The sequence below is a fragment of the Christensenella timonensis genome, from assembly GCF_900087015.1.
GTDB lineage: Bacteria > Bacillota > Clostridia > Christensenellales > Christensenellaceae > Christensenella > Christensenella timonensis.
The window spans coordinates 1-57,671 of the sequence record NZ_FLKP01000002.1 but is presented as its reverse complement, the minus strand read 5'-3'; the positions used below and the strand labels follow the sequence as shown (position 1 = coordinate 57,671).

The following is a 57,671-nucleotide window of genomic DNA, read 5'->3' as shown; positions in this document are numbered from 1 at the left end:
CAAACAAAGCGCGTGCTGATCATCGGCGGCGGCGACGGCGGCGCGGTGCGCGAGCTGGTGCGCTATATTGGGGTAGAACACATCGATATGGTGGAGATCGACCGGAAAGTGGTGGATCTGTGCCGGGAATACCTTCCGCTGACGGCGGGTAAATTAGACGATCCGCGCGTGCGCCTGTTTTTTGAGGACGGTGCGGCGTTCGTAAAAAATACGACGGAAAGATATGACCTGATCCTGGTGGATTCCACCGATCCGATCGGCGTCGGGGAAGGCCTGTTTTCCGAAGAGTTCTACCGGGATTGCTATGCGGCGCTTAGCGAAGAAGGAATATTGATCAACCAGCACGAAAGCCCCTATTATGAGGGGGATGCCATTGAAATGGAGCGCGCCCACAAAAAGCTTTCCGCGGTATTCCCGGTGTGCCGGGTGTACCAATTCCATATGCCGACCTATGCTTCCGGACACTGGCTGTTTGGTTTTGCATCCAAGGGGGTACAGCCGACTGCCTTTGACGCACAGGCATGGAACGCGCTCGGTATCCGTACAAAATATTATAATACGGAGCTGCATAAGGGCTGCTTCGCGCTGCCGACATATGTCAGGGAACGGCTTGAAAAGGCAAAAGGATGACTTCACGATTTGTTTACAAATTACCCCTTGCCAAAATAAAAATTGTGAGTTAGAATGAAAACATATCTTAAACAAGTTTTAGGATATGTCAATCCCCACCCTTTTATTATTTTTGGAAAAGCCGATCCGTACGGATCGGCTTTTCTCGTAATATACAAAAAAGACAAATAAGAGGATGTAAAATGAAGATAGTATTGCATATGTGCTGCGCGCCTTGTTCGGTGGCGTGCGTAAAAAGCCTGCGGGAGGAAGGAATGGACGTTACGGGGTTTTGGTACAACCCGAACATTCATCCCTATACGGAATACAGGAGCAGGAAGAATACCGCGGTCGAATACGCAAAGACGATGGGCCTGCCGCTTGTGGTGCACGGCGAATACGGATTGCGTACGTTCGTCGCGCAGGTGTCGCCGGAGTTTGATAAGCGCTGCGCCTATTGCTATGAAACGCGCATGGAGGAAACGGCGAAATACGCGGCCGAAAATGGGTTCGATGCGTATCTGACGACGCTTCTTGTCAGCCCGTACCAGAACCATGAAATGATCTGCGAAACCGCGGAACGCGCCGCGCAAAAGTATGGGACAAGGTTTTTGTACCGGGATTTCCGGCCGCTTTTCCGCGCAGGGCAGGAAGAAGCGCGTTCGCTTGGATTATATATGCAAAAATACTGCGGCTGCATTTTCAGCGAGGAAGACCGCTACCGCAAAAAACCAAAAAAGTGAAGAGGACAGGATAAGGATTTTAAAACGGCATCGCCCTTTCCGGCGATACCGTTTTTTTTATGCGTCCTGATATCGGGAAAGTATGTCGTTCACGTGGCAACGGTGTCGTCTGCGATGTGAATAACGCAAATCATTCCATTTATGATATAAAAACCAAAGTAAATTTTTTTAAAAATAAAGGAGAAAAACATGAAAAAACTAACACTGATCATCGTAACAGCCGTGCTGTGCGCGGCAATGTTGGCCGGGTGCGCGACACCCGCGGCAGAAACGTCCGCTTCGGTTGTGCCTTCCGAATCGGCAGAAGCAAGCGAACCTGCGGCAGCCGCGAATACGGACTATATGTCCTGGACGGGCGCGGAATGGGACGCGGCGAACAGCGACGAACAGTTTGCGGCAGCAGAAGCAGTCCTGCTCAAGGTCGGCGACGCCATGATGTCGAACTATGGAGAGTTGGTAGAGCAGGCAAAGAGCGACGAAACGGTCAAGGCACAGATCGACGAGCAAGTCGAGTCGCTTAAGTCGAGCATCGCTACTTTTTTCAAAAGCTCGCCGGAAGCGACCTTAAGCGATTTGGTAGCGGCAAGCACACAGGCAGTAGAGAGCCTCGGCAACTAAAAGGCAAAATAAAAGCGGTACCGCATCTTTTCGGTACCGCTTTTGTTTTATCCATTGTATAAGGTCTTAAACATTTTGGGTTTGTTTTTGATGAGGATACACATAAAGACGACGTATACCGCACACATGATATATGTCGACGGCAGGCGTGTCGTCAATACCACGAGGTAGGTGGGGCCGTAAAGGAAATAATTCCAGAAGGAATTGATGAGCAAGGAACAAATGGTTTGGATGAGGACCGTACCGAGGGCGATCCTTGACAGGCCGGGAACCTGCGCAGGTTGTCTCCGATTATAAAAAAGCAGTCCGGCAAGCAGTCCGTAAAGGATCATGGTGACCGTAAAGCCGGGGAAATATGGGCCGGGCTTGTTTGCCGTGCCGATTAAAAAAGAAACAAGGTCGGAAATGCCGCCGGCAGCCGCACCCCAGATGGGCCCCAGCACAGCGCCGGTGAACATGACCACAACGGGAGCCAGGTTGAACTTGATCGTTTCCGTCACATAAAAGGACAGGAAACTGCCTACGACGACAGCGATGGCGATAAATGTGGCGCAATAAACGAGCCGCAAGGTCTTAGGAGAAATTTTTGACATAAAAATACCCTTCCTTTCGTAAAAATGGCAGCCTCTACAAAAGAAAGAGCAAGGCCCTTATGATTTCTTTTGTGAGCAGCGGACGCAGTTTTGAACCGCAAGGCTTAAAAGCCTTTTCGTTATAAGGCGACATCCCATCCTTATACACTTGACGCGCAAAACCTACTCTGCACATTTTTATTTAGTTTTTTCCAGTATATCATGACGGCATATGCTTGGCAATACCCTGATATCAATGCTTTGCTTTGGAAGACGTGAACCGGTACTGGGCGATCATGCCCGCAATGGCAAAAATGACGACGGGAATGACCATGACCCAGATGCTTGCTTGGTTGAAGACATTGACCGAACTGAAAATATCCTGGTAGTTGCCGATGGTGATACTGCCGATGAGCGCGGTATTAAAGCACAGGCCGATGAGCGCGCCTGCCGTATGGATCAGCGAATAGGCGCCGTACACCGATGAAAAAATGATCACAAAATGCCGCCTGGAGGCAAATGTCAGGAGGCCGAGAAGGACAAAGAACGTGAGCCCCACTAAGAAAAGCGGCAGGCTGTTAAGGGAGGAAAACCACTCGGGGAAGGTGTTCCTGAGCAGGTCGAAAAGCATCAGGCCGATGATGCCGCCGGCGACGAACATGGCAAACTTGATAAAGAAAAACGCCAGGAATGCGAGGAGCAGGCCGACGCCGATGCAAATGAGCCACAGCCAGTTGCCGAGGTCGGGAAAGGTTCCGCCCAAATAGGTATAGGAATAGTATGCGCCGATAAAAAACGCATACAGGAACATGATCACCCTTAAATATCGGTATCCCCAAAAACAATAAAGAATCGCCAATGCCAGTGTTACGACTAAAATCAGGATCGGGATGATGCCACTCAAAATCAATTTCCTCCGCGCTGTTTTGATAAATCTATTCTAGACCGTTCCATTAAAAAAAGCAATAAACCACAAATTTTTAAGAATGAAAGACAACGGTGCGCCGGGCTTATGATTGTGAAAAACATGACGATTGAATTCGGCGAAAAAGCTCTTTTTTACTTTTGTATAGCACATATTTGTGATACAATAGGGAAGGTATTTCAGAATCAGGAGTCGCAATTGGGAGGTAACAAATGGGGCTTACATTCGTGGGCGGCGTTCATCCGCTCAAGTCTTTGCATGAAGGAAAAAAACTGACGGAAAACCGTGCGATAGAAGAGATGCCGGCGGGAGAGATCGTGAAGATCCCTTTAAGCCAGCATATTGGCGCGCCCGCAAAAGCGGTCGTCGCTGTGGGCGAGCGTGTGCTCATGGGGCAAAAAATTGGGCAGGCGCAGGGGTTTGTAAGCGCGAATGTGCACGCGAGCGTTTCAGGAACCGTAAAGGAAATCACAGAGATCCCGGGTATCAACGGAAAGCCGGTGCCGGCGGTCGTGATAGAGAACGATTTTGCGGACGAGCAGGCATTTACGCCCGTGGAAAACATCGACGAACTCTCCAAGGAGCAGATCATCGAGACCATCAAAGAAGCGGGCAATGTGGGCATGGGCGGCGCAACGTTTCCCACACACGTAAAGCTTTGCCCGCCGCCGGATAAAAAAGTCAACCTGCTGCTTATTAACGGTGCGGAATGTGAACCGTTCTTAACGGCGGATCACCGGCTGATGACGGAATGCCCCAAGCGTATCATATACGGCGTAAAAATACTGATGCGTGCGCTGGATGTAAAAAAGGCGATCATAGGGATCGAAGACAACAAGCCGGAGGCGATCGGAAAGATGTCGGCGGCCATAGATACGCACGCGATCCGTGTGGCGGTGGTACCTACGAAATACCCGCAGGGATCGGAAAAACAATTGATCAATTCCATTACGGGGCGCGTTGTCCCGGCGGGCGGGCTGCCCATGGACGCAGGGGTTGTGGTGGTAAATATCGCTTCGACCAAGGCAATCGCAGATGCTTTTTATACCGGGGAACCGCTTTTGCGCCGCGTGGTGACGGTGAGCGGCGCGGTGAATACCCCCAAGAATTTGTTGGTGCGCCTCGGCGTGAGCGCACAGGAGGTGCTCGACTATGCCGGAGGCTGCTCGTCAGAGCCGCTGAAAATCGTTTCCGGCGGGCCGATGATGGGCTTGCCCGTACCGACGATGGATTGTGTGATCACCAAGGGCTTTTCGGGATTGCTCGTCCTTGACAAGGCATATACCAAAAAAGAAAAAGAAAGCAATTGCATCAAGTGCGGCAAATGCGCGGAGGTCTGTCCGATGCGCCTGATGCCCATGATGATCTCCGCTTCGGCAATGTTCGAGGATTTTGAAAAAGCGGAAAAATACAGCGCGCTCGATTGTATGAGCTGCGGCTGCTGCAGCTTCATTTGCCCCGCCAAAAAGCCCATCGCACAAAATATCAAATTTGCCAAGGACATGATCATGGTGAACAAGATGAAGGAAAAAGCGAAGCAAGAGGCGGAAAAGCGCGAACATGCGCAGGAATAACTGGGAGAGAAAGGAAACGCTATGCAACAAGAGTTGATTTTGTCGGGCTCGCCGCATATCAAATCAGGCCTTAGTACATCGCGGATCATGTTGGATGTCATCATCGCACTTATTCCCGCGTGTATTGCCGCCGTATACTTTTTCGGCGCAGGCTGTATTGCGACGATCGCGCTGTGTATCTTAAGTGCGGTAGGCTGCGAGGCGGCGATCCAGTATTTTACGAAACGGGCGGTCACGATCAGCGATCTTTCCGCTGTGGTGACAGGGCTTTTGCTGGCCCTCAACCTGCCGCCGAATGTGCCGTGGTACATTCCGGTGTGCGGGTCGGCGTTCGCGATCATTATCGTGAAGCAGTGCTTTGGGGGATTGGGACACAACTTCATGAACCCGGCGCTTGCTGCGCGTTGTTTTTTGCTGATTTCCTGGCCGGTGGCAATGACGACTTTCGTTGCGCCGTTTGCAGGTGTGGACGCCGTGGCGTCGGCGACTCCTCTGGGCGTGCTGCATGAGGGCGGCACGGCAATCCCGCCGCTGATGGATATGTTTTTGGGAAAGATCGGCGGCAGCATGGGGGAAACGAGCGCGCTTGCCCTTTTGATCGGGGGGATATACCTGCTTGCACGCAGGGTCATTTCGCTGCGCATCCCGCTTAGCTTTATGGGGACGGTGGCGCTGATCACGCTCCTCACCGGACATCCGGAAATGATATTGTTTGAACTGTTTGCAGGCGGCTTGATGCTGGGGGCGTTCTTCATGGCGACGGATTATGTTTCCTCGCCCTCTTCGCCGAAAGCGCAGATCATATTCGGGATCGGCTGCGGCGCGATCACAATGATCGTGCGGCTGTGGGGCGGTTATCCGGAGGGCGTATCGTTTTCCATCCTCTTTATGAACCTTTTGACGCCGCTTCTCGACAAGGTGTTGAAACCGAAAACGTTCGGGGAGGTGCAAAAGGTCAATGAATAAGGCAAAGAATGACAGCATTTTTAACCTTGTGATACGCCTTGTGATCATTACCGTTTGTGCAGGGCTCATACTGGGGCTCGTGTACGGCATCACCAAGGAACCGATCGCGCAGCAGGAGCTGAAAAAAGCGACCGAAGCACGGCAGATGGTGCTGTCCGGGGCGCAGGAATTTAGGCAGGTCGCGCTGGAGGGAATGGATTACGATAAAGACGCATTTGCGGATATCACGGAAGTATACGAGGGACTGAAGGACGGGCAAAAGATCGGCTACACCTTTGCGATCGTCACCAAGGGGTATAAGCCGGGGCTGACGCTCACAGTCGGCCTTAGCATGGACGGCAAGGTGGAAGGCGTGGAGATCACGTCGCACGACGAAACACCGGGGCTGGGCGCCAATGCAGTCAAACCGGAGTTCTTAGAACAGTTTATCGGCAGCGACGGCCCGCTTACCGTCGGCAAGACGCCGAGCGGGGCGGAAAATGAAATACAGGCGCTGACCGGCGCGACGATCACAAGCAAGGGCGTGGCAAACGCAGTCAACCTCGCGCGTGATTTTGCGGCGCAGTACCTTGGGGAAGGGGCGTGAGCGGTATGGACAAAAAACAGATGAAGGGCGTTTTTGTAAACGGTATCCTAAATGAGAACCCGACGTTCCGGCTGGTGCTGGGCATGTGCCCGACAATCGCCGTTACAACGTCTGTGACCAACGCGCTCGGCATGGGCGCGGCAGTCATCTTTGTACTGATGTGCTCCAATATGCTTATCTCGCTGCTGCGGAATTTTATTCCGGAAAAGGTGAGGATCCCCTGTTATGTCGTGGTGATCGCGATGTTCGTTACGGTGGTGCAGATGGTGATGAAAGCCTTCCTGCCCGCGCTGGACGCGTCGCTGGGGATCTTTATCCCGCTGATCGTCGTCAACTGCATTATATTGGCGCGCGCGGAAGCGTTTGCAGCGAAAAACAGCGTCCTGCCGGCCATGATCGACGGGATCGGCATGGGCGTAGGGTTCACCTGTTCGCTGACGATCATCGCTATGGTTCGCGAGCTTCTGGGCGCGGGCTCGCTGTTCGGTATTTCCGTGTTCGGGCCGGATTATCCGCCGGCGCTGATGTTCATTCTGGCCCCGGGCGGGTTTCTCGTGCTCGGATTGCTGCTGGCGCTGATCAACAAGATCGTATTGCAGCGTGAAAAGGTCAGGCCCAAGAAAAAAACAGAAGCTGTCGCAGAGGAGGGAATGAAGTAATGGATATGTTTATTCGTATTCTGACGATCCTCCTAAGCTCGATATTGGTCAATAACTTCGTGCTTTCCCGTTTTCTCGGTATCTGTCCGTTTTTGGGTGTATCCAAGAAGGTGGAAACGGCGGTCGGCATGGGCATGGCGGTTACGTTCGTCATGGCGATGGCTTCGCTCATCACCTGGCTGGTGCAGTATTATATCCTGGTGCCGCTGGGCGTAGGGTATATGCAAACCATTGCGTTTATCCTGGTGATCGCAGCTTTAGTACAGCTGGTGGAAATGATGCTGCAAAAGACGAGCCCCGGGCTTTACCAGAGCCTGGGCGTGTATCTGCCGCTCATTACGACGAACTGTGCGGTTTTGGGCGTTGCGATCCTGAATATCACGGAGAATTATAACTTGGTTGAGTCCCTTGTAAACGGTGTGGGCGGTGCGCTCGGTTTTACGCTGGCGATCGTGCTTTTTGCGGGCATCCGTGAGAGGCTGGAGCTTTCGGCGATCCCGAAGCCTTTCCAGGGTTTCCCGATCGCCCTCATAACGGCGTCGCTCATGAGTGTGGCCTTTATGGGATTCTCGGGATTGGTGTGAGGTAAAAAAAGACTATGTTGGAACCGATTATTTGGTCGATCATCGTGCTGGGCGGGCTCGGTGCGGTGTTTGGGATTATGCTGGGCGTGGCGTCCAAAAAATTTGCCGTGGAAAAGGATGAAACGGCTGTGGCTGTGCGGGAATGCCTGCCGGGCGCAAATTGCGGCGGCTGCGGGTTTCCCGGCTGCGACGGGCTTGCCGATGCGCTGGCAAAGGGTAAGGCAGAGATTGCGGCCTGTGCGGTGCTTTCGCAGGAGCAGGCAAAGGAGATCGCCGGTATACTGGGCGTTTCCGTGGGGCAGATGAAGCCCAAAGTAGCGCGTATCATGTGCCTCGGGAGCGAGGGCCATTGCAGGGATAAGTTTGAATATGACGGTGCGCAGGACTGCCGCGCGGCCTACGCGATCGCCAGCGGATTCAAGGCTTGCAGGTTTGCATGCCTCGGCCTGGGCACGTGCGCAAAGGTTTGCAAGTTCGGCGCGATTACTATGGGGCCGGACGGCATTGCCTTTATTGATGAGGATAAGTGTACAGGGTGCGGACGGTGCGTAGAGCAGTGCCCGCAGAGTTCGATTGCCGTGCTTGAACGCGATATCGACGTATACGTCGGGTGCACCAATACGGATAAGGGAAAAGCAGTTACGCAAAATTGCAGCGCAGGCTGCATCGGCTGCGGGAAATGCGTGAGTGTGTGCCCGTTCGGTGCGATCGAACTGTCGGAAGGGTTGGCGGTGATCGATCCGCAGAAATGCCGCAGCTGTTGGATGTGCGTGGATACCTGCCCGCGCAAGTGTATCCTGACGACGAAATCCGATATGCTGGCAAAGATCAGCCTGCAAAAATGCGTGGGCTGTACGCTGTGCGCAAAGGCTTGCCCGTTCGGCGCGATCGAAGGGGATTTGAAGCAAAAGCACAGGGTAATGGCGGATAAGTGCCGCGGTTGCGGTTTATGTGTGGATTCCTGTAAGGCCGGCGCTGTGGAGATGGTCAAGAAATGATCGTTTTGGCGTCTGCCTCGCCGCGCAGGAGGGAATTGCTTTCGCTGCTGACGGAGGATTTCGTCGTGGAACCGAGCAATGCCGACGAGAGCTGCGATATCCCGCAGGCCACAGGGATGGTACGCTTTTTAGCGCATAAAAAAGCGGCGGACATATTCGCAAAACATCCCGGCGACGTGGTAATCGGCGCGGATACTCTCGTGCAGGCGCCGGGTGGGGAAATATTCGGAAAGCCGAAAGATTTGGCCGACGCGCGCCGGATGCTGGAGGCCCTTTCGGGAAGCACGCACAGGGTACATACCGGCGTATGCGTGATGTACCAGGATAAAGTATTGGAGGACGTAAGCACAAGCGAGGTATGCTTTGCTAAGATTTCGGAGGCAGAGCTTGGAAGATACCTGGAGCGGGAGGACGTGATGGACAAGGCAGGCGCTTACGCGATCCAGGGGAGCGCGGCCAAATTTGTGAAGTCGATCAACGGCTGCTTTTTCAATATCGTCGGCCTGCCGGTATCCATGCTTTATGGAATGCTCACATCGCTGTCCGTCCTTTAAATAGTGGACAATTGAATCATGAAACAAAAATACGCTGAACCATGGCGTATTTTTTGTGACCCAGCACAGGAGGTATACGGTATGGACATTTACGGTTATGCGCGGGTTTCCGCGAAGGATCAGAACGAAATGCGGCAGATGGTCTCCCTTGCGGCTTTCCCGGTGGAACGCAAAAAGATCTTTTTGGATAAATTAAGCGGGAAAGATTTTAACCGGCCGCAATACAGGCGGCTGCTGCGTAAATTGAAAAAGGGCGATATCCTTGTAATCCAGTCGATCGACAGGCTGGGGCGCAACTATGAAGAGATGATCGAACAATGGCGCATTATCACCAAGGAAAAACAGGCGCACATGGTGGTGCAGGATATGCCGCTTTTGGATACGCGCAAGGGACGTGACCTCACGGGGACGCTCATCGCGGATATCGTGCTGCAGCTGCTCTCCTATGTGGCGCAGACGGAACGTGAAAACATCAAGCGGCGGCAAGCGGAGGGGATCGCGGCGGCCCGTGGCAGGGGTATCCGTTTTGGACGCCCGCGCAAGGAAATACCGCCGGAGTTTGAAGGCCTGCGGCGCTTATGGATGCGCGGAGAGATCAGCGGGCGGGAAGCAGCGCGCCAGCTTGCGGTATCCCACAATACATTTTTCGAGTGGGCAAAAGCGGGGTGTACGGACTGGGAAATTTGACTTTATATGTCGTTTTGCTTTAAAAGGTAGACTTTTTTATCCATTTCATTTATACTGAAATTCAATGAAAACGATTGTGTTTTTGTACGCTTTTTGATCGATCAGGCCGTATATACGATACTTCATCCCGTGTCCAAAAAAGTCTACCTTTCTGACCGGGACGCAGGGCGAAAACCGGAGGTGAAAATATGGGCAAACAGAACGAAGATTTGCTGGATACGCTTGCAAAGCAGGCTGGTTGCACATATTTGTCGGAACTGAGGGACCGCAGCGCTTATCCCATGATCGCAAAAGCGCTCAAGCACATCCAGCCTGAAAGGTACAGCTTGCCGGAGTGGGAAGAGGCGATCTATTACATCACAAAAGAGCGCGAAAAAATGGCGGATACGCTGCAGGCGGCAAAATACCTGTCGGATAAAATGAAAGAAGATGTGTTTTTCATCAAAAAGTGAAAGGGAACGGAAGAAAATGAAAACCGCTTGCAAAGCGGTTTTTTTGACGGCTTTTTTGGGACAATGCAAGTGTTACAAAAAGTTTACTTATTTCATGACAATCTGTAATGTATTGTGATATAATTTATAGAAAGTCGGCGCATGGCGCCAAAAACAATGGGGAAGGTAGCTATCCTGTGGGCTTCTTGAGAAACAAACCGCTTGTCGTTACGATCGTTGTGGTGGTGATCCTGATCATCCTGATGGTGGCGACAGGCACAGGCAATAAAGCGGCGGACGGCGCAAATGTAGTAGGCGGCGCTTTTGTTCCCGTACAGAAATTCTTTTACCAGATATCCGATTCGGTCGGTGAGTTTTTTGACAACGTTTTTAACAGCGGCGATGTAGCGAGTGAAAAGCAAAAGCTGGATTCGGAGCTCCAGACCATTAAGGGGCAGATGAACGACTATGACGAGATGAAGGCGCAGAACGAACGCTTAAAGGAAATGCTCGATTATAAACAGAAGAATACGGCGCAGGAACTCAAGGTGGCGACGATCATCGGCAAAAACCCGGGCAACTGGTTTGATGTATTTACGATCGACCTGGGCATCAATGACGGGATCGCCAAGGATATGCCCGTGATCACGGCGGACGGGCTGGTCGGCCGTGTGGAAGAAGTGGGGCTCAACTGGGCGAAGGTCATGGCTGTGATCGACGGCCGGAGCAATGTCCCGTCGATCATGGAAAGAACGCGGGAATACGGTGTGGTCAAGGGAAGTATCTCGCAGGATTCGCTGGATGCATCGTTATATATCAATTACCTCCCGCTGGATTCGGATGTGATCGAGGGGGATAAAGTGCTGACGTCGGGGCTCGATGGGATATACCCCAAGGGACTTTTGGTCGGAACGGTGGAAAGCGCTTCGCAGGCGGGCAGCACGGGCGTCAATGTAAAAATCAAGGCCGCGGTGGATTTCCGCAGGCTGGAAGAAGTTTTTGTGGTCGTCGCGGTCGACGGAGAGGCGACGGGGGGCAGTACGGCAAACGAAACATCGGGAAGCGGGCAGGCCGCCCAGCCCGAGCCGAGCTCAACGCCCGGGCCGGGGGCAAGCGAAAGCCCTGCGGCTTCGGGCGAAGTTACAGGGTAACGGCGTATGAGATATGTAGTGCTTACCATAATGGGCGTTTTTGGCGTGCTTTTGTCCGGCTCTTTGCTGCGTGACATCAGCGTTGCCGATATCCCGCTGCAGATCGACCTGATCCTCCTGATGGCATTGAGCTTTGCGGTTGCGGAAAAGAGCAGCATGCCCATCATATTTGCAGCGGCTTCAGGGCTGCTGATGGACATCATGTATTCTACGATATGGGGCACATATGCCCTCTGTTATACGGTGACGACCGCGCTTGTGGTGATGTTCTTCCGCAAGGCGGGGCGCTTCAACGTACTTTACCTGTTCGTGGTGGGGGCAGGCGGCTATATCATAAAGGAACTGCTGATGGCGCTGCTGGTATTCATCCAGAGCGCGCGCTTTTCGATGCCGGTGATGCTGGTATACAATATCCTGCCGTCGGCGATCCTGACGGGAGGGCTGATGTTCATAGCTTACTGGCTGATTTCCCGGCTCATGAAATTAGGCTGGATGCGCCCGCGTGCGGCGTACCATTTTGATGATATCTAAAAGATATCGCTTGTACCACGTAAGATATAAGAGGAGACCATGTTAAAAAAGTTAAAAAATAGATTTTTTATAAGTTTTACCGTTGTGGCATTGCTTTTTGTGATGCTGATGGTGGGCCTTGGAAACCTGACGCTCGTGCAGGGCGGTGCGCTCACAACGCAGTCGGAGGACAAGAAGGTCCGTACCCTTCCTTTAAAGGGGGCGCGCGGCCAGATCACCGACGCTACGGGGATTCCGCTTGCCTACGACCAGAGCAGTTATGACATTCAATTCACCAAGGATCCGTCCAAAAATACATCCACAGATAAAGCATATTATACCGATATATTGATTCGCGCGATCGCACTGATCGAAGAGAACGGAGGCAGTACGATCGATACGTTTTCCATCAAGCGGCAAGACGACGGCACGTTTGCGTTCGATTTTGGCGTGACGGATGTGGAGGCGTTTAGCAAGCGCGAATCGGATTGGCGTACGAATATGTTTGTGTCCAAAACGGCGACTCCGGACGTCATTTACCGAGACCTGCGCAGCAGGTACCGCATTCCCGAAGAATATACGTATGAACAGGCGCGTAAGCTGCTGTCTATCTGGCAGGAGGTACAGCTTTCGTCTTACGTTGCCTATGTCCCGGTCACGATCTGCAAAAATGTGGATATGAACCTGGTATCGGTGCTGGAGGGACATTCGGACGACCTGGAAGGGATCGAGATCGCCGAGAGCGCGACGCGTATCTACCCGAAGGACGACGTCATGGCCGTACTTCTCGGATACATGGGAAAAATGAATGACAACGAGACAGTGGCAGAATACAAGGCCAAAGGATATTCCCCGGACGACCTGATCGGTACGACGGGCCTCGAAAGTACGATGGAGCAATACCTGACGGGCAATTCCACCGAAAAACAGGGAACGCGCCAGGTGGAGGTCAACAGCAAGGGCAAGGTCATCCAGGAGCTTTCGTATACGCCGCCCAAGCAAGGGTACGACGTACGGCTGACGGTCGACCTGCAGCTGCAGATGGCTGCGGAAAAAGCGATCAAGGCAAATGTCGAAGAGGTTTACCAGAAGCAATACGACATGTACTATAATCCCACGACCGAAGAACAGGCCAAAAAGCGCGAGTCGTACGATACGGAACTTGATAAGCGTACCTTAAAAGAGGGACAGGAAACGAATTTCGACAAGCTGAACCTGGCAAAATCCGGCGCGCTTGTGGTGATGGACGCCAAGACGGGAGACGTGCTGGCCATGGCCAATTATCCGTCTTACGATGCGAACCTGTTTACGAACGGGATATCGACGGAAGCGATGGAAGAATTGAGCAACGACCCGGGCACGCCGCTTTTCAACAAGGCGATCTCCTCGAAGGGGATCCCGGGCTCTATCTTCAAACTGGTCACGGCGATGGGCGGCCTGATGGAGGGCGCGGTCACGCTGGATACGCACATCGACTGCCAGAAGGAATACACAAAGTATGTAAGCGAAAACTATATCGGCCATGTGCCGTCGTGCTGGATCAGCGAATATAACCTGTCCAAGCATGCGGGGCTTGATTTAGAGCTTGCGATCGCGCAAAGCTGCAACTACTTTTTCTATACGGTAGCGGACAACATGGGCATCGACAACGTCGTCAAATGGGGGGAGAATTTCGGCTTGACCAAGCCGACGAATATCGAACTCACGGGCGAGGCGGTCGGCCAGATCGGTAACCAGGATGTACTTTACGACCCGACAAAGCCGTTGAATGAACAGAAAACATCCCTTCCGTCGCTGGTGCGCTCGCAGATCATGGGTTATCTGGAAAATTACGGAACCGAACTGGGCGTGACCTATACGGAAGAGCAGATCACGGCAACAACGGATAAGCTGATGGCCCTTGTGGCGCCCGCCCTTGCGGAAGAAGGCAACCTTAAGCTGGGTGAGCAGATTACGACGGTGTTGTTTGAAGAACTCGATATTACAGCGAGAACGTCGAGGAACCGCGGTTGGCACAATGAGATCAACCAGTCTCTCCAACAGCTGAAATGGAATCCGAATGAAACGATTACAGCAGGGATCGGTACGAACTTTACGACGCTCACGCCGATCGCGGTAGCGCGGTACATCTCTTCGCTCGTCAATGGGGGAACGGTGTATAATGCACATATTGTCGACAGCGTGGTGGATCAGGACGGCAACGTGATCGAAGAAGTCCAGCCGGAGGTCTATAACCAGATCGACGCGCCGGAGGAGTATTTTGCCACGATCAAAAAGGGTATGCAGGACGTGGTAAGCGACGACGAATACGGCGGCGCGCGCGAGGCTTTCAAGAATGACGACGGGACGGACTGGAAGTACCTGAAGATGATCGGCGGCAAAACGGGAACGGGTCAGGTTTCGGAGATCGAGCTGGAGAACAACGCATGGTTCGTGGCCTTTGCGCCATACGATGATCCGCAGATCGTCGTAGTGTCTTATATCCCCAACGGGTACTCGGGCGCGAGCGCAGCGCCTGCCGCAAAAGACGTGATCGAATATTACCTGGACGGCTTGGAGGTAGAAGGAACACCGGAGACGGAATCTGTGCCTTCGGTGAACCAGATCGTGCTTTAAAAAGAATTTGCTATGGATTCTATATTCATGTATAATATATGGCGTGGTAATAGGTGAAAACAGCTTTCCCATAAGGGCGGCACGGAGGTTAGCAATGCAGAGTATCGTGACAATCAAAGGCAAAGAAGACGGACTGGAAATCTACCTGGACGAAAAGTCTACCTATCCTGTGCTGCGTGAAGAACTGATGGTGAAGCTCAAGAAGAACAAGGAGTTTTTCCGCGACAGCGACACAAAGGTCGTGATCCGCGGAAAGCAGATATCCGATGCGCAGCGCAGGGAAATCAAGCGTGTGTTTGTGATGGATTTTGGCATCCGCGATGTGCTCTTTGGGGACGAAGCGGACATGATGCGCGAAGCGGAGCTCAAGATCGAGCGCCCGGCGCCGGGGAACGGCAAGGCCCAAAGCATCAAGAAAAAGGATGAATATTTAGACGAGGTCGACCTTGTTTCCAATTCTTACTTTGACGCACAGTCGATCTTTATCAACAATACGATCCGCTCGGGGCAGAGGATCGAATGTGAGGGCGATATCGTGGTCATCGGGGATGTGAACCCCGGGGCGGAAGTGATCGCCGGGGGAAGCATTGCGGTATTCGGACGGCTTTCGGGCCTCGCGCATGCGGGCTGCTCGGGCAGGACGGACGTATGCGTGGCGGCGCTTAACATGTGCCCCAAGCAGCTGCGGCTTTCAGGCAGGGTCGTTACCTTCCCCAACGAAAGGGAGGACGTGGAGGACGCGGAAATCGCAGAGCTGAAGGAAGGCAAAGTGGTCATCCGCCCGGTCAGCCTGCGGTAGGATCAGGTATTCAATTCGGAATGATCATATATTATTAGTTTGGCGAGGGAAAATGAATGGAAAATGTGATTGTCATTACATCCGGTAAAGGCGGCGTAGGGAAAACAACTTCTACGGCAAACCTTGGAACCGGCCTTGCAATGCAGGGGAAAAAGGTCGTGCTTGTGGATACGGATATCGGCCTTAGGAACTTAGACGTGGTACTTGGGCTTGAAAACCGGATCGTATACGACCTGGTGGACGTGGTCGAAGGGACGTGCAAGTTAAAACAGGCATTGATCAAGGATAAACGCTACGAGGGATTATACCTTTTGCCCGCGGCGCAGACCAGGAACAAAATGGCCGTGACGCCCGAGCAGATGAAGGAATTGATCTCGGATCTGGAAAAAGAATTCGATTATGTGCTGATCGACTGTCCGGCAGGCATTGAGCGCGGGTTCAAAAATGCCGTAGCGGGCGCGAAATCGGCCATTGTTGTGACGGTACCGGAGGTCTCCTCCGTACGCGACGCAGACAGGATCATCGGGCTGCTGTCCGCGAGCGGTGTGGACGACGCGCGGCTGCTCATTAACCGCCTGCGCCCCGACCTTGTACGCAAAGGGGATATGCTGGCGATTGACGATACACTGGAAATTTTGGGGATAGACCTCATTGGCGTGATCCCGGAGGACGAAATGATCTTTCGCTCCTCGAACCTCGGCGAGCCGGCGGTTACGGACAATAATTCGCTTGCGGGGGAAGCATACCGCAACGTGACCAGGCGTATCATGGGCGAAGACGTGCCGATGCTCGATCTGGAGCAAAAATCTGGTTTCTTTGGCAAACTGAAGAGACTCTTCTCGAAATAACGGAGGGGTTTTGATATGGGATGGTTTTTTAATCGAAAGAAAAGCAGCCAGGTCGCAAAGGACAGGCTGAAGCTGGTTCTTATTTACGACCGGGCGGGCACGACGTCCAACGACGATATGATCGATATGATCAAGCGCGATATCATGCAGGTGATCTCCAAATATGTGGAGATCGACGAATCGGAATTCGCCATCGACTTCAAGAATGTACAGAATGAAGAGGAAGAAGGGATCTCATCGCAGCTTGCAATGAACATTCCGATCAAGAAAATCAAGCAGATGGTGAAAAACAGCGGCAGATAGCCTGCCTGCAAAATCGATACTGATGTCAAAAAAGCCCGCGCCTGCGTGCGCGGTCTTTTTGTAAACAAAGGGGAAATATGAAAGGTTCGATCATCAACAAAAACATGTGGAAGTTCGTGGACTGGCTGCTGGTGGTGATAATTTTCATCCTGGTGGGGTACAGCCTGCTTTCCATTATCAACGCAACGGCGAGCCCGTTTACCGGGGACGAGCAGGGCTTTGCGGAATTTTTTGCAAACCTTGATTTGAGTGCGGCGCTCTGGCAGCTCGTGTTCTTTGGGATCGGCCTTGTTTTGATGTTTTTGGTCATGCTGGTCGATTACCATACGCTTGCGCACCTGACGGACTGGATCTATTGGGCGGTGGTCGCGCTGTTGGTCGCGGTCTATTTCCTGGGCAGCAAGCAAAATGGAACGGTCGGCTGGTTCATGATCGGCAGCCGGGGCTTCCAGCCCGCCGAAGTATGTAAGATATTGATGATCATCGTGCTGGCCAAGCTGCTCTCCGATAAAACGGAAGGGAACGAAAACGGGATACAAAGCTTTAAGGATGTGTTCCCGGCCCTCTGGCGGCTGGCGATCCCGGTGGCATTGATCGTGATACAGCCGGACATGGGGACGGCGATGGTCTATGTCATCACCTTTGCCGTGATGCTGTTCATGGCCAAGACGAGCTGGAAGGTGTGGCTGATCCTGATCGGCATCGTGGGAGCCGCGGTCGGCATATATCTTGTATACATCGCGAACGATGCGGGAAATTACCAGTGGACGAGGATATTGGCGTTTTTCCGGCCGGAATCGGAGACCGTACAAAGCGCGGATGCCACATTGCAGATGGATCAGGCAAAGCTGGCCATCGGTTCGGGCGGATTCTTTGGAAAGGGTTTGTTTACGCCCGGTTCGCTTTCGCAACTGGGGTATGTGCCTTTCAGTAACAACGACTTTATTTTCGCCGTGACGGTGGAAGCGTTTGGCTTTTTGGGCGGACTGGTACTGATTATCTTATATTTCCTGCTGGTTTCGCGCACGTTTATGCTTTCGCTGCGTGCAAAGGACGATTTTGGGGCCTATATCATCATCGGCGTAGCGGCGATGACGCTGTTCCATGTGGTGGAAAACATCGGTATGAACATCGGGCTGCTGCCCGTTACGGGTATTCCGCTTCCGTTTTTCTCGTCGGGCGGTTCAAGCATGATCCTGAACTGCATCGCTTTTGGGTTCGTACTGAGTGTGGATATGCGCCGCCAGCGGTGGCAGGGACAATAGAAGGAGAACGGATTGAGTTTACTGGATAGGGTGGAAAAACCCGCGCGGTACACCGGCGGGGAACTGAATAGTGTCGTAAAAGATCCGGAAAAAATGGATGTAAATTTCGCACTGTGCTTTGCCGACACTTACGAAGTAGGGATGAGCCATCTCGGCCTTAATATTTTGTATGAAGTATTGAACGACATAGACGGCGTTTATGCGCAGCGTGCCTTTTGCCCATGGGTGGATATGCTCGGCGAAATGCGTAAGGGCGGGGAGGTGCTGCGCTCGCTGGAAACGGGGAAACCGCTTTGCGATTTTGATATCGTGGGCATCAATTTGTCCTACGAAATGTGTTATTCCAATGTGCTTGCGATGCTTGACCTGGGGGATATCCCGCTGCTTGCGCGGGAGCGCTGCGACAGCGACCCGCTCGTTCTGGGCGGCGGCGCGTGCGCCATTAACCCGGAGCCGGTCGCGGATTTTTTCGATTTGTTTGCGATCGGGGAATCGGAAGAGTTGGTGCGCGAGCTATGTGCGCTTTACGCAAAGCACAAAAGGCAGGGCTTTGTGCGGCATGCGTTTTTAAAGGAAGCGGCACGGATCGAGGGGATTTATGTACCGGCTTTTTACCATACCGAGTATAACGAAGATGGGACAGTCGCGGCGGTTGTGGCGCAAGAAGGCGTCCCGGCAGTGGTAAAAAAGCGTACCATCGACGATTTTGACAAGGAGCGTACGGTCAAAAGGCCGGTTCTCCCGTATATCAATACGGTACACGACCGCTGCGTACTGGAGATCATGCGCGGCTGCCCACGCGGCTGCCGGTTTTGCCAGGCGGGGTTTACCATGCGGCCGGTGCGCGAGCGGAAAGCGGAAACGGTAATGGAAAACGCCCGGGCAGTCATTGCATCGACGGGATACGACGAGATCTCGCTGTCGTCCCTGTCGTCCGGGGACTATTCGCAGATCGACGAGCTGGTGGGCGGACTGATCGACGAGTTTGCGCAGCAGCGGGTGTCCGTTTCCCTGCCCTCCCTGCGCATCGACAGCTTTGAAAAAGATTTTGCGAACCAGTTGCAGCAGGTGCGTAAAACGGGGTTGACCTTTGCGCCCGAGGCGGGAACGCAGCGCCTGCGGGATGTGATCAATAAAAATATCAGGCATGAGGATATCATCCGGACGGTGACGCGCGCGTTTTCGTCGGGCGTCAACACGGTCAAGCTGTATTTTATGATCGGGCTGCCGACGGAAACATACGAAGACCTTGACGGGATCGCGGGCCTGGTACGTGAAATACGCGAAGCATATTATACCGTACCCAAGGAATCGCGGCGCGGTATGATCGGGATCACGGTATCGGCATCGTGCTTTGTACCAAAGCCGTGCACGCCTTTCGTGTGGGAGGCGATGGACGATATCGAAACATTGCGGCAAAAGCAACAGTACCTGCGGGAGAAGCTGAAGATCAAGGGCGTGAAATTCAATTACCACGATGCACCCTTAAGTTTTTTGGAGGGCGTGTTTGCCCGCGGCGACCGCAGGCTTGCGCCGGTCTTGCTGGACGCGTACAAAAACGGCGCGGTATTCGACGCATGGCACGAACATTTTTCGTTTGAGCGCTATATGGAGGCCTTTGAAAAGGACGGGATCGATCCGGCGTTCTATGCCTGCCGCCGGCGCGACATGGGCGAGGCCATGCCCTTTGCGCACATCGACTTCGGCATTGACCCGGCATTTTTGAAAAGGGAACGTGCAAAGGCCTATGAAGGACAGGTGACGCCTGAATGCAGGATCGCGTGCAGCGCCTGCGGGCTTCAGAAAAGCTGTGGATTTGTGCAGGGAAAACGATGAGTGAAGAAACAAGAAAATATAAGATGATCATCAAATACAGCCGCCACGGCGCGGCAAAGTACATTTCGCACCTCGATATGCAGCGTGCGTTTGGCCGGGCGGTACGCAGGGCGCAGCTGCCCGCGGAGTATTCGCAGGGTTTCAACCCGCATATCGTCATGTCCTTTGCGTCCCCGCTTTCGGTAGGGTATGCGACAAATGGGGATTACCTAGAGGTCGGCCTGACGGAGCCTGTAGATACTCAGGAGGCAAAAGCGGCGCTCAATGCCGTGATGCCGCGTGATATCCGCATTTTGGATGTGCGCGATGCAGGGGAGCACGCGAAAAAACTGATGGCACAAAATTACAGCGCATGCTATTTTATACATTTTCATTTTGAAAATGAGCAGGATTGTGATAAAATAAAAGCTGTGGTTCGCGACCTTATGGAAAAGGATGTATGGCCGGCAGTCGACCGCCGCGGCAAGCAGCTTAATATCCGCCCGTTGGTACTCGATATGGCTACGGAGGACGGAAGGCGGGTAAGCGCTTTGCTGAAAAACGCGTCGGATGGCGCTCTGAACCCGGCTGTGCTTGCAAAAGCTCTGCTTTTAGCAGCGGACGCCGGGGCAGAGTACGATATCTGCAGGGAAGATTGTTTTGCACTGAAGGACGGCGAAATGAAGCCGTTTAGCATACTATAGTTTTGAAATTTTTATAGTTTAAGGAGCTTTTTTGAATGATCAAAAAAATCATAGCCGACGCGAACACGCATGAAGCGCGTGTCGCTTTGATGGAGGATAACGACTTGGTCGAGATCCTCGTTGAAATGCGTGGGAAAGAGCGCCTGGTCGGTAATATTTACAAGGGAAGGGTTGCCAATATCCTTCCGGGCATGCAGGCCGCGTTTGTGGATGTGGGCCTTGAGAAAAATGCATTTTTATATGCGGGGGATATCCTGTGCGACGAATCGGATTTTATTTTTGAAGGGTCGCAGGATAGTTCCAATGTCAAAAAGAAGCTCGAAGTCCCCAATATTAAAGAGCTGTTAAAACCCAACCAGGAAATCATGGTACAGGTATTAAAGCAGCCGGGCGGCAGCAAGGGTGCGCGCGTAACGACGCACATCACGCTTCCGGGGAGGCTTCTTGTCCTTATGCCCACAGTTGACCATGTGGGCGTCTCGCGCCGGATCGAGGACGAACAGAAACGCGAGCAGCTAAAGGAATTTATTGCGGGAGTCAAGCCTTCCAATATGGGGGTGATCGTCCGTACGGTCGCGGAGCAGGCTTCGGATGAAGAGATCGCTTCGGAGCTCAATTTCCTTGTGCGTTTATGGCAGAAGGTACAGGAGAAGGCGGACTTCGTGACGGCGCCGCGCCTGATCCATGCGGAAGAAACGTTGCTGTTCCGCACGGTACGGGATGTGTTTACGTCGGATGTTCAGGAGTTCATCATCAACGACAAGGACTATTATGAAAAGGTCATGGCAGTGGTGAACATCTTATCCCCCGGCATGGTGGACAGGCTCAAGCTGTTTGAAGAAGATGGGAATATTTTTGACTATTTCAATATAGAAGATAAGATCACCAAAGCGCTGCAGCGCAAGGTGTGGCTCAAGAACGGCTGTTACCTCGTGATCGACGAAACGGAAGCATTGACCGTCATCGACGTCAACACGGGCAAATACATCGGCGAAGACAATTTGCAGGATACGATCCTTCATGCAAATATTGAAGCGGCGGGCGAGATCGCGCGGCAGCTGCGCCTTCGTGACTTGAGCGGCATCATCGTGATCGATTTCATCGATATGGAAGACGAAGAAAACAAGCAGAAGGTCGTGGATGCGCTGAACGAGGCGCTAAAGCACGACAGGACAAAGTCCAATGTCCTGGGCATGACGGAGCTGGGGCTTGTGGAAATGACGCGTAAAAAGACGCGCCGCAAGCTGTCCGCGCTGACGCAAGCCACGTGCCCGTGCTGCGGCGGCAGTGGGATGGTTTACAACCTCGACAATATGGCGATGCGTGTGCGCAGGGAGATTATCCGTACGGTAGGCAGCGACGCACACGGGATGTATATCGTGGAAGTAAACGAACCGCTCGCGGAGTATATCGTGTCGCACAACAACTTAAACCAGGCGATCCTGCCGCATTATGAAAATGCGCATTTCTTCATCCGCGGCGTGAAAAACGCGCACCCGGAGCAGATCATCATCTCGCAGGTGACGGACAAGGGAGCGCTTTCCGGGACACAGGTTTTCTGTTGACAGGGGAAAGCCTTTGTGATAACATGTTTAATTGAGCCGCTCGCATAGGTATTTAACGCGTAAGCTTTAGGCTTGCGGGCCAAACGCGGCGAGACTGGGTAAGGGAGGTAAAGTGCGATGTATGCAATCATCAGGTCAGGCGGTAAGCAATATAAGGTTGAGCCGGGCATGGTTATCAAAGTGGAAAAGCTGGACGCCGAGGTAGGCAGCGAGGTAGCGTTTGAAGCGATGATGACGTCCGACGGCAAGAAAGTTGCCGTTGGCGATCCTGTTTTGACAGACGTTGCAGTCAAAGGAAAAGTGCTTGCGCAGGATAAAGAGAAAAAAGTTATTGTGTTCAAGTATAAAGCCAAAAAAGACTATCGTAAAAAACAGGGACACAGACAACCGTTCACAAAAGTAGAAATCACGCAGGTCGGCGATGAAAAAGCGACCGCTGCGCCCAAGGCGACAAAGACTGCGGCGGCAAAAGCGGAAACAGCAGAAAAAGCTGCTGCGAAAGGGCCTGCAGTAAAAGCGGAAACGGCGGAAAAGAAAGCTCCGGCTAAGAAAACTGCCGCTGCTGCAAAGCCGGCGGCGGAAAAGAAGCCCGCTGCAAAAGCTACAGCAGAGAAAAAGCCCGCTGCAAAGAAGCCTGCTGCAAAAGCGGATACGGCGGAAAAGAAAGCTCCGGCCAAGAAAACTGCTACTGCTGCAAAGGCAACCGCGGAAAAGAAGCCTGCTGCGAAGAAACCGGCTGCAAAGAAGCCCGCTGCTTCTGCAACGGACGACAAGAAGGCAGAGTAATTTGAGGGTAAACGTATAAAGCGAGGTGTTATGCAATGGCACATAAAAAAGGTGTAGGTAGTTCGAGAAACGGACGTGATTCCGAATCCAAACGCTTAGGCGTCAAGCGCGCAGATGGGCAGTATGTCCTCGCGGGCAATATCCTCGTGCGCCAGAGGGGCACGAAGATCCACCCGGGCAACAATGTTGGCCGCGGCGGTGACGATACACTGTTTGCTCTTACAAGCGGCATCGTGAAATTCGAGCGCAAGGGAAGAGACAAAAAACAGGTAAGCGTTTACGCGAACTAAACAAATTAAAAAGGACAGCACAGCTGAAAAGCGGTGCTGTTTTTTATATCCTGGAATATTTGTTTCCTGAGCTGGAAAAGAGGGTATACACTTAGCATGGAAAAACAGGGAGAAACGGCAAAAACGCAATACATCGTTATGAAAAGCCTCCTTGTGGGTGCGATCGCGGGCCTGGTCACCGTAGCCTTTCGCGTATGCGTGACGCAGGTTTTTTCCGCAGCGCAGAATTTGGTGACGCTTGCGCATACACAGGTATGGGCGGCGTTTCTTTGGTTTGCCGCCGTAGCGCTGGCGGCTTTTGCAGTCAGCCGGCTGTTAAAATGGGAGCCGATGATCACAGGCAGCGGGATCCCACAGCTTGAAGGAGAACTGAAGGGCATGTTTTCGCATAATCCCCTAAGGGTGCTTGTGGGGAAATTTGCAGGAGGGCTGCTTTCTTTGGGGGCAGGCTTGTCGCTCGGCAGGGAAGGCCCGTGTATACAAATGGGCGCGGCCGTGGGCAAAGGCTTTTCACGGCGCGGCAGCGGGGAAGAAAAAAACCTTCTGATGACAGGCGGCGGAGCTGCGGGACTGGCCGCTGCTTTTGGTGCGCCGCTTGCGGGGATATTGTTTGCGCTCGAAGAAGTGCACAAAAGCTTTTCCGCTAAAATATTATTCACATCCATCGCCGCCTGTGCGGCCTCCGGCGTGGTGACGCGCCTGTTGCTTGGGCCGGCGCCGATCTTTTCGATCCCTCTTACGCAGAGCGTTCCCTTAAGCGGGTATTGGCTGCTTGTCCTGCTCGGGGTCGCAGCGGGACTGATGGGTGTTTTTTACAATTTTGCCATTCAAAAAACACAGGATATGTATGAACGGATGAAAAAGATACCGCCTTCGTATCGCGTGGCCTTTCCTTTCGCGGCCTCGGCTATCCTGGCATTTTTGTTGCCGTCGATCCTCGGCGGCGGCGTGCCGCTGGTAGGAGATATGGCCGCAGGAAAATATGCGCTCCTGATTCTACTGTTGCTGCTTGCCGCAAAATTCGCCTTCTCGATGTTCAGCTTTTGTTCGGGGGTACCTGGGGGAATCTTGATGCCCATGATCGTGATGGGCGCGCTTCTGGGCAATGCGTTTGGCGTTTTTGGTACGGCGGTATTCGGGCTTCCGGCGGCCCTGACACAGAATTTCATGATTTTTGCGATGGCGGCGTTCTTTGGCGCGATCGTGCGCGCGCCGCTTACGGGCATTGTGCTCGTATGCGAAATGACGGCAGCATATGACCAGTTCCTCCCACTTATCATAACGACGCTCACCGCTTACCTCGTGGCGCGCCTTTTGCATGCGCGTCCCGTCTACGACCAGCTTTTAGACCACGACCTGTCGCTGATTTCCAACCGGAAAACAGCGTAGCCCTTCCTTCTGCCGGTGTTGACTATCCGGTCAAAAAAATATATGATAAAGAGTACACCTCGTTATTATGGGGAATTATGCTTTGAGCATGGCAAGAAGGTTTGAAAGTGGCAGACAATACGGAAGAAAAATACGAAAAATTGTGGTGTATGCTGGCTTGTATCGGCGCGGCGGTCGCCTTGATGGCGGCAGGCGCCCTCAGCAACTGGATCATCCTTGTCCTGGTCGCTTTGTTCGTCCCCATGGCATTTATCGTGGCCGGGGCACGGGCTTCCCAGGGGATCGGGATCCTAAGCGTCCTGGTGAGCGGCTTTTTGGTGTGGCTGTTTGCAGGGGCGGGGATCGCGCTCGTTATGATGGCCTGCTCGCTTCCCGTGACGATTGTGATGACGTACGTAATCAAAAAGCGCATGCCTTTTTATTACAGTACGCTGATCTCTTGTATTGCGCTGCTTGCTTCGCTGGGTATCCTCATTTTATTGGTACAATTGATTTACAAGACAGATTTGATGACGCTGCTTCTGGGTCATATCGAAAGTTTTTTGAATGCGAACCCGGAGTTCACCAAATTATATTATACGACCTATAATTCGCTTCTGAACGGCGGGGCACAACCGATCGATTTGTCGGCGGTATTAAGTACGCCCCTTGACGTGGCGGTTTCGGGCCTGATGCAGACGTTTACCGTCCAGTTGGCGATGCTCGTACCGCAGGCGGCGATGTTCTGTGTGGCGCTGTTTGGGCTGCTGAATTATGTGGTGCCGCGTGCGATCGTCAAAAAGCAGGGCGTTGCCGTGGGAACGGTTCCTACGTTTTCGCAGCTGGCGCTGCCTGCCAAATATGGTACGTGGTCTCTTATCGCACTGATCGTGGCCTTTTTGGGGATGTCGCTCGGCTGGCGCAATTTCAACCTGGTCTATGCCATTATCATGGGCTTTTTCAGCATCACCTACATGATACAGGGTATGGCGTTTACAGATTGGCTGCTGAAGAAAAAGATCAATTCCGCATCGGGCAGGATCGCGATCATTGTCATTATCTTCCTGATCTTGCAGCTGTTCGGCCTGAACATCTTCATGTGGATCGGCTTTTTCGAGCAGATCGTCAAGTTCCGAAAAAGGCAATGGATATCGCAGGGATAATACGTGATGAAAGAAAAGACAAAGATCAGTTACGTTTCAAGTGAATTGGTGATCTTTCTCGTCCTGCTCGCGGCGGTGGTGTTTGTCCTGCTGTTGGTGCAGCACATTTACCTGCGTATGGCGATTTTGGTGATCGTTTTCGTTGTGGCCGTCCTTTATTTCGTGATTTCCACCATGAACAAGCAGCGGTGGTTTTATACGGCGGCGCAAATCCTGACCTCGTGCTCGGAAAAGATCGATAAGTATGTGAACGCGGTCACGATCCCCACGGCGATCACTAAAAAGGGAGGCGTGATCGGCTGGCATAACCCGGCATTTTTTATGCTGGCGGGGATGCACTGCGAGGGCAAAAATATCTTCCGCGTGTTTCCGCAGTTAAGCAAGCCGGAGAAGGATAAAAAGGTCAAGATACAGGGAAAGGTCTATTATAAAGAGACCATAGGGTGCGAATGGGGCGGCAAGGAATATACGATCCACCGCCTGATCGATTTTGAGAAAACGTACGAAGCGTCCGCGCTCTCCAAGGCTTCGACCACGACGGTCTGCCACATCCAGGTGGATAATTACGGTGACCTGCTGCGAGGAACGGAACAAAGCAACCATGCGGAGATCGGCGCGGAGATCGAGCGGGTGGTTTCCAGGAAAGCGAAAAACCTTCACGGGGCGTACCAGAAATATGACCGCGATAAATTTATCGTCATATTTGAACGGCGCTTTTTATCTTCGCTGATGCAAAGCAAGTTCGATATCTTAAATGAGATGCGCAAAATCGGTACGGGCAACGACGCCTTCCATCCGACGATCAGTGTGGGGACAGGTGTGGGGTCGTCGCCGGAAGAAGCGAACGACAACGCAACGGCTGCGCTTGAGCTCGCGCTTGCGCGCGGCGGCGACCAGGCGGTGATCAAGGAAGAATCCGGATACAAATTTTATGGCGGGACGCAGCAGGGGATGGAGAAACGGACGCGTGTGAAGTCGCGTATGTTCGCGCATGCCCTCAAGAATATGATGGAACAGTGCGATACGGTCATGATCATGGGGCATACCGTCCCGGACCTTGACTGTATGGGCGCGGCGATGGGGCTGCTGGCCTGTGCGCGCAAGGTGGAGAAGAAAGCGTATATCGTACTGGACAAACCCAATGCCGCGATACAGGGCCTGGTAGACGAGATCAACCGCGACCCGGATTATAAGGGACTGCTGGTGGCGCCGCAGGACGCAGCCTCTATGATGGATGCAAAGACTATGCTCGTCGTGGTGGATACGCAGATCGCGGATTTTACGCTTGCACCTGCGCTGCTTGATAAGGCGGACACGCTGGTGGTGATCGACCACCATCTGCGCGGAACGGACCATATCGAGAATCCGACGCTTTACCTGCACGAGCCGTATGCCTCCTCGACAGCGGAAATGGTGACGGAGATCTTGCAGTATTTTGCGGACAAAATGCATATAAAGCCGCTGGAGGTGGAAGCGCTTCTGGCAGGGATCATGATCGATACCAAGGGGTTTTCGTTCAAAACGGGGGTTCGTACCTTTGAAGCGGCTTCGTATTTACGAAAGCTTGGGGCGGATACCACAACGATCCGGCATTTGTTCCAGGATGACCTGGAAACATTCAACGCCCGCGCAAAGGTCGTGCAAGGGGCGGACATCCTGCCGGACGGCATTGCGATCTCGTGGTGCCCGGACGATGCGAAAAACCCGCAGCTTTTGGCGGCGCAGGCAGCAGATTCCCTGATCGGTATCCGTGGGATCAGCGCTTCGTTTGTGCTGTGTGAACAAAATGGAGTCATCCTGATCTCCGGCCGTTCCATCGGAGGGATCAACGTACAGCGTATCCTGGAAAAGCTGGGCGGAGGCGGGCATGCGACGATCGCAGGCGCGCAGATCAGGGGCATGGACAAAGGACAGGTCGTATCCGATTTGAAAGAAGCGATAGAAGAATACAAGAAGGAGAGCTGAGCAATGAAAGTAATTTTGAACCAGGATGTAGCGGGAAAAGGAAAAGCGGGGGATATCGTCAATGTAAGCGATGGATATGCGCGTAATTTCCTGTTTCCGAAGAAGCTGGCAAGCGCGGCAACGGCGCAGAACTTAAACGCTGCGACCATCGCGCAGGCTGCCGAAAAACATAAAAAAGCGGTTGAAAAACAGGACGCAAAGGAACTGGCGGAAAAAATGGCCGGGATGACGCTCACGATCAAGGCAAAACACGGCGAGGGCGGGAGGCTTTTTGGCGCAATTACGGCCAAGGAAGTGGCTGCGGAGCTTTCAAAGGCGATGGGCAGCGAGATCGACAAGAAGAAGGTCAACGTGCCGAATATCAAGGAGCTCGGCGAGTATGACGTTACCGTCAAGGTATATGCGGAAGTAAGTACAAAAATAAAGGTAGTGGTTGTTGATGGCTGAAGGTCGTCCCGTGCATGCGGCTAGCAGGATACCGCCCAATAACCTGGAGGCGGAACAATCCATTCTGGGAAGCATGCTTCTCAATGAAAAATGCGTATACGAGGCAATGGAAGCCCTGCGTGAAGAAGATTTCTACCAGCAGCAGCACAGGGATATTTTCCGTGTAATGAGCGAGCTGATGGAAGAAGGCGTATCCGTCGACCTTGTCACCGTGAGCCAGAAGCTTGAACAGGCGGGTAGGATGCGCATGGGCGGGCTGGAATACCTCTCGCAGCTTACGACGGTCGTGCCTTCCGTTGCCAACCTCAAGCATTATATCAATATCGTACAGCAGAAGTCGGCGCTTCGGAAGCTGATCGACGCAAGCATGACGGCGGCGGACGAAAGCTATAAGGGCGAAGAGGACGCGGACGCGATCATCGGGCGTGCGGGCGACGCGATCTATCGGATCGCGCTCAAAAATTCGCACAGCTCGGTCGTACATATCAAGGAAGCTTTGCAGGAGAGTTACGTCAAGATCAGCGAGGCCATGAAAGCGCAGGACGGCATGATGGGTATCCCGACCGGGTTTCCCTATATGGACCAGATGCTGTCCGGCTTCCAGGGGACGCAGCTCATCATCGTTGCGGGCCGCCCCGGTATGGGCAAAACGAGCTTCGCAATGAATATCGTGGAGCACATCGGCCTGGTGAAGAACATACCGTGCCTGGTGTTTTCGTTGGAAATGTCGGCCGACCAGCTTGCGACACGGATGCTGTGCTCGGAAGCGCGCATCGACAGCCAGCTGACGCGCTCGGGGAAGATGGGGGCAACGGAGATCACCAAGCTTGCGGAAGCGATGAAGGTTCTTTCAAACGCGCCTATCTATATTGACGATTCGGCGACGATCACCGTGACGGAAATGCTGGCCAAGGCACGCAGGATGCAAAAGCAATCGGGGCTGGGGCTCATTGCCATCGACTATTTGCAGCTGCTGCAGGGAACGGGCCGCGCGGAAAGCCGACAGCAGGAAGTTGCGCAGATCACGCGCTCTTTAAAGATCATGGCAAAGGAACTGAACGTGCCGATCATGCTTTTGTCCCAGCTTTCGCGTGCTTCTGAAAAACGCGAGAAAAAAACGCGGTATCCTATGCTTTCCGACCTGCGCGAGTCGGGGGCGATCGAGCAGGATGCCGACGTTGTCATCTTTTTGCACAGGGAAGATTATTATCCGGAAGACAAGACGCCGGAAAATGCGGGTAAGGCCCGCATTATCATTGCCAAGCAAAGGAGCGGGCCTACGGGCGCGATCGCGATGCAGTGGCAGGGCGAGTACACGAAATATATGGAAACGGATTATATCCATGACGACGAGGAGGCGCCGGAATATTGATTACCAACCAGTGGATATGCGGAAACGCTGACCTTGCGGACGTCATGGCCGTCCGCGACCATGTGTTTGTAGCAGAGCAGGGGTTTGCACCGGAGGATGAGTTTGATTTGTTTGACAGGCAGGCGATGCATGTCGTGGTCTATGAGGGGGAGCGCCCGATCGGGACGGGGAGGCTGTACCATGACGGCAAAACTTTCCGGATCGGCAGGATATGCGTGGTAAAGGACGAGCGCGGACAGGGCGTGGGCGATTTGCTGATGAGGCTGCTGCTCGTGAAAGCGTTTGAATTCGAGCCCTCGCAGGTGCGCATCGATGCGCAGGAACGGGTGCGCGGCTTTTATGAGAACTTCGGCTTTGAGCAAGATGGCGAGGCCATGGAAGAAGCGGGTATCCCGCATATACCAATGCGTGTCACCAAGGAGTCGCTGGTCTTAAAAAGCGGCTGTGGGAAGGAATTGAGGTATCAGGATTTGTTCCCGCAAAAATAAGGCGATCGAAATCCGGCATATCGCCGGATTTTTTATGGCCGAAAAAGCAGAAATGCGTTGCAAATGAAGCGGGAAATGATACAATATATAGTGTGCTTTTTGTAAAGGCATAGCTAGCAGAAGTATTTACCGAAAAAGGGGACATCTATGATCAGGCTTGAAATCGCACAAGAACAGGAAGGCTTCCGCATCACCGAATGCGTAGCGGAATCCGTACCGGAGCTTGCAGCGGCCAACCTCAAAAAAATGATCCGTTCAGGGGACATCAAATTGAACGGCAGCCGTATTAAAAAGGATTTTGCCGTGCAGGGCGGCGATATCATCGAAATTTATGTGCCGCTCGAATACGAACGGCAGCCGGTTTTGGATATCGCATACGAGGATGAGAACCTGATCATCCTGAATAAGCAGCCGGGGACGGTCGTGGCCGCGGGAGCGGGTATGCCGAAGGAAACGCCGGAGCTGATATCCATGGTCATCAACTACATGCAGGACAATGCGGAATATTCCGAAGAGCTGGGGATGATCCCGTTCCCGTGTTTTAAGCTGGATATTTATACGGGCGGACTGGTGATGTTTGCCAAAAACGGGGACTATTTTGAAGCCATCCGCGAAGCGACGCGGCAGCGGCGGATCGCACGGACATTCCGGGCCGTTGTCAAGGGCTGCCCCAAATATGGCGAAGGGGAATTCCAGCATTTTTATGTCAAGGAAAACGACGAAAAGTACCGCGTGACGAAAAACAATGCGCGCGGCGCCGTGCCGATCTATACCCGTTACCATATTTTGAAAAGCAATGGCACGTTCAGCTTTTTGGAGATCGAGCCGGTTACGCAGTATATGAACCAGGAACGCGCGCATATGGAAGCGGCGGGCTACCCGATTTTGGGGGACAACATTTACGGCGATCCAAAGCTGAACAAAAAAATGGGCGTGAAATACCAGGCGCTGTGGGCAACGGGGATCCGTTTTTCAACAGGCGTCAACAATATGCTGGAATACTTAAACGGGCTTACGGTCGAAACAAAGGACGTACAGTTCCCGGTGATCAACTGGGAGCAGTGACGTCAAAAATATCCCACGGATATACAGAGGGCGGCGGACACGTAAAGGTGAGCCGTTCTTTTTTTGTGGGATGGAGGACGGAAAGGGAATAAGACCATAGGCACAAATTTTTGGCGCTTTTCCCGCCGTATTTTGCGTCGCCCAAAAGAGGCGCCCCGGCGTGCGAAAGCTGCACGCGTATCTGGTGTGGACGGCCGGTATGCAGCGTGATATCAAGCAGGAACAGGCCGCCTCGCCTCGCCGCAATACGGTAATCGAGCAGCGCGCGTTTGGCGCCCGGCGTATCCGGGGCGACCACGCGGGTGGTGTTCGTCCCGCTGTCCTTCAAAAGGTAATTTTCAAGCGCCCCGGACGCAGGGAGCGCAGAGGAGACCACGGCATAATACTTTTTTTGGAAGCTACCGTCCCTTAATTGCCGCGCAAGCCGTGCGGCAGCCTTGGAGGTGCGCGCAAATACCATCACACCGCCCGCCGGCCGGTCAAGGCGGTGCACAAGGCCCAAATATACTTCGCCGGGTTTTTGGTACTTTTCCTTGATGTATTGTTTCAAAAGGTTCAAAAAATCCATGTCGCCCGAGCTGTCCGCCTGAGAGGGCATGTTCTGCGGCTTGAGCGCGACCAGGAGATGGTTGTCTTCGTACAAGACCTGGGGCGTCATGGCGTCCACCTTGTCGTCGTCCCGCAAGGGAGCAGGATCTCCTGCCCTTCCACGGGCAGGCAGAGGTCGCCGGCGTCGATGTTTCCTTTTCGCTTGGAGAGGGTGATCTCCAACATGTTTTTACACACGACCGAGGAAAGCCCGGTCGTATAGGAATTGATGATGAAAAATACGGGCGTGTCAGATAAGAGTTTGGCGGTTTCCCAAACCAGGTCAAACAAATTATCTTCCGTACGGAACACTTTGCCGTCCGCACCCCTGCCGTAGCTGGGGGGATCCATGATGATCCCGTCGTAGCGGTTTTCACGCCGTTGTTCGCGCAGGACGAATTTCAGGCAATCATCCGCTAAGATACGCACCGGCGCTCCTGAAAGCCCGGAAAGGCCGATGTTTTCCTTTGCCCAGCCATTCATGCTTTTTGCTGCGTCGATATGTGTGACCTGCGCGCCTGCCGCCGCACACGCAAGCGTTGCACCGCCGGTATAAGCGAACAAATTGAGGATACGGGGCGCTTTGGGTGCGCGCTCGATGCATTGCGCCATGAAGTCCCAGTTGGCCGCCTGCTCCGGGAAAAGCCCGGTATGTTTAAAACCTGTCGGGCGGACATAAAACTGCAATTCCCGATACGAGACTGTCCAGCGCTGCGGGAGCTTTTTGAAATACTTCCATTCGCCGCCGCCGCGCTGCGAACGGATATATTCTGCGTGGGCGGCCCGCCACAGCTCCGGGCGCTGCTTTGCCCAGATGACCTGCGGGTCGGGACGGGACAAAATAACATCGCCCCATTGCTCAAGTTTCATACCGTCGCCGGTATCTAAAATTTTGTAATCGTTCCAGCCTTTTGTGATGAACATTCCACGCCTCTCTTCCACGCAATCATTTTACCATACGGCCTGTTTTTATGCTATAATGAATTATCGGGAGACATTCTTAAAACAATGCGGGGGTTTTTGTATGAGGGTGAGAGCATATGCGAAGTTGAATTTGGCTCTCGACATTTTGGGCGTCCGGCCGGACGGGATGCATGAGCTGGACATGCTGATGCAGAATATCTCTTTGGCGGACGTGCTTTCCATCAAGTGTGCAAACAGGGTTGCGGTACGCTGCGACAGTATGGTCGTGGATGCAAACAATACGGTCAGGCGGGCGGCGAAATTGTTCTTTCAGTCGCTCGGCATCCATGCCGGCGCGGAGATCGTGATCGAAAAACATATCCCTTCCCAAGCGGGGCTGGGCGGCGGCAGCAGCGACGCGGCGGCAACGCTGGTCGCGCTCAACCATTTATACGAGGCAGGGCTCGATATCTGCACGCTGCGGGAGCTGGGCGTACAGATCGGCGCGGACGTCCCTTTTTTTATCGGCGGGGGCTGTATGCGCGCGCGCGGCATCGGCGAGGAATTGCGGAAGCTCAGTAACCGGTGCGCTTTTCATTATCTTCTGGTCAAGCCGCAGAGGGGCGTTTCTACGGCGGCCGCCTATGGTAAGTTCGATGCATGCGCAAAGCGCGGCGCGGTCGATGTGGAAGCGGCGGGACGCGCGCTTGAAAAAGGGGACTGCGCTGCGTATTTCAAGGCGGCGGGCAATGTGCTGCAAGCCCCGGGGGCGGAAATTTGCCCGGCGGTGTCCGCGATCCTTTCAAAGTGCAAAGACCGCGGCGCGGATTTTGCGATGATGACCGGCAGCGGGAGCTGCGTATTCGCGGTTTTCCAGGAAGAATCGGTACGCGAATACGCTTACCAGAAATTCGTAAAGGAATATCCGTTCTGTAAACGTGCGGAAAATATGGAAATGGGGATAGAAGTCCTCTGAACATGGAAAAAGGCTGCTTTTCGTAAGGAAGGCAGCCTTTTATTATGCCATCAGGTAGGAAGCGTGGCGGTCGATATAGGAAAGGAATTCCTGCTCGATCAGCGCTTGCCCCTTTTCGTTGGGATGGATCCCGTCTTCGCAGATGAACTCACGGTAATCACCCTCGCGCAGGAAGGCGGAACGCACATTGACCATATGGATGCCGTACGACTCGGCGACCTGTTCGGCCGTGTAAGAGTATTTTTCCTGCCACCAGTAGATTTTGGATACATCGTGCAGCCATTTCAAAATATTATGCGCCCGCTGCGGGTCGTTTTTGGTGAACCAGCGGAAATAGGAAGCGGCGTTCAGGGGCGGGAGGTTCATCAGCACGGGGATCTTACCTAACGCAAGCAGGGATTCGATCATCTGCCGCAATTTCCGTCCGTATTCACGCAGGGGCGTGTTGGGCAGGTGAAGCGCTGTCGGATCGAGCGCAACTTCATCCCACTTGTAGTCGCAATCGTTACCTCCGTACTCGATCAGCACCAGGTCGGGATTGAGATCCGTAAGCTTTTCTTTGAGGAGCTTTGCGCCATACGTTGTAGTCGTGCCGAATTTGGAAAAATCGTGTACGCTTGCTTTGAGCTTTTCGCCCAGGCGGCGGATGAACCCATTTTTGGAAAAAATATACCGCTGTTTTTCCGGATGGAAAACAACGCCCTTGGCAACGGAATCGCCCATGACCAAAATAGATTGTACACCGCCGCGGGTGGGAATGCTCCTGTCGTACATACTCGCCTTACGCTTTCCTGGTTCGATAATACCCGGGCAGGCCCGGATAATTTCAATTTAGCATGTTCATAATAAATTGACAAGTGTTTTGTTGAATTTATACGCGAATATCATTATAATAAATCCCATAACAGGTCGAGGAGAATGGTTTGAGAAAATATGCGCGCCCCCATTCCAAAAAGCAAATGGGGACATCTTTGAGGGTAAACAAAAAACTGCTGGTCACCATTGTCGCCGTTGTGGCGGCGGTGCTGGTCGTCATTATAGCGGTAAGCGGCATCGCGGCGCAAAAAGGCTTTGAATCCAGTACGCTGATGACCAGCGATACGATACGCGTCGGCATCCGGACGGATGTGGAGGGCTTCGGCGGGGTGGACGAAAACGGGAATATCGTCGGCTTCGACCGTGAGTATATCGACGCGATGCTAAAAGAACTGATCGGCGACCGGCAAAAGATATATGAATACTATGCGCTTAGTTCGCAGGACGCGGGCGGGTCGCTCAAGTATGGGACGGTGGATGTCGCATTGGGGCTGCTGACGAGCGGTACGGACAAAACCAAGGGCTTTCCGCTGACAGAGCCATACTATGAGGATAATGTGGTCGCGATCACGACGGCGGGTTCGCGGCTCGAAAAGCTTTCCAATCTGGAGGGAGGTACGATCGGTATATTGAGCAACGCGATTGCCTCTGACGACCTCGCGGAATATATCGAAGAGAAAAAAATGAACTATAATCCAAAGGATGTACTGCGGTATACGGATTATGAAAGTATCCGCATGGATCTCGATGCGGGCAGGGTGAACGCAGTGGTGATGCCGCAGGCGATCGCTAAGCAGTTTGTGGCGGAGGGATACCGTATGCTGGCAGAGCCGCTGTACAGTGTCGGTTATTCCATCATGCTGCCCATCGGCCAGGAGGCGGTGGTCACGGAAATGAACCGCGTGATCGAGGCGTTTGCCAAGGACGGAACGGCGCAGGCGCTCCTTGAAAAATGGAATGTGCAGTAAAACAGCTGTTTAGAAAACAAGGCATTATGTTTAGCAGCAGGAGGATGTGTTTATATTGACAGTGTAGGGAAAGTTGTGTTAAAATGACAGCAATGGGTGAGCTCCAATAAAACTCCCCCACGACCCACAAATTTATATTTGTCAGGAGGACAATGGAGTGAAAATCAAAAACATCAGTGAACCGCAGAAATTCTTTGAACTTCTCAAAGACTGCAAGGGCAAGGTAGAGTTGGTCACGTCGGAAGGCGACAGGCTGAACCTGAAATCCACTTTGTGTCAGTACATCGCATTGACCCAGATGTTTAAAGATGCACAGATTGACGAACTGGATTTGATTGTATCCGAGCCCGAAGATTTGAATCTTTTACTGAACTACTTGGTAAGAGGTTAAATCCTCTCGTAATTTCAAGGTTGCGGCATGTGCCGCAACCTTTTTTTTATCTGACCCCCCCGAAAGCGGGGTTCTATCGTTCCGCATGGCGGCTCCGGCGTGAGACTTAGCCCCGCCTTATGGCAGGGGCTGTTGCGGGAATCCCAATAATCGAGCGTTACTGCCTGCTCACATATAAAAGCGGATAAGGATTTCCCTGTTCATCAGTATCAGTTCTTTTGTAAACCTTGAAACCCATGTGTTCATAGAAACCTTTCGCAAGAGGATTTTGTTTATTCACAGCCAAATCGTGAATGGCATATTTTACCATTCCGTATTGCAGCAATTTTTTTCCCAATCCTTTTTCTCTCTCTTCGTGAGTGATAAATAGCATTTCAAGGTGTTGTTCTACGATTCCCATGAATCCCATAGGAACCTGATTTTCGTTTTTCACAATAATTAAATGGGAATTTCCCTTAATGCTTGGGGGATATATCTCTTGATACCCTCTCTTTCACTCTCTGTTAAAAAGTGATGCGTTGCCTTTACAGAGCTTTCCCACACGCTTAATAGTTGTCTGATCAATAACGAATTTCGATCCTTTACCTCAAAAATTTCCATGTCCAGTCCCCTAATACTCAAACTCGTCCAGTGCACCTGATCCGCCTAAGGCGAATGTTCTTATTTTTTATACTCTAAATTTTAATGCGGAATCTGTCAAGTTGCTTTAGGGCGATACTTCTTGGATGATGGCCGCGCCTGTCATGCGTTCTATGCCTATTTACACAAACAACGCGGCGACTGACGGCAACAAGTATTAACGGCAAGTTTGTCTACAAATATGATATAATAAAACCAGCATGGCAATACATACAACCGGGAGGTAAAATGGGCATTGAGTTTGTGCTGGGCAGGACAGCCAGCAAACGCGACGATACGATCATCGAAAAAATTGGCAAGCTCGTTTGCAAAGACCCGCTTGCAAACGTTCTCGTTGTCGTGCCGCCGCAGGCGACCTACATCACGGAGAAACAACTGATCGACAAACTTAGGCTCAAGGGGCTGATGGGCGTATGCGTACAAAGCCCCGCGCGTATCTGCGACCGCGTGCTGGAGAGTACGTATGGAAAAGCCGTCGCGGGCATCGACGCAGCAGGCAAGAGCATGATGATGCGGTTGCTTTTAGACCGCAGCGAAAACGACCTGCACGCCCTGCGCCAGTGCGCGAAAAAGGGTGATTTGCCGCTGATGATGGGCAGCATTGTATCGGAGCTAAAGACGCTTGACTTCACGCCCCAAATGCTGCGGGAGATCCAAACGGACAACCGGATCACAGTGGAAAAGTTTGCGGATATCGCCTACCTTTATGAGCAATTCAACAGCCTGTGCGAAGGGCTTTACGATACGGAGGATAAGATCAACCTGGTGATCGAGCATATCCCGCAGGCGGAATTTTTGCATGGGGCGCATCTCTTTATCCACGGATTCGATATTTACAATGCCCAGACGGTGCGGTTTTTCAAAGCGCTCATGGAGGCGGCGGAAGAAACGGTCATGTCGTTTTATTATGCAGACAGCAGTGCGCCGGACGCGCAGGTTTACGAAATATGCAACGAAAACCGCGACAAGTTTTTGGGCAGCGCGATGGAGGCGGGCCTCAAAACGTCCATCGTTACACAGGACAGGGATGCATCGGCCGACATCCTGCACATCGAAAAGAACCTGTATGCACATCCTTTTGTAAAAGCCGGCGCGGCACGCGATATCAGCATGACATATGCTGCCGACCGCGAGGAAGAAGTGCGCGCAGTGGCGGCGCAGATCGCTTATTTGAAAGAAAAACGCGGGTATGCGTTCCGGGATGTAGCGGTGGTATGCGGCAGCATGGAGGCTTATGCGCCGTTGATACAGAAGATATTCGGCGAAGCGGGGATTCCCTGCTTTGCGGGTGAAAAACGGACGCTTCTTGACAGTGTGTTCGCCACATATTTATTGAGCGCGCTGGAGCTGTCGCAGGGGCGGATGAAAAAAGATACGCTGCTTGCGCATGCGAAGACGGGGCTTGCGGGTATCACGCCCGGCGAAGCGGAGCGGCTGCACAATTACGCCTATACGCATATCCGTGACGGATTCGCGTTTTTGAAGCCGTTTTCCGACCCCCTGGCGGAAAAAGCGCGCACAAAGCTGATGGAACCGATCGAGATGCTGCGCGAGGGTGCGGCGGGGGCAAAAACGGCAGGGATGCTGATTGCATGCCTGACGCAGTATATGGAGCGAACGAACGCCGAAAACAAGCTGGCGGCACACATTGCGTCGGCGGAAAAGGCGGGGCTTTTGGAGAGCGCTGCATTCGGCATGCAGGTATTTGAGAAAACGACGCATATCCTAAAGGAAGCGCGGGAGATATTGCGGGATGCGCAAATCACCAGGCAACAATTGAAAGCGCTGCTTGAAACGGGCTTCGGCGCACAGAAGGTAAATGTGATCCCGCCGGGCGCGGACGAGGTCGCCGTAGGGGAGATTTCCTATATCCGCTTAGGTGATATCCGGGCGCTGTTTTTGGTAGGTGCGAACGAGGGAATTTTACCCAACTATACGCAAAGCTCGGATATCCTTGCGGACTACGAGCGGGAACTGATGCTTTCCCAGCTCGCGGGGCTTAGCTTTACCGGCAATGTGGAAAAGCAAAAACTGGCGATCTTAAAAGCACTGACCAAACCGTCGGAAAAAATATTTGTGAGCTTGGTAGACGACGGGAAAAGCAAGCTATCCCCTGTGGCGCAGCGCATCCTCGACCTGTTTGGCAGCGTCAAGCAAGGCCGGGCGGCGGACAGCGCATATCTTTTGAAGACAAACGCATACGTGGAGGCAACGCAGGTGCTGCGTAATTTGGCGGATGGGATCGATATACCGTACGATGGCAGCCGGCTGGCAGCGGTGCTGGGGGATGGCGAATACCAGGACAAACTGCGCGCGATAGAACGCGGGATAGCCAGCAAGAACCGGCCCATGCAGCTTAAGGCTGCGTCGGCGCAGGCGCTTTACGGTGAAATACGGGGGAATGCGAGCAGGCTGGAAAAATATTACGAATGTCCGTATAAGCATTTTATGCAATATGGACTGAAGACGGACGTACCGCAGGAATATACGATCAACCCCATGGATGTGGGTAATTTTGCGCACGATATTTTAGACAACCTGCAAAAAGAGGTCGGGCGGACGGAGCAGGGATGGACGCAGATCCCGGAGCAGGAATTTTCGCGGCTGATCGACCAGTGCGTGCGGGACGCGCGGGAAATGCAGGCAAAATTCACGCTCAACAGGCACAATGAAAACGTGCTGCATGCTGTGGAACGCGAGGTGCGCCTGGCGGCGGTGGCGATCCGTACCCAGGCGCGCGAGGGCATGCTTGTCCCGCAGGAAAGCGAATGCTGGTTTTCGCAGGACTTCGGGGATGGGATCAAGATAGACGGCAAGATCGACAGGATCGATACGGCGGAGCTTGAGGGCGCGCAATACTTTGATATCGTCGACTATAAGACGGGAGAGCACGACTTTGATTTAGGGCGCTTCGCGGGCGGCGTTTCACTGCAGCTGGTGATCTACATCATGGCGGTGCTGGCGCTGTTGGGAGAAGATGCGCGCTTTGCGGGTGCGAACTATTTCAACATCCACCTGCCGGAATTTACGGAGGCGGACGGCGATATACCGGCAGCCTACCGCATGGCGGGGATTTGCGGCGTGGATGAGGAAAGGGCGGCAAAGCTTTTCGGTACGGCGGGCAATGGTTTGTTCTCGCTGCGTTTGCGCGTGCTGCGCGACGGGAGCTTTGACGCAAATGCGCGGCGGCGGCAGTATGGGCAGGAGGAGATCGGCACCTTGCTGGAATTTGCAAAAAGGCTGATCGCGGATGCAGCGCAAAAGATCAGGGAAGGCGATACGGCGATCCGTCCATATTCCTATAAGGCAAGCAAAGGATGCGATTACTGCGATTTTGTAAGCGTGTGCATGTTTGACGAAGGATATGCGGGCAATGCGCCGCGCGTTCTTCCGGAAGAAGATAAAGAACAGACGATGGACAGGATACGGCGGGAAGGATAATGCAGTTTACCAGGAAACAGCAAAGGGCGATCGGCACGGACGAAAAAAGCGTCCTGGTATCGGCAGCGGCAGGCAGCGGGAAGACAAGCGTCCTCGCAAAGCGGGTGGCGCGGCTGGTACTTGACGGATGCGATATCCGCAATATGCTGATCATGACATTCACAAACGCGGCGGCGGCAGAAATGCGGCAGCGTATTTCGCGTGAGATCGCAGGGGCTGCCGGGAGCGATGCGCGCCTTTGCCAGCAGGCGGAATTTGTTTCCCTGGCCGATATTTCCACCTTCCATTCGTTTTGCGGCAAGGCGGTACGGCAGAATTACGCCCTGCTGGGGATCTCGCCGAATTTCAGGATCTGCGACCAGAATGAAGCGGGCCGGCTGCGCACGGAGGCGGTACGCGAGCTGTTCGACGACCGCTATGAAGAGCAGGATGGGGATTTCCTGCGCCTGGTGGCGCGTTATACGACGCGCGCAAACGATGCGCGGCTGACAGAATATGTTTTTGACCTTTACAATTACATCATGAGCAAGCCGGATCCGTTCGGGTGGGCGGAAGCTTCCCTTGAAAAGGGAGAAGATTACATCGCTTTTTTGAAACGTGAATACGAGCACGGGATGCTCTTGAAGCTGCGGGAAGCCAGGCAGCTGATGGAGCTGGCGGCAGATATTTCGTCCGGGTTCGACGCCGGGCAGCAGAAAAAAGACGAGGAATGCGCCGCCTTGCTCGCAGAGATGATCGGCTGCGTAAAAAGGGATGGTTTTGCAGGGATGGCGGGGCGCTTTGCGGGCAGTACGCTCCCGGCGTGTAAGCGCAAGTTGTGCGAAGAACACAAGGAAAAGATCGGGCTGCTTTATAAAACCGCGCGCGCGCATTTGAAAAACGTACTCCAGGACAAGAACGATATGCGCTTCGAGGAAACGGCGAAGGAAGAACTGGCGCATACGCAGCGCGACGTGGCGGCGCTGGTTTCCTTGGCGCGGGATTTTGCGGAGCGGTATACGGAAAAAAAAGAGGAGCGCAATGTCCTCGATTATGAAGACCTGCAGCATTTCGCGCTGCGTGCGTTAAACGACGAAGGCGTGCGGCGCTTTTACGCGCAGCAGTACGCACATGTATTCGTGGACGAATACCAGGATACCAATCCTGTACAGGAGGAAGTCATCAAGGCGGTGAGTACGGGCGGCAGCCTTTTCATGGTTGGGGACATCAAGCAGAGCATCTATAAATTCCGCCTGGCGGATCCGATGATCTTCAAGCAGAAGGCGCAGGAATTCAAAACGGAAACGCGGGAAAATGAGATCATCCTCATGAACGACAATTTCCGCAGCAGCCGCAGCGTGATCGAAACGGTCAACTTTGTGATGGACAGCGTGATGAGCGAACGGACTGGGGAGATCGTGTACGACGAAGGGGAGTCTTTGCTGTGCAATATAGAAGGCGGGCACGCGGAGATATTGCTGTGTGAAGCGGCTGCCGGCGAAAAGGATGCGCGGCAGGCGGCGATGATTGCGGACAGCATCGAAAAGCAGCGCGGGGAAACGGTGGGCGACGCGCGCACGGGAAAGCCGCGGCCCATCCGCTATGGGGATATAGCCATACTCCTGCGTTCGCGCAGCGAATTTTTGAATGTGCTCAAAAACGAACTGCGCAACAGGGGCATCCCCTGCGTAGTCGACATGGAACAGGCGCAGGATTTAAGGGAGATCGAATTGTTCGTCAACCTGCTGCGGCTTGTGGACAATACCCGGCAGGACGTCCCGCTTTTGTCGGTCATGCGCTCTTATATCGGCGCCTTCGACGAAGAAGATTTTGCCCAGATACGGCTTTTGAAAAACGAGCGGGGGATTCCTTTTTATGAGGCGGCGGAGGCGTACGCCCAAAAAGAGGACGCGCTCGGCGGACGCTTGCGGACTTTCTACGGGAAATTGAAAAAACTGCGGGTGTACGCACAGTCCCTGTCCCTCGGTGAATTCCTGCTGCGGGCGGAGCGGGAATATGATTTTGAGGCATATGTGGCCTGCACGCCGGGCGGGGCAGCCAAGCGGAACGTTTTTGTACGCTTCATGGAGATGGCCGTGCAGACGGCGCAGTCAGTAGGCGGCAGCCTTTACCTGCTGCTGCGCGCGCTTGCGGATATCAAAAAGAGGGACGGCGCTTATATCTGTACGGGGGTGCAGGGCGCCGATGCGGATTGTGTGCGCATTATGACGATCCACGGCTCCAAAGGGCTTGAGTTCCCGGTGGTCTACATCGCCCGCATGGAAGCGGCGTTGCGGCCGCAGGAGCTGAATAAAAGTATTTTGCTGCATTCGGAATACGGTATCGTGGCCAAATATGTGGATGAAGAAAGCCTGCTGCGGCGCGATACGCTCGAAACGCTGCTGGCAAAGGAACGCCTGATGGGCGAATATAAATCCGAGGAACTGCGCATCCTCTATGTGGCAATGACGCGCGCGAAGGAGAGGCTCTTTCTGGCGGGCAGCACTACCGATTTTGATAAGCAGGCGGCAGCATGGGAGCTGATGCGCCGGACAGGTAATTTCCAGGATGCAAAATGTATGCTCGACTGGGTGATGGCGGCCAATGCGGGACACGGTAAGATCCCTGTATCGCTTTTTGCCGGCGGCGGGGAAAAAGGACGGGAAAGCGAAGGGTTCGATTACCCGGCGTTCAAGCGGGCGCTGCTCGATGGGGCGCAGCCAAAGGAGCTGATCAGTATTCCCGCGCACAAAGCCGTTCCGGCCAAGGTATCGGTGAGTGCAGTCAAGCAGGCGCAAGGGCAAAAGCTGCGGGCGTTCCTGCGGCCGCAGGCGGAAGAAACGGAAGAAATCACAGGCGCGCGGCTGGGGACGCTTATCCATAGCGTGATGGAACGCCTCACAAAGGGACAGGAACTGGGCGCGGCTGCCGAAGACATGCTTGCGCGCAATATCATCACCGCGGACGAGCGGGACGCGATCCTCAAAAACCGCGAGATGGCGGAAGCGTTTTTGCGTACGCCGCTTTATGAACGGATACGGTCGTCGCCGCGCGTGCTGCGCGAGCAAAGCTTCAACCTGCAGGCCGGGGCGCAAAGCATCGGTTTTGAGGGGGAGGAAGAAATGCTGGTGCAGGGAATCCTTGATTTGGCGTTTTTAGAGGATGGAAAGTGGGTATTGGTGGACTATAAAACAGACCGCGTAAGCGAGCAGGCCGTGGAAAAAGCGGCGCAGGGCTACGCGGTACAGCTCGACCTTTATACCCGCGCCCTGGAGGAGATCAGCAAAATCCCTGTAAAGGAACGCTACCTGTACTTTATGAGGGTCATGCAATGTATCCCGGTGTAGGCAAGAACAACCTGTAAGGGGGACGGGCTTTGTGGCCTGTCCTTTTTTATTGCAGCAGCTTGTTCCCGGTAAAGCCGGAGAAAAATTCACATATGTGAGCGTATTTGGGAATTGCAGGATTAGGTGAAGTGATATAGAATGGTAGTAGTGATAAATAGCAAATGCCTGCGTTTTTTTAAATGAGGCACATGTGCTAAATATATGAAAAGTAGAAGGATGATGAAAGATGGCAAAGATCAGTAAGGCAAAGTATCAGGAAATGCTCGAAAAGATGCTGCTTACCAGACGGTTTGAAGAAAAAGTAAGCTATTTCTTTTCCATGGGCATGGTTCATGGGACGACGCACCTGTACATCGGCGAAGAGGCTGTAGCGACAGGCGTATGCTGTGCACTTAATCCGGAAGACCTCATCGAGAGCACACACCGCGGACACGGTCACTGCATCTCCAAGGGGATCGACCTCAATAAAATGATGGCGGAACTGCGCGGCAAAGTCACGGGCTACTGCAAGGGCAAGGGCGGTTCCATGCACATTGCGGATATCGAACGCGGCAACCTGGGTGCGAACGGCGTCGTCGGCGGCGGCATCCCGCTGGCAACAGGCGCGGCGCTTACGACCAAGATGAAAAACATCGACCGTATCGTCGTCTGCTTCTTCGGCGACGGCGCGAGTAACGAAGGCTCTTTCCATGAAGCGATCAACTTAGCTTCTGTATGGAAGCTGCCGGTACTGTTCGTTTGTGAAAACAATAAATACGGTATGTCCGTACCGCTGGCACATTCCATGAATATCACGGATATCGCGGAGCGTGCGAAAGCTTACGGCATCCCCGGCGTAAACGTCGACGGGATGGACGTACTTGCGGTGTATGAGGAAACTTTGAAGGCTGCGAAATATGTCAAGAAAAACGGCCCGATGCTGATGGTGTGCGATACTTACCGTTACCTGGGGCACTCCAAGAGCGACGCGAACGTATACAGGACGAAAGAAGAGATCGAATCGTGGAAGAAAAAGGACGCGATCAAGAAGTTTGAAAAATATCTGGTCACGAACAAAATTTTCACGCAGGCTGAAATCGACGAGATCGAAAAAGACACCAGGCAGCAGATCGAAGACGCGGTCGCGTTTGCGGAAGCGAGCGATTTCCCGGGTCTTGATACGATCGAGCAGGACGTATACGCGGACTAAGCGGGGAGGATAAAAATAATGAGAGAAATTACATATGCGCAAGCAATCAATGAAGCAATGAGCCAGGAAATGCGCAGGGATCCTGATGTATTCCTGATGGGCGAGGACGTTGGGCTTTACGGCGGCGCGTTCGGCGTTTCCGTAGGCATGTTCGACGAGTTCGGGCCGGATCGCGTACGCGATACACCGATCAGTGAAGCGGCGATCGCAGGCTGCGCGGCAGGCGCGGCGGCAACGGGGATGCGCCCCATCGCGGAAATGATGTTTTCCGACTTTATGACGATCGCCACAGACCAGATCGTAAACCAGGCCGCAAAGATGCGGTATATGTTCGGCGGCAAGGCAAGGGTGCCGATGGTCATGCGTTTGCCGGAGGGTTCCGGTACGGGCGCTGCGGGACAGCACAGCCAGAGCCTCGAAGCATGGATGTGCCATGTGCCGGGCCTTAAAGTCGTTGCGCCGTCCACACCGGCTGACGCCAAGGGGCTTTTAACGGCGGCGATCCGTGACGACAATCCGGTCATGTTCTTTGAACAGAAACTTTTGTACCGCGTCAAAGGCGACGTACCGGAAGGCGAGTACGTGCTTCCGCTGGGGAAATCCCACATCGTACAGGAAGGCAAAGACCTGACGATCGTGACTTACGGCAGGATGCTGCAGGTGGTGCAGCAGGCGGCAGAAGCGGTTGCCAAAGATGGGATCAGCGTGGAGATCATTGATCCGCGTACGCTGTACCCGATGGATACGGAAACGATTATCAATTCTGTGATCAAAACATCCCGTGCAATGATCGTACACGAAGCGGCTGTAACAGGCGGCCTCGGCGGCGAGATCGCGGCAAAGATCGCGGGAAGCGAAGCGTTCTATTATCTGGATGCGCCTGTTAAGCGTGTATGCGGCCTTGACGTCCCTGTACCGTATTGCCCGGAGCTTGAGAGGAACATCGTTCCGACGGTGGATAAGGTGACAAAGGCGATCTACGAGATCATGCGCTGAGGGGTGAGCAGACGATGGCAGAAAAAGTAATCATGCCCAAGGCCGGGATGGCGATGGAAACGGGAACCATCATCAAATGGCTGAAAGAAGTGGGCGACAAAGTAGAATACGGCGAACCGATCCTTGAGATCGAAACGGATAAGACTTCCATGCAGGTGGAAGCGATGAACGACGGCTACCTGCTTTCCAAGCTTTATGAAGCGGGAGCGGAAGTACCTGTTGTGACGACGATCGGTTACATCGGCGAAAAAGGGGAGACGCCGCCGGCAGGCGATGCACCGGCAGCGCCCAAAGCGGCCAGTGCGCCGGAAGCAAAGGAAGAGACAAAAGAGGCTGCGCCGGCTGTGGAAGAAAAGAAACCGGCAAGTTTTGCAACGGGCGGCAAGCTGCGCGCTACTCCCGCCGCGAAACGGATCGCGCGGGAAAAAGGGATCGACCTTGCGTCGATCGATACAAACGGGCAGCCGGTCAAGGCAAGGGATCTGGACGGCGCCTCGGCCAAAGTGAAAGCTACGCCGCTGGCAAAACGCCTGGCAGAACAGAACGGCGTCGATATTTCCTCGGTTGCAGGCAGCGGTTATGGCGGAAAAGTCAAAAAAGACGATGTGCTTGCGGCGGTGGCGGCTCCGGCTGCTGCAACGCAGGCTGCTTCGGAGGAAGACGTACTGATGCCGCTTAATGGTATGAGGAAGACGATCGCCAAACGCATGCTGGAATCGCATAACAACGTACCGCCGGTCACGCTCAATACACAGGCGGATGTGACGGGGCTGTTTGCGCTGCGTAAGCAGATCAACGATATTTCGGACACCAAGGTCTCGTTCAACGACCTGGTCGTCAAGGCATGCGCGGTGGCGCTGCGCGAGTTTCCGAACATCAATGCATCGTATACCGAAGAAGGCGTGTTGTACAAAAAGGATATCAACATCGGTATTGCGGTAGCGCTTGACGACGGACTGATCGTTCCCGTCCTGCGCAACGCGGACAAATATTCCCTGCAGACTCTGGCGGCGGCAAGCAAGGATATGGCCGGCCGCGCGCGCGAAGGCAAGCTTCTGCCGGATGAATATACGGGCGGTACCTTTACGGTCAGCAACTTAGGCATGTTCGGTATCCAGTCTTTTGACCCGATCATCAACATGCCCGAAGCATGCATCCTCGGCGTATGCGCGATCACGGACCAACTGGTGATGGAAGAGGACGGCAGCATCAAAAACCATAAGAAGATGGGCTTCTCGCTGACGTTTGACCATCGTTGCGTGGACGGCGCTTCGGGTGCTAAATTCCTGCAGCGCGTGGTGCAGTTGATGGAAAACCCGCTGGGAATGTTGATCTAGGGAAAGGAAAAGGCGATGGCTGAAAGAATTATTATGCCCAAGGCCGGAATGGCCATGGAAACGGGTACGATCATCAAATGGCTCAAAGAAGTGGGCGACAAAGTAGAATACGGCGAGCCGATTTTGGAGATCGAAACGGATAAAACCTCCATGCAGGTGGAGGCGATGAACGACGGGTATATCTTATCCAAGCTTTACGAAGCGGGAGCCGAAGTACCTGTTGTGACGACGATCGGTTACATCGGTGAAAAAGGCGAAACACCGCCGGCAGGCGATGCGCCCGCACCGGCAGCGCCCAAGGCGGACAGTGCACAGGAAGCCGCCCCGGCGCCCGCGAAAAGCGCCCCGGCAAAGGGCGGCAAGGAATACGATATCGTCGTACTGGGCGGCGGCCCGGCCGGTTATATCGCGGCGATCAAGGCTGCGCGCCTGGGCGCGAAAACGGCGGTGGTGGAAAAATCCGCATTGGGTGGCACGTGCTTAAACCGCGGATGCATCCCGACCAAGACCTACCTGAAAACTGCGGAGATCATCCATGAGGCGATGGAAGCCAAAAAACGCGGCGTAATCTTCAAAGACCTTTCCTACACAGTCAACATGAAGGATGTGGTCGCGGAAAAGAACGGCGTGGTGAAGAAACTGGTGAGCGGCGTTACGGGACTCATGAAGAGCAACGGCATCGACGTATACCAGGGCGAAGGCCGGATACAAAAAGACAAGACGATCGTAATCGACGGCAAGGAAAGGGTTTCTGCCGAAAAGGTGATCTTTGCAGGCGGCTCCAAGGTTTCGCGGATCAATATCCCGGGGATCGATTCACCGGCTGTCATGACGAGCGACGATATCCTCGACCTTGAGGAGCTCCCCGGAAAACTGGTGGTGATCGGCGGCGGCGTGGTCGGCGTGGAGATGGCTTCCGCGTTCCGCGCATTCGGCAGCGAGGTGACGGTTCTTGAAATGATGGATCGCATCGTGCCGGGCATGGAGAGCGAACTTTCCAATGTCTTAAAGCAATCTTTAAAGGCGCAGGGGATCGACGTTCGCAACAGTGTCAATATTGAAAAGATTGAGCAGAAGGGACAGAAGGCCTATGTATACCTGAAGGAGGGCGAGCCGGTAGAAGCGGACAAAATACTGCTGTCCATCGGCAGGGTGCCTGACTTAAGCGGGATCGAAGGCCTGGATGTCGCGGTGGACGAGCGCGGACGGGTCAAGGTAGACGACGGCATGAAAACAAGCCTTGACTGGATGTGGGCGCCGGGCGATTCCAACGGGCGGACGATGCTCGCGCATGCCGCCTTCAACATGGCGGAGATCGCCGCGGAAAACGCGATGGGCGGCCATGAAAAGTATACGGGCAAATATATCCCGGCTTGTATCTATACCACGCCCGAGCTGGCTTCGGTAGGGCTGAAAGAAGAGGATGCCAAGAAAACGCATGACGTAAGCATCGGCAAATTCTTCTTCGCGGGCAACGGGCGCGCGCTTGCGTCGGGTGCGGGCGACGGGTTCATCAAGGTAGTCACGGACAGCAAAACAGGCGAGATACTCGGCGTACACATCGTCGGGCCGTGCGCGGCGGAAATGATCAATGAGGCGTGCGCGCTGATGACGATGGAGATCACGGCATATGAGGTGCCGACGATCGTCCATGCACATCCTTCGTTTTCCGAGGCGCTGATGGAAGCGGTAGCGGACAGCATCGGGGAATCCATGCACCTGCCGAAAAAGAGATAATTTATACTCCTTAAAGATAATATGTATATGTAAAAAAGCAGCCTGATCCGCAGGCTGCTTTTTTACTGGCCCTTAAAACTTTACTTCAATGCACCGTTCGAGACCCAAATGGGCATCTCCTCAAACTTGATGTACAGATTGGAAGCGGGCACGCCGTAGTCCTTTTCCAACAGGGCGACGATAGCGCCTGAAAGCTCGGCCTTGTTTTGGAATGCCTGCATCTGGTAGAGGTAGATTTCGATCATGCACAGCGGGCCGTCAAACCCGCGCCGGTACATGTCGCACCCGTCCGAGATCTTGATCAGCGTCTGTTCCGCCGTTTTTCCCGGCAGGATGCTGATCAGGTCGCCGAGCTTTGCCTGGAGCTCCTGTTTTTTTTCAGGGGCAAGCTGTTTATTCGTATTGATATTGATATAAGGCATTGTAAGACCCTCCTTTAAATAGCGAATGATGCGATGCTCAATATCCCTGCTTTTCAATGTAGGACGCGAGGTCGTTAAGGATGGCGTCCTGCTCCGGAGTGTGCGGGATATTGCGGATACACTGCGCAAGGTCTGCACTGCGGAACGCGCAGCCGATGAGCGCGGGCGCGATCGTATCCATAAAATCTGCGTCCATGGCATCGGAGAAAACCTGGGCTTTGCGGATGAGAGCATCCTTTAGGTCGAGCATCAGCTCGATACCGCCCCAGGCAAAGCGTGTTTTGATCGTAATATCAAACTGCGGCGACTCGCCGAACAGCCAATCCCAGCTTTCGTTGCGCTTTGCGATCTCGCCGATTTCCGCCCATGCCTCGTCCGTGAACGGATAGGGCTGTGGCTTGCCGTATTCAGCCCTGTAAGCCTCAAGCAGCGCTTCCGTCATCTTTTGAGGGGTAATGTCAGGGTTCAGCTCCTTTAGGTTCACAACGCGCGCACGCACGGAAGAAATGCCCTTGGATTCAATCTTGTCTTTGGATACCGCAAGGTACTGCGACAATTTGTTCATGTCAGAATCGATGAGGATCGTACCGTGGTGGAACGATCCGTTTTTGCGCCGGCAGAACGCGTTGCCTGAAAACTTGCGCCCGTCCGCCATGATATCGTTGCGGCCGGAAAACTCGGCATGGATACCGAACGTGTTGGCAGCGTCGAGCATGACCTTCAACTGGCGGTGCAGGTCGTAGGTGTCGTGCGCGGCGATAAAGGAAAAGTTCAGGTTGCCGACGTCGTGGAATACGGCGCCGCCGCCGGAGATCCTCCTCGCCAGTTTGCCGCCGTCCGCGAGCAGCCTTTCGTGGCGGCATTCGGCCCAGGCGTTCTGGTGCTTGCCGATGATGACGGAATCCTCGTGCGTGTAAAGATACATGATTACGTCGCCGGGTTGGACATGCTTTAACATATACTCTTCCACGGCGAGCGTTTGATGCGGGTCAAGCTTGGGATTGATATAGTAAAAAAAACGGTTTTGCATGTGGGTTCCCTTTCAATAGGTTTTATTAATCCCATTATAATGGAAGAAGAAAACGCATTCAAGTTTGGATTGCGGATTTGCTTTTCTTGCGATATGATAAGAAAGGGAACGGAGGAACGCTATGAAGTTTTATCAGGCGGAAACACATTGCCATTCAGCCGAAATCAGCCCGTGTTCGCGGATACCTGTCAGCTATCTGGTCAGGGAATACGAGGAAGCGGGTTATAAGTATGTGTTCCTGACGGATCATTACCACCCGCACGTGCTGGAACGTCCGGAGCTTAATGGGGCTTCGTGGGAGGAACGGGTCGACTATTTTCTTTCCGGGTACGAAAAAGCGCGTGTATGCGCCCGGGGGACTGGCGTACGCGTTTTACTGGGTATGGAGGTGGTGCTCAACCGCAGCGAGGAAACAGGGATCGGGGACGACTTCCTGGTGTATGGGTTTGGCAAGGATTTCCTGATGGGAAATCCGTACCTGTACCGCATGCCTTATGAAGCTTTTTACCGCACGATCCGTGAAAACGGACTGCTGACTTTCCAGGCACATCCCTACCGTTATGGTTTAAAGCCGGTGGAGCCGATCTGTTACGACGGGATCGAAGTGGTGAATACGCATCCGCGCCATGCTTCGCGCAATGCGATGGCCATCGATTTTGTGGCGCGCCATGACCTGTACGTGATCGGCGGGAGCGACGCGCATGCGGAAGAAGATATTGGCCGCGGCGGCGTGATGCTGCCGGACGGGATAGAAGCCCCCATGGATTTCGTACAGTTTTACCGTGAAAACGGCTCGCCGGAGCTCATCGTCACTTTTGGCGCGGACAATATATAAATTCGTTTAATATATCGCCGAGGCGGTTATATATGAAAAGTAAAAGAAAAGATTGAGGGAAAGAGGTATAGTAAAATGGCACAGAAAATCACAAAGGACATGAATATCATGGATATCCTCCAGATCGACGAGGGGCTTGCTCCCATTTTTATGGAAGCGGGTATGGGATGCCTCGGATGTGCGGCAGCGCACTTCGAGAATTTAGAGCAGGCATGCGGCGTACATGGTATCGACGCGGATGCGCTCTCCGAAAAGCTCAACGCTTACCTGGAAAGCAAATAAGTTTTAAGGAAGCGGCTTAAAGCCGCTTCTGAAATATCAATCCAAGAAATCAAAGGAGAACTCGAAATGAAAAAGTATGTATGCACAGTTTGCGGTTATGTTTATGATCCTGAAGCAGGCGATCCGGACAACGGGGTTGCACCGGGCACGAAATGGGAAGATGTTCCGGCGGATTGGGTTTGCCCGATGTGCGGAGCGGATAAATCCGCATTTGAAGAGGAATAAGACGGAGGGGTATGTATGAGCGCTCAGCCAACGAAAATAATGGACGGCATCTGGTGGGTCGGGGTACAAAATCCTGACCTGCGTATTTTCGACGTCATCATGAGGACGGAATGGGGAACATCCTACAATTCTTACCTCATCAAGGGCGCGGAAAAGACGGCCGTTGTAGACGCTGTAAAAGCGGGATTCTCGGACGAACAGCTTGAAAGAATCAGCGCGGTCGTAGATCCCAAAACCATCGATTATATTATATGCAACCATACGGAGCCCGATCACTCGGGGGCGCTTATCAAGCTGATGGAAGCGGCTCCTGATGCAGTCGTTGTGTGTTCGCGTCCGGCGAAGATGCTCATCCGTGAGATCATCAACCGCGATTTTGAATGTATCATCGCGGGCGACGGCGTGACATTAGACCTCGGCGGCAAGACGATTGAGTTCATCTCTGCTCCGTACCTGCACTGGCCGGATTCGATCTTCACATATGTGAAGGAAGACGCGTTCCTTTCATCGGGAGACGTGTTCGGATTCCATTTTTCGGCTTCGCAGATTTTTGACGACCTGACCAAGCTGGATGCGAATATGATCTCTTCCCAGAAGTATTACTTCGACGTGATCATGTCACCCTTCAAAAGCTATGTTCTGGAAGCGGTCGAAAAGATCCGCAACTTAAAGATCGACGTGATCGGGCCGTCGCATGGCCCGGTATTGCGGCAGGATCCGTGGGGGGCGGTCAAGCGTTATGAGAATTGGTCGATCCCCGTGATCAACGATCCGAAGAAAATATACATCGGATATGTGACGTGCTATGGCTATACGGCAAAGCTTGCAGAGCAGCTTTATGCAGGCGCCGACCAGGACGGTGTGGAAGTAGAGATCGAGGATGTTTCCAAGCTTCCGGCAGGTGAAGTTGCAGCGAAGATCCAGGCGGCGGATGCATTTGCGCTCGGCTCGCCGACCTTAAACCGCGACGTATTGAAGCCGGTGTGGGATGTGATGTCCTCCCTGTGCCCGTATGTGGTCAAGGGGAAAAACGCGGCGGTATTCGGAACGTACGGATGGAGCGGCGAGGCTTGCAAGTATATGAGCGAGCGGCTTTCCAACCTGGGCGTGAAGATCGTGGGCGAAGCAAGGGCTAAGCTCAACCCGAATGAGGAAGAACTCAAAACGGCTTATGAGCTGGGAGTCGCGCTTCGTAAGACAGTGAAATAGCCAGTTTTAAGTAAAAACAAAACCATCGCACTTGCTGCGGTGGTTTTTCTTTTTGAAAGCCTTATCGTTTCACATAATATAGAAGAAAGTCATCAAAAAAAGAAATATAAAGAAAAAGTAAAAAAAGAGTAAGAAATGTGTTGACAGGGGAAGGGTAGTTTGGTATTATAAATAAGCCGCAAAAAAAGCGGCGAACCTTGAAAAAAGCATACAGTACCAAGAACGAAAAGGAAATGCTTGAAAAGCGGAGCCTAGATCAATCTGGTTAAAAAATGCAGGAATGCATTTAAAATTTTAATTAAGAGTTTGATCCTGGCTCAGGACGAACGCTGGCGGCGTGCTTAACACATGCAAGTCGAACGAGGTTGCTCTTTGTGAATCCTTCGGGAGGAACTGTGAGTATACCGAGTGGCGGACGGGTGAGTAACGCGTGAGCAACCTGCCCTGCAACGGGGGACAACAGTTGGAAACGACTGCTAATACCGCATGAGACCACGGTTTCGCATGGAACTGGGGTAAAAGGATTTATTCGATGCAGGATGGGCTCGCGTCCCATTAGATAGTTGGTGAGGTAACGGCCCACCAAGTCAACGATGGGTAGCCGACCTGAGAGGGTGATCGGCCACACTGGAACTGAGACACGGTCCAGACTCCTACGGGAGGCAGCAGTGGGGAATATTGGGCAATGGGCGAAAGCCTGACCCAGCAACGCCGCGTGAGGGAAGAAGGTCTTCGGATTGTAAACCTTTGTCCTATGGGACGAAACAAATGACGGTACCATAGGAGGAAGCTCCGGCTAACTACGTGCCAGCAGCCGCGGTAATACGTAGGGAGCAAGCGTTGTCCGGAATTACTGGGCGTAAAGGGTGCGTAGGTGGCCATGTAAGTCAGGTGTGAAAGACCGGGGCTCAACCCCGGGGCGGCACTTGAAACTGTGTGGCTTGAGTACAGGAGAGGGAAGTGGAATTCCTAGTGTAGCGGTGAAATGCGTAGATATTAGGAGGAACACCAGTGGCGAAGGCGACTTTCTGGACTGTAACTGACACTGAGGCACGAAAGCGTGGGGAGCAAACAGGATTAGATACCCTGGTAGTCCACGCCGTAAACGATGGATACTAGGTGTGGGGGGCGATAGTCCTCCGTGCCGAAGCTAACGCATTAAGTATCCCGCCTGGGGAGTACGATCGCAAGGTTGAAACTCAAAGGAATTGACGGGGGCCCGCACAAGCAGCGGAGCATGTGGTTTAATTCGAAGCAACGCGAAGAACCTTACCAAGGCTTGACATCCTCTGACGCATGTAGAGATACATGTTCCCTTCGGGGCAGAGAGACAGGTGGTGCATGGTTGTCGTCAGCTCGTGTCGTGAGATGTTGGGTTAAGTCCCGCAACGAGCGCAACCCTTATTGCTAGTTGCCAGCGAGTAAAGTCGGGAACTCTAGTGAGACCGCCGGGGACAACTCGGAGGAAGGTGGGGACGACGTCAAATCATCATGCCCCTTATGTCTTGGGCTACACACGTGCTACAATGGCCGGTACAAAGGGCAGCGACCCCGTAAGGGTGAGCGAATCTCAAAAAGCCGGTCCCAGTTCGGATTGTGGGCTGCAACCCGCCCACATGAAGTCGGAGTTGCTAGTAATCGCGAATCAGCATGTCGCGGTGAATGCGTTCCCGGGCCTTGTACACACCGCCCGTCACACCACGGAAGTTGGGAGCACCCGAAGCCAGTGGCTTAACCGTAAGGAGAGAGCTGTCGAAGGTGAGATCAATGACTGGGGTGAAGTCGTAACAAGGTAGCCGTATCGGAAGGTGCGGCTGGATCACCTCCTTTCTAGGGTGTAAGAAACAAAGAGGCAAAGCGAAGTAGGACATTTTCTTTTCGGGTACTGATGTTTTTAAAGGGAAAGAACAGCAAACTGCATAGAAGCCGTTTGAAGAGCATATACGGGAGTATATGCGATTTAAAATGGGGGTGTAGCTCAGCTGGGAGAGCACCTGCCTTGCAAGCAGGGGGTCAGCGGTTCGATTCCGCTCATCTCCACCAAGAGTGGGAAGAAAGCGGAGGACACCGAAGGCAGCTAACTGTAGGTATGGGCTCATAGCTCAGCAGGTTAGAGCACACGCCTGATAAGCGTGAGGTCGGTGGTTCGAGTCCACTTGAGCCCACCACAGGACAACGCAGAGCGTTGTTCCAAAATGAGAGAAGCACATTGAAAACTGGATAGTAGAAGAAGACAAAGAGAAGCGATAAAAAATCACGAAAACTAATTCAAATTAGGGTAAGAGAAATAATTTCGTTTTGAGAATGTCTTAGGAGAAAGAAAGTAGACGAAAGATCAAGCTAACAAGAGCACAGGGTGAATGCCTTGGCATCAAGAACCGAAGAAGGACGTGTCAAGCTGCGAAAAGCTGCGGGGAGTTGCAAGCAAACATTGATCCGCAGATATCCGAATGAGGGAACTCAGCGCAAGTAACGTTGCGTTACCATATACTGAATCCATAGGTATATGGGGGGAACCCGGTGAACTGAAACATCTAAGTAGCCGGAGGAAAGGAAAACAAAAGTGATTCTCAAAGTAGCGGCGAGCGAAATGGGAAGAGGCCAAACCGGAAGTCTTCGGACATCCGGGGTTGAGGACTGTCACACGCGATCTGACGAATATAGGTAAAGAGCATTGGAAAGTGCCGCCAAAGAGGGTAACAGCCCCGTCACCGAAATACGAGTCAGCGCAGACAGCACCAGAGTACCACGGGACACGAGAAACCCCGTGGGAAGCCGGGAGGACCACCTTCCAAGCCTAAATATTCCTTGATGACCGATAGCGAAATAGTACCGTGAGGGAAAGGTGAAAAGCACCCCGGGAGGGGAGTGAAAGAGAACCTGAAACCTTGTGCTTACAAGCAGTGGGAGCACTATTAGAAAGTGTGACCACGTACTTTTTGTAGAACGGGCCAGCGAGTTACGGTATGTAGCAAGGTTAAGCAACTGGAGTTGCGGAGCCGAAGGGAGACCGAGTCTTAATAGGGCGTTAAGTTGCATGCTGTAGACCCGAAACCGGGCGACCTACCCATGAGCAGGTTGAAGCGGTGGTAAAACACCGTGGAGGACCGAACCACACGTATGTTGAAAAATGCGGGGATGACTTGTGGGTAGCGGAGAAATTCCAATCGAGCTCGGAGATAGCTGGTTCTCCTCGAAATAGCTTTAGGGCTAGCCTCGAGCGAAGATATATGGGGGTAGAGCACTGAATGGACTAGGGGGCTTCACGGCTTACCGAATCTTATCAAACTCCGAATACCATATATTACATACTCGGGAGTCAGACAGTGTGAGATAAGTTTCATTGTCAAAAGGGAAAGAGCCCAGATCATCAACTAAGGTCCCAAAGTGTAAGTTAAGTGGAAAAGGATGTGGAATTGCAGAGACAACTAGGATGTTGGCTCAGAAGCAGCCACTCATTTAAAGAGTGCGTAACAGCTCACTAGTCGAGTGATTGTGCGCCGAAAATGTCCGGGGCTAAAACTTACCACCGAAGTTATGGGTGCACAGTAATGTGCGCGGTAGAGGAGCATCGATTAAGGGCAGAAGCTGTACCGAGAGGAGCAGTGGACTTTAATCGAGAGAGAATGCTGGCATGAGTAGCGAGAGTGAGGTGAGAATCCTCACCGTCGAAAGCCTAAGGTTTCCTGGGGAAGGCTCGTCCGCCCAGGGTAAGTCGGGACCTAAGCCGAGGACAGTATCGTCGTAGGCGATGGACAACAGGTTGATATTCCTGTACTGCCGACAAAGCGTTTGACCGACGCAGTGACACAGGAGGATAGCAGAAGCGAGCTGATGGTAGAGCTCGTCCAAGCACTGGGGCTGGAAATTAGTGAAGTACGGTTTCCGTAAAGGCTGAGGTGTGATGGGGACAGAAAACAAGTATGGAAGTCTGTGAATCCACACTGGCGAGAAAAGCTGCTAGGGAGTTTTGTAGGTACCCGTACCGCAAACCGACACAGGTAGGCGAGGAGAGAATCCTAAGACGATCGGGAGAAGCATTGTTAAGGAACTCGGCAAAATGACTCCGTAACTTAGGGATAAGGAGTGCCTAGTAAAATAGGTCGCAGTGAATAGGCCCAAGCGACTGTTTAGCAAAAACACAGGTCTGTGCGAAATCGAGAGATGAAGTATACGGGCTGACGCCTGCCCAGTGCTGGAAGGTTAAGGGGAATTGTTAGCGCAAGCGAAGCAAGGAACTTAAGCCCCAGTGAACGGCGGCCGTAACTATAACGGTCCTAAGGTAGCGAAATTCCTTGTCGGGTAAGTTCCGACCCGCACGAATGGCGTAACGACTTGGGCACTGTCTCAACAATGTACCCGGCGAAATTGTAGTATGAGTGAAGATGCTCATTACCCGCGATAGGACGGAAAGACCCCGTAGAGCTTTACTGCAACTTGGCATTGGATTTTGGTATTGGATGTACAGGATAGGTGGGAGACAAAGAAGCGCAGACGCCAGTTTGCGCGGAGTCACTGTTGGGATACCACCCTTCCAATACTAGGGTTCTAACAAAAGGCCGTGAACCGGCTTTTGGACAGTACCAGGTGGGCAGTTTGACTGGGGCGGTCGCCTCCGAAAGAGTAACGGAGGCGCCCAAAGGTTTCCTCAGAATGGTCGGAAATCATTCATTAGAGTGCAAATGCATAAGGGAGCTTGACTGCGAGAGGGACACCTCGAGCAGGGACGAAAGTCGGGATTAGTGATCCGGCGGTATGAGAGTGGAATTGCCGTCGCTCAACGGATAAAAGCTACCTCGGGGATAACAGGCTTATCTCCCCCAAGAGTCCACATCGACGGGGAGGTTTGGCACCTCGATGTCGGCTCGTCGCATCCTGGGGCTGAAGCAGGTCCCAAGGGTTTGGCTGTTCGCCAATTAAAGCGGCACGCGAGCTGGGTTCAGAACGTCGTGAGACAGTTCGGTCCCTATCCATCGTGGGCGCAGGAAGTTTGAGTGGAGCTGTCCTTAGTACGAGAGGACCGGGATGGACGTACCAATGGTGTACCAGTTGTTCTGCCAAGAGCATGGCTGGGTAGCTACGTACGGACGGGATAAACGCTGAAGGCATCTAAGCGTGAAGCCCCCCACAAGATAAGACTTCCCATTCTTTATGAAGTAAGGCCCCTTGTAGACTACAAGGTTGATAGGCCGGAGGTGTAAGTGCAGTAATGTATTAAGCTGACCGGTACTAATAGGCCGAGGGCTTGATCAACATTATGTTGATTACAACAGTCTAAATTTCTTAAGACATTCCTTTGTCTTTCTACTATACAGTTTTGAGTGTGCTTTTGTGC

The 57,671-nt window shown here is 53.2% G+C and carries 51 protein-coding genes, 2 tRNA genes, 2 rRNA genes, 1 pseudogene and 1 riboswitch (1 of these 57 running past the window's edge); of the genes and pseudogenes, 48 read left to right on the top strand and 8 right to left on the bottom strand.

The window, feature by feature from the left end; genetic code table 11:
* The 3 genes from speE to BN6471_RS01865 form a co-directional block, all read left to right on the top strand.
* On the top strand, positions 1 to 630 hold the 3' portion of the coding sequence (gene speE / locus BN6471_RS01875; RefSeq protein ID WP_066644983.1) for a polyamine aminopropyltransferase. It extends 237 nt beyond the left edge of the window; 630 of the gene's 867 nt are visible here — the last part of the coding sequence; its start codon lies off the left edge, out of view; the stop codon is at positions 628 to 630.
* A 182-nt stretch (positions 631 to 812) separates the two neighbouring features.
* On the top strand, positions 813 to 1,352 hold the full coding sequence (locus tag BN6471_RS01870; protein WP_066644981.1) for an epoxyqueuosine reductase QueH: 540 nt from the start codon (positions 813 to 815) through the stop codon (positions 1,350 to 1,352).
* A gap of 189 nt (positions 1,353 to 1,541) precedes the next feature.
* Positions 1,542 to 1,970: a hypothetical protein gene (locus BN6471_RS01865; RefSeq protein ID WP_066644978.1), complete on the top strand. Its 429-nt coding sequence runs from the start codon at positions 1,542 to 1,544 to the stop codon at positions 1,968 to 1,970.
* Between the two features lie 47 nt (positions 1,971 to 2,017).
* On the opposite strand, the gene BN6471_RS01860 is transcribed toward BN6471_RS01865, so the two are convergent.
* Complete coding sequence (locus tag BN6471_RS01860; RefSeq protein WP_066644976.1) at positions 2,018 to 2,563, bottom strand: folate family ECF transporter S component; 546 nt, start codon at positions 2,561 to 2,563, stop codon at positions 2,018 to 2,020.
* 74 nt (positions 2,564 to 2,637) lie between these two features.
* Positions 2,638 to 2,735, bottom strand: a riboswitch (THF riboswitch).
* 60 nt (positions 2,736 to 2,795) lie between these two features.
* A complete protein-coding gene (locus BN6471_RS01855) occupies positions 2,796 to 3,446 on the bottom strand; it encodes a TM7S3/TM198-like domain-containing protein (protein WP_066644974.1) in 651 nt (216 codons plus the stop codon).
* Between the two features lie 233 nt (positions 3,447 to 3,679).
* On the opposite strand from BN6471_RS01855, the gene rsxC reads away from it, so the two are divergent.
* The 28 genes from rsxC to BN6471_RS01715 all read left to right on the top strand — a co-directional run bounded on the left by rsxC (position 3,680) and on the right by BN6471_RS01715 (position 31,026).
* Positions 3,680 to 5,041 carry an electron transport complex subunit RsxC gene (gene rsxC, locus BN6471_RS01850; protein ID WP_066644972.1) on the top strand — a complete coding sequence of 454 codons (1,362 nt, stop codon included), beginning with the start codon at positions 3,680 to 3,682 and terminating at the stop codon, positions 5,039 to 5,041.
* 21 nt (positions 5,042 to 5,062) lie between these two features.
* Complete coding sequence (locus BN6471_RS01845) at positions 5,063 to 6,007, top strand: RnfABCDGE type electron transport complex subunit D (protein WP_066644970.1); 945 nt, start codon at positions 5,063 to 5,065, stop codon at positions 6,005 to 6,007.
* On the top strand, positions 6,000 to 6,593 hold the full coding sequence (locus BN6471_RS01840; protein ID WP_066644969.1) for an RnfABCDGE type electron transport complex subunit G: 594 nt from the start codon (positions 6,000 to 6,002) through the stop codon (positions 6,591 to 6,593). Before BN6471_RS01845 ends, BN6471_RS01840 begins: the two co-directional genes overlap by 8 nt.
* Before the next feature lie 5 nt (positions 6,594 to 6,598).
* Positions 6,599 to 7,252, top strand: a complete 654-nt coding sequence (gene rsxE, locus BN6471_RS01835) for an electron transport complex subunit RsxE (RefSeq protein ID WP_147553966.1) — start codon at positions 6,599 to 6,601, stop codon at positions 7,250 to 7,252.
* Between the two features lie 5 nt (positions 7,253 to 7,257).
* The gene (gene rsxA, locus BN6471_RS01830; RefSeq protein ID WP_066649652.1) at positions 7,258 to 7,836 is read left to right on the top strand and encodes an electron transport complex subunit RsxA; all 579 of its coding nucleotides are present in this window, start codon (positions 7,258 to 7,260) and stop codon (positions 7,834 to 7,836) included.
* Between the two features lie 14 nt (positions 7,837 to 7,850).
* The gene (locus BN6471_RS01825; protein WP_066644968.1) at positions 7,851 to 8,834 is read left to right on the top strand and encodes a 4Fe-4S dicluster-binding protein; all 984 of its coding nucleotides are present in this window, start codon (positions 7,851 to 7,853) and stop codon (positions 8,832 to 8,834) included.
* A complete protein-coding gene (locus BN6471_RS01820; protein WP_066644967.1) occupies positions 8,831 to 9,388 on the top strand; it encodes a Maf family protein in 558 nt (185 codons plus the stop codon). The genes BN6471_RS01825 and BN6471_RS01820 overlap by 4 nt, the downstream gene beginning before the upstream one ends.
* 81 nt (positions 9,389 to 9,469) lie before the next feature.
* Positions 9,470 to 10,075 carry a recombinase family protein gene (locus tag BN6471_RS01815; protein WP_066644965.1) on the top strand — a complete coding sequence of 202 codons (606 nt, stop codon included), beginning with the start codon at positions 9,470 to 9,472 and terminating at the stop codon, positions 10,073 to 10,075.
* A gap of 188 nt (positions 10,076 to 10,263) precedes the next feature.
* Positions 10,264 to 10,527: a hypothetical protein gene (locus BN6471_RS01810; protein WP_066644964.1), complete on the top strand. Its 264-nt coding sequence runs from the start codon at positions 10,264 to 10,266 to the stop codon at positions 10,525 to 10,527.
* 185 nt (positions 10,528 to 10,712) lie between these two features.
* The gene (mreC, locus tag BN6471_RS01805; protein WP_162270161.1) at positions 10,713 to 11,657 is read left to right on the top strand and encodes a rod shape-determining protein MreC; all 945 of its coding nucleotides are present in this window, start codon (positions 10,713 to 10,715) and stop codon (positions 11,655 to 11,657) included.
* Between the two features lie 6 nt (positions 11,658 to 11,663).
* A complete protein-coding gene (gene mreD / locus BN6471_RS01800; protein WP_082903269.1) occupies positions 11,664 to 12,188 on the top strand; it encodes a rod shape-determining protein MreD in 525 nt (174 codons plus the stop codon).
* Between the two features lie 39 nt (positions 12,189 to 12,227).
* Complete coding sequence (locus BN6471_RS01795) at positions 12,228 to 14,783, top strand: penicillin-binding transpeptidase domain-containing protein (protein WP_066644960.1); 2,556 nt, start codon at positions 12,228 to 12,230, stop codon at positions 14,781 to 14,783.
* A 94-nt stretch (positions 14,784 to 14,877) separates the two neighbouring features.
* Positions 14,878 to 15,582, top strand: coding sequence for a septum site-determining protein MinC (minC, locus tag BN6471_RS01790; RefSeq protein ID WP_066644958.1), 705 nt, complete (start codon positions 14,878 to 14,880; stop codon positions 15,580 to 15,582).
* A gap of 56 nt (positions 15,583 to 15,638) precedes the next feature.
* Positions 15,639 to 16,430, top strand: a complete 792-nt coding sequence (gene minD, locus BN6471_RS01785) for a septum site-determining protein MinD (protein WP_066644956.1) — start codon at positions 15,639 to 15,641, stop codon at positions 16,428 to 16,430.
* A gap of 15 nt (positions 16,431 to 16,445) precedes the next feature.
* On the top strand, positions 16,446 to 16,733 hold the full coding sequence (gene minE / locus BN6471_RS01780) for a cell division topological specificity factor MinE (protein ID WP_066644951.1): 288 nt from the start codon (positions 16,446 to 16,448) through the stop codon (positions 16,731 to 16,733).
* A 77-nt stretch (positions 16,734 to 16,810) separates the two neighbouring features.
* Complete coding sequence (locus BN6471_RS01775; protein WP_066644950.1) at positions 16,811 to 17,998, top strand: FtsW/RodA/SpoVE family cell cycle protein; 1,188 nt, start codon at positions 16,811 to 16,813, stop codon at positions 17,996 to 17,998.
* A gap of 12 nt (positions 17,999 to 18,010) precedes the next feature.
* Positions 18,011 to 19,834 carry a TIGR03960 family B12-binding radical SAM protein gene (locus BN6471_RS01770; protein WP_066644945.1) on the top strand — a complete coding sequence of 608 codons (1,824 nt, stop codon included), beginning with the start codon at positions 18,011 to 18,013 and terminating at the stop codon, positions 19,832 to 19,834.
* Complete coding sequence (locus BN6471_RS01765) at positions 19,831 to 20,517, top strand: TIGR03936 family radical SAM-associated protein (RefSeq protein WP_066644941.1); 687 nt, start codon at positions 19,831 to 19,833, stop codon at positions 20,515 to 20,517. The genes BN6471_RS01770 and BN6471_RS01765 overlap by 4 nt, the downstream gene beginning before the upstream one ends.
* 35 nt (positions 20,518 to 20,552) lie before the next feature.
* A complete protein-coding gene (locus BN6471_RS01760; RefSeq protein WP_066644939.1) occupies positions 20,553 to 22,082 on the top strand; it encodes an Rne/Rng family ribonuclease in 1,530 nt (509 codons plus the stop codon).
* 117 nt (positions 22,083 to 22,199) lie between these two features.
* A complete protein-coding gene (rplU, locus tag BN6471_RS13280; protein WP_066644938.1) occupies positions 22,200 to 22,868 on the top strand; it encodes a 50S ribosomal protein L21 in 669 nt (222 codons plus the stop codon).
* A gap of 35 nt (positions 22,869 to 22,903) precedes the next feature.
* Positions 22,904 to 23,158 carry a 50S ribosomal protein L27 gene (gene rpmA, locus BN6471_RS01750; RefSeq protein ID WP_066644937.1) on the top strand — a complete coding sequence of 85 codons (255 nt, stop codon included), beginning with the start codon at positions 22,904 to 22,906 and terminating at the stop codon, positions 23,156 to 23,158.
* Between the two features lie 96 nt (positions 23,159 to 23,254).
* The gene (locus BN6471_RS01745) at positions 23,255 to 24,547 is read left to right on the top strand and encodes a ClC family H(+)/Cl(-) exchange transporter (protein WP_066644935.1); all 1,293 of its coding nucleotides are present in this window, start codon (positions 23,255 to 23,257) and stop codon (positions 24,545 to 24,547) included.
* A 107-nt stretch (positions 24,548 to 24,654) separates the two neighbouring features.
* Positions 24,655 to 25,689, top strand: coding sequence for a DUF2232 domain-containing protein (locus BN6471_RS01740; RefSeq protein ID WP_066644933.1), 1,035 nt, complete (start codon positions 24,655 to 24,657; stop codon positions 25,687 to 25,689).
* Positions 25,690 to 25,695: 6 nt separating this feature from the next.
* Positions 25,696 to 27,654, top strand: a complete 1,959-nt coding sequence (locus BN6471_RS01735; RefSeq protein ID WP_066644931.1) for a DHH family phosphoesterase — start codon at positions 25,696 to 25,698, stop codon at positions 27,652 to 27,654.
* Positions 27,655 to 27,657: 3 nt separating this feature from the next.
* Positions 27,658 to 28,101, top strand: coding sequence for a 50S ribosomal protein L9 (gene rplI / locus BN6471_RS01730; protein ID WP_066644929.1), 444 nt, complete (start codon positions 27,658 to 27,660; stop codon positions 28,099 to 28,101).
* A complete protein-coding gene (dnaB, locus tag BN6471_RS01725) occupies positions 28,094 to 29,473 on the top strand; it encodes a replicative DNA helicase (RefSeq protein ID WP_066644926.1) in 1,380 nt (459 codons plus the stop codon). The genes rplI and dnaB overlap by 8 nt, the downstream gene beginning before the upstream one ends.
* On the top strand, positions 29,470 to 29,961 hold the full coding sequence (locus BN6471_RS01720; RefSeq protein WP_066644925.1) for a GNAT family N-acetyltransferase: 492 nt from the start codon (positions 29,470 to 29,472) through the stop codon (positions 29,959 to 29,961). Before dnaB ends, BN6471_RS01720 begins: the two co-directional genes overlap by 4 nt.
* A gap of 147 nt (positions 29,962 to 30,108) precedes the next feature.
* On the top strand, positions 30,109 to 31,026 hold the full coding sequence (locus tag BN6471_RS01715; RefSeq protein ID WP_066644923.1) for a pseudouridine synthase: 918 nt from the start codon (positions 30,109 to 30,111) through the stop codon (positions 31,024 to 31,026).
* On the opposite strand, the gene BN6471_RS01710 is transcribed toward BN6471_RS01715, so the two are convergent.
* Together BN6471_RS01710 and BN6471_RS01705 are read right to left on the bottom strand one after the other, a co-directional pair.
* Positions 31,010 to 31,684, bottom strand: coding sequence for an RluA family pseudouridine synthase (locus BN6471_RS01710; protein ID WP_066649650.1), 675 nt, complete (start codon positions 31,682 to 31,684; stop codon positions 31,010 to 31,012). The genes BN6471_RS01715 and BN6471_RS01710 overlap by 17 nt on opposite strands.
* Positions 31,681 to 32,538 (bottom strand): class I SAM-dependent methyltransferase, encoded by an 858-nt coding sequence (locus BN6471_RS01705; protein ID WP_066644919.1) that lies wholly within the window; start codon positions 32,536 to 32,538, stop codon positions 31,681 to 31,683. Before BN6471_RS01705 ends, BN6471_RS01710 begins: the two co-directional genes overlap by 4 nt.
* A 100-nt stretch (positions 32,539 to 32,638) precedes the next feature.
* On the opposite strand from BN6471_RS01705, the gene ispE reads away from it, so the two are divergent.
* Positions 32,639 to 33,493, top strand: a complete 855-nt coding sequence (gene ispE / locus BN6471_RS01700; RefSeq protein ID WP_066644918.1) for a 4-(cytidine 5'-diphospho)-2-C-methyl-D-erythritol kinase — start codon at positions 32,639 to 32,641, stop codon at positions 33,491 to 33,493.
* A 42-nt stretch (positions 33,494 to 33,535) separates the two neighbouring features.
* On the opposite strand, the gene BN6471_RS01695 is transcribed toward ispE, so the two are convergent.
* Positions 33,536 to 34,267 carry an SGNH/GDSL hydrolase family protein gene (locus tag BN6471_RS01695; protein ID WP_066644917.1) on the bottom strand — a complete coding sequence of 244 codons (732 nt, stop codon included), beginning with the start codon at positions 34,265 to 34,267 and terminating at the stop codon, positions 33,536 to 33,538.
* A gap of 149 nt (positions 34,268 to 34,416) precedes the next feature.
* Here BN6471_RS01695 and BN6471_RS01690 point away from each other — a divergent pair, with 149 nt between their 5' ends.
* Together BN6471_RS01690 and BN6471_RS01685 are read left to right on the top strand one after the other, a co-directional pair.
* A complete protein-coding gene (locus BN6471_RS01690; RefSeq protein ID WP_066644916.1) occupies positions 34,417 to 35,277 on the top strand; it encodes a substrate-binding periplasmic protein in 861 nt (286 codons plus the stop codon).
* 157 nt (positions 35,278 to 35,434) lie between these two features.
* Entirely contained in the window at positions 35,435 to 35,668 is a 234-nt protein-coding gene (locus BN6471_RS01685) for a hypothetical protein (protein WP_046442406.1), read from the top strand.
* Positions 35,669 to 35,825: 157 nt separating this feature from the next.
* Here BN6471_RS01685 and BN6471_RS01680 read toward each other — a convergent pair.
* Positions 35,826 to 36,268 (bottom strand): annotated as a pseudogene (locus BN6471_RS01680) (GNAT family N-acetyltransferase).
* A 267-nt stretch (positions 36,269 to 36,535) separates the two neighbouring features.
* Between BN6471_RS01680 and BN6471_RS01675 the strand changes: the two are divergent.
* The 6 genes from BN6471_RS01675 to lpdA all read left to right on the top strand — a co-directional run bounded on the left by BN6471_RS01675 (position 36,536) and on the right by lpdA (position 48,333).
* Positions 36,536 to 39,748, top strand: a complete 3,213-nt coding sequence (locus BN6471_RS01675) for a PD-(D/E)XK nuclease family protein (RefSeq protein WP_066644914.1) — start codon at positions 36,536 to 36,538, stop codon at positions 39,746 to 39,748.
* Positions 39,748 to 43,074, top strand: coding sequence for a UvrD-helicase domain-containing protein (locus tag BN6471_RS01670; RefSeq protein ID WP_066644911.1), 3,327 nt, complete (start codon positions 39,748 to 39,750; stop codon positions 43,072 to 43,074). The genes BN6471_RS01675 and BN6471_RS01670 overlap by 1 nt, the downstream gene beginning before the upstream one ends.
* A 226-nt stretch (positions 43,075 to 43,300) precedes the next feature.
* Positions 43,301 to 44,263 carry a thiamine pyrophosphate-dependent dehydrogenase E1 component subunit alpha gene (locus BN6471_RS01665; protein ID WP_066644909.1) on the top strand — a complete coding sequence of 321 codons (963 nt, stop codon included), beginning with the start codon at positions 43,301 to 43,303 and terminating at the stop codon, positions 44,261 to 44,263.
* Positions 44,264 to 44,281: 18 nt separating this feature from the next.
* Positions 44,282 to 45,259, top strand: a complete 978-nt coding sequence (locus BN6471_RS01660; RefSeq protein WP_066644907.1) for an alpha-ketoacid dehydrogenase subunit beta — start codon at positions 44,282 to 44,284, stop codon at positions 45,257 to 45,259.
* 14 nt (positions 45,260 to 45,273) lie between these two features.
* Positions 45,274 to 46,596, top strand: a complete 1,323-nt coding sequence (locus BN6471_RS01655) for a dihydrolipoamide acetyltransferase family protein (RefSeq protein ID WP_066644906.1) — start codon at positions 45,274 to 45,276, stop codon at positions 46,594 to 46,596.
* Positions 46,597 to 46,611: 15 nt separating this feature from the next.
* Positions 46,612 to 48,333: a dihydrolipoyl dehydrogenase gene (lpdA, locus tag BN6471_RS01650; RefSeq protein WP_066644905.1), complete on the top strand. Its 1,722-nt coding sequence runs from the start codon at positions 46,612 to 46,614 to the stop codon at positions 48,331 to 48,333.
* An 80-nt stretch (positions 48,334 to 48,413) separates the two neighbouring features.
* On the opposite strand, the gene BN6471_RS01645 is transcribed toward lpdA, so the two are convergent.
* Positions 48,414 to 48,755 carry a phenylpyruvate tautomerase MIF-related protein gene (locus BN6471_RS01645; protein ID WP_066644904.1) on the bottom strand — a complete coding sequence of 114 codons (342 nt, stop codon included), beginning with the start codon at positions 48,753 to 48,755 and terminating at the stop codon, positions 48,414 to 48,416.
* Positions 48,756 to 48,792: 37 nt separating this feature from the next.
* Complete coding sequence (locus BN6471_RS01640) at positions 48,793 to 49,785, bottom strand: lipoate--protein ligase (RefSeq protein WP_066644901.1); 993 nt, start codon at positions 49,783 to 49,785, stop codon at positions 48,793 to 48,795.
* A gap of 121 nt (positions 49,786 to 49,906) precedes the next feature.
* Here BN6471_RS01640 and BN6471_RS01635 point away from each other — a divergent pair, with 121 nt between their 5' ends.
* The 8 genes from BN6471_RS01635 to BN6471_RS01600 all read left to right on the top strand — a co-directional run bounded on the left by BN6471_RS01635 (position 49,907) and on the right by BN6471_RS01600 (position 57,589).
* Positions 49,907 to 50,620 (top strand): PHP-associated domain-containing protein, encoded by a 714-nt coding sequence (locus BN6471_RS01635; RefSeq protein WP_066644900.1) that lies wholly within the window; start codon positions 49,907 to 49,909, stop codon positions 50,618 to 50,620.
* 75 nt (positions 50,621 to 50,695) lie between these two features.
* Positions 50,696 to 50,902, top strand: coding sequence for a DUF1858 domain-containing protein (locus BN6471_RS01630; RefSeq protein WP_066644898.1), 207 nt, complete (start codon positions 50,696 to 50,698; stop codon positions 50,900 to 50,902).
* Between the two features lie 66 nt (positions 50,903 to 50,968).
* Positions 50,969 to 51,127, top strand: a complete 159-nt coding sequence (rd, locus tag BN6471_RS01625; protein ID WP_066644896.1) for a rubredoxin — start codon at positions 50,969 to 50,971, stop codon at positions 51,125 to 51,127.
* Between the two features lie 15 nt (positions 51,128 to 51,142).
* Positions 51,143 to 52,336 (top strand): FprA family A-type flavoprotein, encoded by a 1,194-nt coding sequence (locus BN6471_RS01620; RefSeq protein WP_066644894.1) that lies wholly within the window; start codon positions 51,143 to 51,145, stop codon positions 52,334 to 52,336.
* A gap of 294 nt (positions 52,337 to 52,630) precedes the next feature.
* A 16S ribosomal RNA gene (locus BN6471_RS01615) occupies positions 52,631 to 54,166 on the top strand.
* Positions 54,167 to 54,303: 137 nt separating this feature from the next.
* Positions 54,304 to 54,379, top strand: a tRNA-Ala gene (locus BN6471_RS01610).
* 48 nt (positions 54,380 to 54,427) lie between these two features.
* Positions 54,428 to 54,504, top strand: a tRNA-Ile gene (locus tag BN6471_RS01605).
* Positions 54,505 to 54,669: 165 nt separating this feature from the next.
* Positions 54,670 to 57,589: ribosomal RNA gene (locus BN6471_RS01600) — 23S ribosomal RNA — on the top strand.
* The 16S and 23S rRNA genes sit together here with 2 tRNA genes alongside, the layout of an rRNA operon.
* Positions 57,590 to 57,671: the final 82 nt, after the last annotated feature.

Bases quoted from the DNA above. Each gene is read 5' to 3' on its own strand.
- BN6471_RS01870 (WP_066644981.1), top strand. From the start codon at position 813: ATGAAGATAGTATTGCATATGTGCTGCGCGCCTTGTTCGGTGGCGTGC.
- BN6471_RS01865 (WP_066644978.1), top strand. From the start codon at position 1,542: ATGAAAAAACTAACACTGATCATCGTAACAGCCGTGCTGTGCGCGGCA.
- BN6471_RS01860 (WP_066644976.1), bottom strand. From the start codon at position 2,563: ATGTCAAAAATTTCTCCTAAGACCTTGCGGCTCGTTTATTGCGCCACA.
- rsxC (WP_066644972.1), top strand. From the start codon at position 3,680: ATGGGGCTTACATTCGTGGGCGGCGTTCATCCGCTCAAGTCTTTGCAT.
- BN6471_RS01845 (WP_066644970.1), top strand. From the start codon at position 5,063: ATGCAACAAGAGTTGATTTTGTCGGGCTCGCCGCATATCAAATCAGGC.
- BN6471_RS01840 (WP_066644969.1), top strand. From the start codon at position 6,000: ATGAATAAGGCAAAGAATGACAGCATTTTTAACCTTGTGATACGCCTT.
- rsxE (WP_147553966.1), top strand. From the start codon at position 6,599: ATGGACAAAAAACAGATGAAGGGCGTTTTTGTAAACGGTATCCTAAAT.
- rsxA (WP_066649652.1), top strand. From the start codon at position 7,258: ATGTTTATTCGTATTCTGACGATCCTCCTAAGCTCGATATTGGTCAAT.
- BN6471_RS01825 (WP_066644968.1), top strand. From the start codon at position 7,851: ATGTTGGAACCGATTATTTGGTCGATCATCGTGCTGGGCGGGCTCGGT.
- BN6471_RS01820 (WP_066644967.1), top strand. From the start codon at position 8,831: ATGATCGTTTTGGCGTCTGCCTCGCCGCGCAGGAGGGAATTGCTTTCG.
- BN6471_RS01815 (WP_066644965.1), top strand. From the start codon at position 9,470: ATGGACATTTACGGTTATGCGCGGGTTTCCGCGAAGGATCAGAACGAA.
- BN6471_RS01810 (WP_066644964.1), top strand. From the start codon at position 10,264: ATGGGCAAACAGAACGAAGATTTGCTGGATACGCTTGCAAAGCAGGCT.
- mreD (WP_082903269.1), top strand. From the start codon at position 11,664: ATGAGATATGTAGTGCTTACCATAATGGGCGTTTTTGGCGTGCTTTTG.
- BN6471_RS01795 (WP_066644960.1), top strand. From the start codon at position 12,228: ATGTTAAAAAAGTTAAAAAATAGATTTTTTATAAGTTTTACCGTTGTG.
- minC (WP_066644958.1), top strand. From the start codon at position 14,878: ATGCAGAGTATCGTGACAATCAAAGGCAAAGAAGACGGACTGGAAATC.
- minD (WP_066644956.1), top strand. From the start codon at position 15,639: ATGGAAAATGTGATTGTCATTACATCCGGTAAAGGCGGCGTAGGGAAA.
- minE (WP_066644951.1), top strand. From the start codon at position 16,446: ATGGGATGGTTTTTTAATCGAAAGAAAAGCAGCCAGGTCGCAAAGGAC.
- BN6471_RS01775 (WP_066644950.1), top strand. From the start codon at position 16,811: ATGAAAGGTTCGATCATCAACAAAAACATGTGGAAGTTCGTGGACTGG.
- BN6471_RS01765 (WP_066644941.1), top strand. From the start codon at position 19,831: ATGAGTGAAGAAACAAGAAAATATAAGATGATCATCAAATACAGCCGC.
- BN6471_RS01760 (WP_066644939.1), top strand. From the start codon at position 20,553: ATGATCAAAAAAATCATAGCCGACGCGAACACGCATGAAGCGCGTGTC.
- rplU (WP_066644938.1), top strand. From the start codon at position 22,200: ATGTATGCAATCATCAGGTCAGGCGGTAAGCAATATAAGGTTGAGCCG.
- rpmA (WP_066644937.1), top strand. From the start codon at position 22,904: ATGGCACATAAAAAAGGTGTAGGTAGTTCGAGAAACGGACGTGATTCC.
- BN6471_RS01745 (WP_066644935.1), top strand. From the start codon at position 23,255: ATGGAAAAACAGGGAGAAACGGCAAAAACGCAATACATCGTTATGAAA.
- BN6471_RS01735 (WP_066644931.1), top strand. From the start codon at position 25,696: ATGAAAGAAAAGACAAAGATCAGTTACGTTTCAAGTGAATTGGTGATC.
- rplI (WP_066644929.1), top strand. From the start codon at position 27,658: ATGAAAGTAATTTTGAACCAGGATGTAGCGGGAAAAGGAAAAGCGGGG.
- dnaB (WP_066644926.1), top strand. From the start codon at position 28,094: ATGGCTGAAGGTCGTCCCGTGCATGCGGCTAGCAGGATACCGCCCAAT.
- BN6471_RS01715 (WP_066644923.1), top strand. From the start codon at position 30,109: ATGATCAGGCTTGAAATCGCACAAGAACAGGAAGGCTTCCGCATCACC.
- BN6471_RS01710 (WP_066649650.1), bottom strand. From the start codon at position 31,684: ATGACGCCCCAGGTCTTGTACGAAGACAACCATCTCCTGGTCGCGCTC.
- BN6471_RS01705 (WP_066644919.1), bottom strand. From the start codon at position 32,538: ATGTTCATCACAAAAGGCTGGAACGATTACAAAATTTTAGATACCGGC.
- ispE (WP_066644918.1), top strand. From the start codon at position 32,639: ATGAGGGTGAGAGCATATGCGAAGTTGAATTTGGCTCTCGACATTTTG.
- BN6471_RS01695 (WP_066644917.1), bottom strand. From the start codon at position 34,267: ATGTACGACAGGAGCATTCCCACCCGCGGCGGTGTACAATCTATTTTG.
- BN6471_RS01675 (WP_066644914.1), top strand. From the start codon at position 36,536: ATGGGCATTGAGTTTGTGCTGGGCAGGACAGCCAGCAAACGCGACGAT.
- BN6471_RS01670 (WP_066644911.1), top strand. From the start codon at position 39,748: ATGCAGTTTACCAGGAAACAGCAAAGGGCGATCGGCACGGACGAAAAA.
- BN6471_RS01665 (WP_066644909.1), top strand. From the start codon at position 43,301: ATGGCAAAGATCAGTAAGGCAAAGTATCAGGAAATGCTCGAAAAGATG.
- BN6471_RS01660 (WP_066644907.1), top strand. From the start codon at position 44,282: ATGAGAGAAATTACATATGCGCAAGCAATCAATGAAGCAATGAGCCAG.
- BN6471_RS01655 (WP_066644906.1), top strand. From the start codon at position 45,274: ATGGCAGAAAAAGTAATCATGCCCAAGGCCGGGATGGCGATGGAAACG.
- lpdA (WP_066644905.1), top strand. From the start codon at position 46,612: ATGGCTGAAAGAATTATTATGCCCAAGGCCGGAATGGCCATGGAAACG.
- BN6471_RS01645 (WP_066644904.1), bottom strand. From the start codon at position 48,755: ATGCCTTATATCAATATCAATACGAATAAACAGCTTGCCCCTGAAAAA.
- BN6471_RS01640 (WP_066644901.1), bottom strand. From the start codon at position 49,785: ATGCAAAACCGTTTTTTTTACTATATCAATCCCAAGCTTGACCCGCAT.
- BN6471_RS01635 (WP_066644900.1), top strand. From the start codon at position 49,907: ATGAAGTTTTATCAGGCGGAAACACATTGCCATTCAGCCGAAATCAGC.
- BN6471_RS01630 (WP_066644898.1), top strand. From the start codon at position 50,696: ATGGCACAGAAAATCACAAAGGACATGAATATCATGGATATCCTCCAG.
- rd (WP_066644896.1), top strand. From the start codon at position 50,969: ATGAAAAAGTATGTATGCACAGTTTGCGGTTATGTTTATGATCCTGAA.
- BN6471_RS01620 (WP_066644894.1), top strand. From the start codon at position 51,143: ATGAGCGCTCAGCCAACGAAAATAATGGACGGCATCTGGTGGGTCGGG.